General features: G+C 53.6%; 49 protein-coding genes and 1 other RNA gene (1 of these 50 running past the window's edge). 28 read left to right on the forward strand and 22 right to left on the reverse strand.

The window, feature by feature from the left end; genetic code table 11:
• Positions 1-235: 235 nt before the first annotated feature.
• From HX773_RS03825 to HX773_RS03840, 4 genes are all read left to right on the forward strand, one after another.
• Positions 236-838 (forward strand): hypothetical protein, encoded by a 603-nt coding sequence (locus HX773_RS03825; protein WP_176970504.1) that lies wholly within the window; start codon positions 236-238, stop codon positions 836-838.
• 67 nt (positions 839-905) lie between these two features.
• Positions 906-1,892, forward strand: coding sequence for a tyrosine-type recombinase/integrase (locus tag HX773_RS03830; RefSeq protein WP_218168132.1), 987 nt, complete (start codon positions 906-908; stop codon positions 1,890-1,892).
• A 147-nt stretch (positions 1,893-2,039) separates the two neighbouring features.
• Positions 2,040-3,197, forward strand: coding sequence for a pentapeptide repeat-containing protein (locus HX773_RS03835; RefSeq protein ID WP_176970506.1), 1,158 nt, complete (start codon positions 2,040-2,042; stop codon positions 3,195-3,197).
• Positions 3,194-3,886, forward strand: a complete 693-nt coding sequence (locus tag HX773_RS03840) for a nucleotidyltransferase domain-containing protein (protein ID WP_176970507.1) — start codon at positions 3,194-3,196, stop codon at positions 3,884-3,886. The genes HX773_RS03835 and HX773_RS03840 overlap by 4 nt, the downstream gene beginning before the upstream one ends.
• Before the next feature lie 440 nt (positions 3,887-4,326).
• Here HX773_RS03840 and HX773_RS03845 read toward each other — a convergent pair whose 3' ends face one another.
• From HX773_RS03845 to HX773_RS03860, 4 genes are all read right to left on the reverse strand, one after another.
• Complete coding sequence (locus tag HX773_RS03845; protein ID WP_176970508.1) at positions 4,327-5,031, reverse strand: MgtC/SapB family protein; 705 nt, start codon at positions 5,029-5,031, stop codon at positions 4,327-4,329.
• 342 nt (positions 5,032-5,373) lie between these two features.
• Positions 5,374-7,245 (reverse strand): TolC family protein, encoded by a 1,872-nt coding sequence (locus HX773_RS03850; RefSeq protein ID WP_176970509.1) that lies wholly within the window; start codon positions 7,243-7,245, stop codon positions 5,374-5,376.
• 5 nt (positions 7,246-7,250) lie between these two features.
• A complete protein-coding gene (locus tag HX773_RS03855) occupies positions 7,251-8,492 on the reverse strand; it encodes an HlyD family type I secretion periplasmic adaptor subunit (protein ID WP_176970510.1) in 1,242 nt (413 codons plus the stop codon).
• The gene (locus HX773_RS03860) at positions 8,489-10,789 is read right to left on the reverse strand and encodes a type I secretion system permease/ATPase (RefSeq protein WP_176970511.1); all 2,301 of its coding nucleotides are present in this window, start codon (positions 10,787-10,789) and stop codon (positions 8,489-8,491) included. Before HX773_RS03860 ends, HX773_RS03855 begins: the two co-directional genes overlap by 4 nt.
• Positions 10,790-11,057: 268 nt before the next feature.
• Between HX773_RS03860 and ddlA the strand changes: the two genes are divergently transcribed.
• Positions 11,058-12,152 (forward strand): D-alanine--D-alanine ligase, encoded by a 1,095-nt coding sequence (gene ddlA, locus HX773_RS03865; RefSeq protein ID WP_176970512.1) that lies wholly within the window; start codon positions 11,058-11,060, stop codon positions 12,150-12,152.
• A 16-nt stretch (positions 12,153-12,168) separates the two neighbouring features.
• On the opposite strand, the gene HX773_RS03870 is transcribed toward ddlA, so the two are convergent.
• The 3 genes from HX773_RS03870 to HX773_RS03880 all read right to left on the reverse strand — a co-directional run bounded on the left by HX773_RS03870 (position 12,169) and on the right by HX773_RS03880 (position 16,869).
• Positions 12,169-13,593, reverse strand: coding sequence for a GGDEF domain-containing protein (locus HX773_RS03870; protein ID WP_176970513.1), 1,425 nt, complete (start codon positions 13,591-13,593; stop codon positions 12,169-12,171).
• A gap of 308 nt (positions 13,594-13,901) precedes the next feature.
• The gene (locus HX773_RS03875) at positions 13,902-15,377 is read right to left on the reverse strand and encodes a SulP family inorganic anion transporter (RefSeq protein WP_176970514.1); all 1,476 of its coding nucleotides are present in this window, start codon (positions 15,375-15,377) and stop codon (positions 13,902-13,904) included.
• 682 nt (positions 15,378-16,059) lie between these two features.
• Positions 16,060-16,869 carry a 5'-nucleotidase, lipoprotein e(P4) family gene (locus tag HX773_RS03880; protein WP_176970515.1) on the reverse strand — a complete coding sequence of 270 codons (810 nt, stop codon included), beginning with the start codon at positions 16,867-16,869 and terminating at the stop codon, positions 16,060-16,062.
• Positions 16,870-16,978: 109 nt separating this feature from the next.
• Here HX773_RS03880 and HX773_RS03885 point away from each other — a divergent pair, with 109 nt between their 5' ends.
• A complete protein-coding gene (locus HX773_RS03885; RefSeq protein ID WP_176970516.1) occupies positions 16,979-17,698 on the forward strand; it encodes a polyphenol oxidase family protein in 720 nt (239 codons plus the stop codon).
• Between the two features lie 30 nt (positions 17,699-17,728).
• Here HX773_RS03885 and HX773_RS03890 read toward each other — a convergent pair whose 3' ends face one another.
• The 4 genes from HX773_RS03890 to HX773_RS03905 form a co-directional block, all read right to left on the reverse strand.
• Complete coding sequence (locus HX773_RS03890; protein ID WP_008103467.1) at positions 17,729-19,048, reverse strand: gluconate:H+ symporter; 1,320 nt, start codon at positions 19,046-19,048, stop codon at positions 17,729-17,731.
• Positions 19,049-19,127: 79 nt separating this feature from the next.
• Positions 19,128-19,892, reverse strand: coding sequence for a gluconate 5-dehydrogenase (gene idnO, locus HX773_RS03895; protein WP_176970517.1), 765 nt, complete (start codon positions 19,890-19,892; stop codon positions 19,128-19,130).
• 9 nt (positions 19,893-19,901) lie between these two features.
• Positions 19,902-20,933: an L-idonate 5-dehydrogenase gene (idnD, locus tag HX773_RS03900; RefSeq protein WP_176970518.1), complete on the reverse strand. Its 1,032-nt coding sequence runs from the start codon at positions 20,931-20,933 to the stop codon at positions 19,902-19,904.
• 170 nt (positions 20,934-21,103) lie between these two features.
• Entirely contained in the window at positions 21,104-21,805 is a 702-nt protein-coding gene (locus HX773_RS03905) for a response regulator transcription factor (RefSeq protein WP_176970519.1), read from the reverse strand.
• A gap of 472 nt (positions 21,806-22,277) precedes the next feature.
• Between HX773_RS03905 and HX773_RS03910 the strand changes: the two genes are divergently transcribed.
• The 3 genes from HX773_RS03910 (at position 22,278) to HX773_RS03920 (ending at position 28,968) form a co-directional block, all read left to right on the forward strand.
• Positions 22,278-25,919 carry an ATP-binding protein gene (locus HX773_RS03910; RefSeq protein ID WP_370463584.1) on the forward strand — a complete coding sequence of 1,214 codons (3,642 nt, stop codon included), beginning with the start codon at positions 22,278-22,280 and terminating at the stop codon, positions 25,917-25,919.
• Positions 25,920-26,018: 99 nt separating this feature from the next.
• Complete coding sequence (locus HX773_RS03915) at positions 26,019-26,642, forward strand: response regulator transcription factor (RefSeq protein ID WP_176970520.1); 624 nt, start codon at positions 26,019-26,021, stop codon at positions 26,640-26,642.
• A gap of 322 nt (positions 26,643-26,964) precedes the next feature.
• The gene (locus HX773_RS03920) at positions 26,965-28,968 is read left to right on the forward strand and encodes an NADPH-dependent 2,4-dienoyl-CoA reductase (protein WP_176970521.1); all 2,004 of its coding nucleotides are present in this window, start codon (positions 26,965-26,967) and stop codon (positions 28,966-28,968) included.
• Here HX773_RS03920 and rlmG read toward each other — a convergent pair whose 3' ends face one another.
• Positions 28,969-30,087, reverse strand: a complete 1,119-nt coding sequence (rlmG, locus tag HX773_RS03925) for a 23S rRNA (guanine(1835)-N(2))-methyltransferase RlmG (RefSeq protein ID WP_176970522.1) — start codon at positions 30,085-30,087, stop codon at positions 28,969-28,971.
• Positions 30,088-30,168: 81 nt separating this feature from the next.
• Between rlmG and HX773_RS03930 the strand changes: the two genes are divergently transcribed.
• Entirely contained in the window at positions 30,169-30,669 is a 501-nt protein-coding gene (locus HX773_RS03930) for a M48 family metallopeptidase (RefSeq protein WP_101762916.1), read from the forward strand.
• On the opposite strand, the gene HX773_RS03935 is transcribed toward HX773_RS03930, so the two are convergent.
• On the reverse strand, positions 30,666-32,354 hold the full coding sequence (locus tag HX773_RS03935) for a chloride channel protein (RefSeq protein WP_176970523.1): 1,689 nt from the start codon (positions 32,352-32,354) through the stop codon (positions 30,666-30,668). The two genes, HX773_RS03930 and HX773_RS03935, sit on opposite strands and share 4 nt — an antisense overlap.
• 139 nt (positions 32,355-32,493) lie before the next feature.
• Here HX773_RS03935 and HX773_RS03940 point away from each other — a divergent pair, with 139 nt between their 5' ends.
• The 3 genes from HX773_RS03940 to sstT all read left to right on the forward strand — a co-directional run bounded on the left by HX773_RS03940 (position 32,494) and on the right by sstT (position 36,190).
• Positions 32,494-33,480, forward strand: a complete 987-nt coding sequence (locus tag HX773_RS03940) for a Gfo/Idh/MocA family protein (RefSeq protein ID WP_176970596.1) — start codon at positions 32,494-32,496, stop codon at positions 33,478-33,480.
• Between the two features lie 258 nt (positions 33,481-33,738).
• Complete coding sequence (locus HX773_RS03945; protein WP_176970524.1) at positions 33,739-34,710, forward strand: TerC family protein; 972 nt, start codon at positions 33,739-33,741, stop codon at positions 34,708-34,710.
• Between the two features lie 232 nt (positions 34,711-34,942).
• Positions 34,943-36,190 carry a serine/threonine transporter SstT gene (gene sstT / locus HX773_RS03950; protein WP_176970525.1) on the forward strand — a complete coding sequence of 416 codons (1,248 nt, stop codon included), beginning with the start codon at positions 34,943-34,945 and terminating at the stop codon, positions 36,188-36,190.
• Positions 36,191-36,232: 42 nt separating this feature from the next.
• Here the strand turns inward: sstT and HX773_RS03955 are convergent, their stop codons facing one another.
• The 3 genes from HX773_RS03955 to uxaC are packed head-to-tail and all read right to left on the reverse strand — an operon-like array spanning position 36,233 to position 40,594.
• Positions 36,233-37,723, reverse strand: coding sequence for a UxaA family hydrolase (locus HX773_RS03955; RefSeq protein WP_176970526.1), 1,491 nt, complete (start codon positions 37,721-37,723; stop codon positions 36,233-36,235).
• 4 nt (positions 37,724-37,727) lie between these two features.
• On the reverse strand, positions 37,728-39,176 hold the full coding sequence (locus HX773_RS03960) for a tagaturonate reductase (protein WP_176970527.1): 1,449 nt from the start codon (positions 39,174-39,176) through the stop codon (positions 37,728-37,730).
• Between the two features lie 2 nt (positions 39,177-39,178).
• Positions 39,179-40,594 (reverse strand): glucuronate isomerase, encoded by a 1,416-nt coding sequence (gene uxaC / locus HX773_RS03965; RefSeq protein ID WP_176970528.1) that lies wholly within the window; start codon positions 40,592-40,594, stop codon positions 39,179-39,181.
• Between the two features lie 373 nt (positions 40,595-40,967).
• Between uxaC and HX773_RS03970 the strand changes: the two genes are divergently transcribed.
• The 10 genes from HX773_RS03970 to HX773_RS04015 all read left to right on the forward strand — a co-directional run bounded on the left by HX773_RS03970 (position 40,968) and on the right by HX773_RS04015 (position 47,751).
• Positions 40,968-42,269: an MFS transporter gene (locus HX773_RS03970; protein WP_176970529.1), complete on the forward strand. Its 1,302-nt coding sequence runs from the start codon at positions 40,968-40,970 to the stop codon at positions 42,267-42,269.
• Between the two features lie 88 nt (positions 42,270-42,357).
• The gene (exuR, locus tag HX773_RS03975) at positions 42,358-43,131 is read left to right on the forward strand and encodes a transcriptional regulator ExuR (protein WP_008103503.1); all 774 of its coding nucleotides are present in this window, start codon (positions 42,358-42,360) and stop codon (positions 43,129-43,131) included.
• Positions 43,132-43,465: 334 nt separating this feature from the next.
• Positions 43,466-44,143 (forward strand): DedA family protein, encoded by a 678-nt coding sequence (locus HX773_RS03980; RefSeq protein WP_008103505.1) that lies wholly within the window; start codon positions 43,466-43,468, stop codon positions 44,141-44,143.
• Positions 44,140-44,508: an EnvZ/OmpR regulon moderator MzrA gene (gene mzrA, locus HX773_RS03985; RefSeq protein ID WP_176970530.1), complete on the forward strand. Its 369-nt coding sequence runs from the start codon at positions 44,140-44,142 to the stop codon at positions 44,506-44,508. The genes HX773_RS03980 and mzrA overlap by 4 nt, the downstream gene beginning before the upstream one ends.
• A 174-nt stretch (positions 44,509-44,682) precedes the next feature.
• Positions 44,683-45,054, forward strand: coding sequence for a DUF1090 domain-containing protein (locus tag HX773_RS03990; RefSeq protein WP_176970531.1), 372 nt, complete (start codon positions 44,683-44,685; stop codon positions 45,052-45,054).
• 35 nt (positions 45,055-45,089) lie between these two features.
• Positions 45,090-45,395, forward strand: coding sequence for a YqjD family protein (locus HX773_RS03995; RefSeq protein ID WP_007890363.1), 306 nt, complete (start codon positions 45,090-45,092; stop codon positions 45,393-45,395).
• 2 nt (positions 45,396-45,397) lie between these two features.
• Positions 45,398-45,796, forward strand: a complete 399-nt coding sequence (locus HX773_RS04000; RefSeq protein WP_176970532.1) for a phage holin family protein — start codon at positions 45,398-45,400, stop codon at positions 45,794-45,796.
• Positions 45,793-46,077, forward strand: a complete 285-nt coding sequence (locus tag HX773_RS04005) for a YqjK-like family protein (RefSeq protein WP_176970533.1) — start codon at positions 45,793-45,795, stop codon at positions 46,075-46,077. The genes HX773_RS04000 and HX773_RS04005 overlap by 4 nt, the downstream gene beginning before the upstream one ends.
• A 207-nt stretch (positions 46,078-46,284) precedes the next feature.
• Positions 46,285-46,695 (forward strand): DoxX family protein, encoded by a 411-nt coding sequence (locus tag HX773_RS04010; protein WP_008103518.1) that lies wholly within the window; start codon positions 46,285-46,287, stop codon positions 46,693-46,695.
• Between the two features lie 81 nt (positions 46,696-46,776).
• A complete protein-coding gene (locus HX773_RS04015) occupies positions 46,777-47,751 on the forward strand; it encodes a glutathione S-transferase family protein (RefSeq protein ID WP_176970534.1) in 975 nt (324 codons plus the stop codon).
• Between the two features lie 34 nt (positions 47,752-47,785).
• Here HX773_RS04015 and mdtI read toward each other — a convergent pair whose 3' ends face one another.
• The 4 genes from mdtI to rsmI all read right to left on the reverse strand — a co-directional run bounded on the left by mdtI (position 47,786) and on the right by rsmI (position 50,244).
• Positions 47,786-48,115 carry a multidrug/spermidine efflux SMR transporter subunit MdtI gene (gene mdtI, locus HX773_RS04020; RefSeq protein ID WP_176970535.1) on the reverse strand — a complete coding sequence of 110 codons (330 nt, stop codon included), beginning with the start codon at positions 48,113-48,115 and terminating at the stop codon, positions 47,786-47,788.
• The gene (gene mdtJ / locus HX773_RS04025; RefSeq protein ID WP_176970536.1) at positions 48,102-48,452 is read right to left on the reverse strand and encodes a multidrug/spermidine efflux SMR transporter subunit MdtJ; all 351 of its coding nucleotides are present in this window, start codon (positions 48,450-48,452) and stop codon (positions 48,102-48,104) included. Before mdtJ ends, mdtI begins: the two co-directional genes overlap by 14 nt.
• Before the next feature lie 516 nt (positions 48,453-48,968).
• Positions 48,969-49,347: RNase P RNA component class A (rnpB, locus tag HX773_RS04030), an RNA gene on the reverse strand.
• 33 nt (positions 49,348-49,380) lie between these two features.
• Positions 49,381-50,244: a 16S rRNA (cytidine(1402)-2'-O)-methyltransferase gene (gene rsmI, locus HX773_RS04035; protein ID WP_176970537.1), complete on the reverse strand. Its 864-nt coding sequence runs from the start codon at positions 50,242-50,244 to the stop codon at positions 49,381-49,383.
• Between the two features lie 62 nt (positions 50,245-50,306).
• Between rsmI and HX773_RS04040 the strand changes: the two genes are divergently transcribed.
• Genes HX773_RS04040 through dolP form a run of 4 tightly spaced genes read left to right on the forward strand, consistent with a single transcriptional unit; the run spans position 50,307 to position 53,861 of the window.
• Positions 50,307-52,319 carry a penicillin-binding protein activator gene (locus HX773_RS04040; protein WP_176970538.1) on the forward strand — a complete coding sequence of 671 codons (2,013 nt, stop codon included), beginning with the start codon at positions 50,307-50,309 and terminating at the stop codon, positions 52,317-52,319.
• Positions 52,277-52,672 (forward strand): YraN family protein, encoded by a 396-nt coding sequence (locus tag HX773_RS04045; protein ID WP_008103534.1) that lies wholly within the window; start codon positions 52,277-52,279, stop codon positions 52,670-52,672. The genes HX773_RS04040 and HX773_RS04045 overlap by 43 nt, the downstream gene beginning before the upstream one ends.
• Positions 52,673-52,686: 14 nt before the next feature.
• Positions 52,687-53,274 (forward strand): DnaA initiator-associating protein DiaA, encoded by a 588-nt coding sequence (gene diaA / locus HX773_RS04050; RefSeq protein WP_007890352.1) that lies wholly within the window; start codon positions 52,687-52,689, stop codon positions 53,272-53,274.
• A 14-nt stretch (positions 53,275-53,288) separates the two neighbouring features.
• Positions 53,289-53,861 carry a division/outer membrane stress-associated lipid-binding lipoprotein gene (gene dolP, locus HX773_RS04055; protein ID WP_008103536.1) on the forward strand — a complete coding sequence of 191 codons (573 nt, stop codon included), beginning with the start codon at positions 53,289-53,291 and terminating at the stop codon, positions 53,859-53,861.
• Between the two features lie 54 nt (positions 53,862-53,915).
• Here dolP and HX773_RS04060 read toward each other — a convergent pair whose 3' ends face one another.
• Positions 53,916-54,617, reverse strand: a complete 702-nt coding sequence (locus HX773_RS04060) for a pirin family protein (protein WP_176970539.1) — start codon at positions 54,615-54,617, stop codon at positions 53,916-53,918.
• Between the two features lie 129 nt (positions 54,618-54,746).
• Between HX773_RS04060 and HX773_RS04065 the strand changes: the two genes are divergently transcribed.
• Positions 54,747-55,646 (forward strand): LysR family transcriptional regulator, encoded by a 900-nt coding sequence (locus tag HX773_RS04065; protein WP_176970540.1) that lies wholly within the window; start codon positions 54,747-54,749, stop codon positions 55,644-55,646.
• Positions 55,647-55,835: 189 nt separating this feature from the next.
• On the opposite strand, the gene HX773_RS04070 is transcribed toward HX773_RS04065, so the two are convergent.
• On the reverse strand, positions 55,836-57,671 hold the 3' portion of the coding sequence (locus HX773_RS04070) for a BglG family transcription antiterminator (RefSeq protein WP_176970541.1). It continues 75 nt past the right edge of the window; the window shows 1,836 of its 1,911 coding nt (coding positions 76-1,911); its start codon lies beyond the right edge, outside the window; it ends in the stop codon at positions 55,836-55,838.

The raw sequence follows: 57,671 nt of genomic DNA on the forward strand, positions 1-57,671 counted from the left end.
TACCGCGCGAATATATAGCTGGAATTTTAGGAAGGCAATAAAGCGAGGCGATCTTTGTGATCTGATTTATATAGGAAATTTCTTAAGATTGCGGTTAAGCAACTGATGAGCACTATAAAAACACCTAGGAATATTCCCAAAATTATTTTTTAGATTTTGGAGCTATTCATCCGGAGAGATACTTTTACGGGAATCAATAATACAATTCAGCTAATTGTTAACCTAGGATGATTTTGTGAAGCCGAAGTGTCGTAATCACCGCTCCCGCTGGACGCTTCGGGAGTTACGTTATGTTGAGAAACATTATCAGAAAGATGGTGCAGCAAGCGTAGCACTAAAGCTGGGCAGAACGGCGGCGGCAGTGCGAAGTCAGGCCTCTTCAATGGGCTGTAGCAAGGGTCCCCGTGAACTTTGGACTGATGAAGAAATGGAAATCCTGCGCATCAACTATGCACGCGGTGACGGGATCAGCTCAGTTATGCAACTGCTACCGGGAAGATCACGAAAAACCATTTTCCACAAAGCTATCACTTTAGGAATATCCAGCGCTCGCAACTGGAGCGAAGAAAAATGCCTGATTCTGGTCGAGTACTATCCTGTCCTGGGAACCAAAGTGGGGAAAATGATTGGCCGCACGGCGGAGGCGGTGAGAATTAAAGCGTCCGAGATGGGGATCAAAGTTGAAGGGTTAACACTAGCCCGTAAGTGGAGCGAGGAAGAAACCTCTCTGCTATTGAAAAATCTGGATAAAACTCCGGCTGAAATTAGAAGTTTATTTCCAGACAGAACACCAGCATCCGTCAGCAAGGCGAGGCTCAAATGGAAGAAGAAATGTTAGCGGGTCTGGTTAGCGGATTTTTAACCGATGACGGGGAGAATATTTCGCGTCCAGTGCCGTGGCCTGCTTGACTGTTTTCCCAAACGGCCGTGACGGCAAAAGGATTCGCCGCCAGTTTGCGACGAAGGGCGAAGCACAATCCTATGAGAAGTTCGTTAAAGAACAGGCTGCAGATAAGCCCTGGCTGGGAGAGAAAGCAGATAAGCGGCGGGTAATTGAGCTGGTTGAATTGTGGTTCAACACGCATGGCATTACGTTGGCGGATGGTGAGAAGCGGCGAACCACAATGTCGTTCGCCTGCGAGGCGATGGGAAACCCACTCGCAACCGAGTTTAACGCGAAAATTTTTGCGTCTTATCGCGAGCAGCGGTTAAGCGGAAAGCTCACACGCTCCACTCGAGTGAAGACAGTTACGCCTCGAACGGTCAATTTAGAATTGGCGTATTTTAGGGCTATGTTTAACGAGTTACGCCGGTTAGATGAATGGACCGCACCTAACCCGCTAGAGAACGTGCGCGAATTTAAGATCAGTGAATCCGAGATGGCATATCTCACCATTGAGGAAATTAGAATCCTCCTCGCCGAATGTGAGAATAGCCGATCTAAAGATCTGACGACCATTGTGAAAATCTGTCTGGCAACTGGCGCACGATGGAGTGAGGCTGAAGGCTTGAAGGGAAACCAAATCCGCGCCGGTCAGATCATCTACGTGAAAACTAAAGGCAAGAAAAACCGAGCGGTGCCGATAACTGAAAAATTACAGGCTGATCTGCCATCCAGTAGGAAAGCGCAGGTGCTCTTTAAACCTTGTTACTCAGCCTTTAGAAAGGCCATGCAACGTGCCGGTATCGAAACACCTGCAGGCCAGTTCACCCATGTTTTGCGCCATACCTTTGCTTCTCATTTTATGATGAACGGAGGTAATATACTTGTGCTTCAGCGGATTTTGGGCCACACGGATATAAAGGTAACGATGAGGTATGCGCACTTTGCTCCGGAACATCTTGCTGAAGCAACGGAGCTTAATCCTCTTAGTAAAATTGACCAACAATAGCGGCGCCCTTTCCATCAATGTAATCTTAAGTCGCCCAATATCATGATATGTAGACATTATCTCTGAGCTTAAGGAACAAAGTCCTTGATCTAACTGTTCCAATAAGCATAAATGTTGATAACCATAAAACTTAACCACCTGACTAAAATGAAAGATAATACGAATAAGGTTACAAGTGATAATCACAGGATTAATAATGTGTGGGATGTCACTTACGATAAAAGTGTAAATATCCATAATTTTATTAAGATACGTATATATGACATCGGTGAACTATCTACTAACCATAAGCAGTTTCAGTCTTATATAATTGATTTGACTTATGAAGCACCAGAGGGCGTTGATGAAACCCTAGAGAGCGTCAAGGAGAAAGCAGATAGATTATATATTGATGACATTCAATTTAACACATGTGACTTTATTGGTGATAATGAAGGTAAAAAAATAACATTTAGAGGCTGCACATTCGAAAAAGCATATTTTGGCTATTCATGCCTAAACGATGTTAATTTCGTGAATTGCTCTTTCTCTAATGTTTCTTTTGCTTTAACTCGATTTAATAGATGTAGATTCGACGATCTATGTAGATTTTCAAAAATATCCATTTCAGGAGGAACGACTGTCTTTACTGAAAGCGTAATATTGCCAAGCAATTTAATAAAATCAATTTACATCTATGCTACTAAAGATTACTGCAAAAATCACCCTAACAAGGACCTTGATGAAGAAAAATCAAAGATGTACACATCAATGGTCAAACTTTCAAGGAATGTTTTCGAGTCGGTTTCAAAGAATGGTGATGATACATATTATTATGATGCAGTCAGACAAATATACAAATTAAAAATAAAAGACAGGCATCATAAAAAAATATGGGAAATAAAAAAATCAAAACAATCAAATTTCTTTTCCAAGTCGTGGACACATATCAAGTGTTGGTTTGTAAAATGCGCGATGCCTCTCGAAACAGTCATATTAAATACTTTAGGTTTTCTGAATGGGTGGGGAGCGAGCGTTACTAGATGTGCTCTTTTCGGAACCCTGATTTTGGCATTTTATTCATTTGTTTACTTTTTTTACGGACCTGATTCACAACAGGTATCCGATCCATTATTCCAAAATATAATAAAGAGTGTAATAGAGAGCTTTGATATTACTTTCTTAGCAGGTTATACTAAGTATATTGGAGCAAAAGATGATTATATATATCAACTTATATGTTTATCTAATATGTTACTCGGGCTGACTTGGTATGCTATCAGCATTCCTACGATCATCAATAAAATAAGCATTAACCGTATATGATTGATTTAATTAAAAATGATGACATATCTTGCTTAGTTCTCTTTGGGAGCCATGCTACGAACGATGCAAATGAAGATTCTGACATTGACTTATTAGGCATCAACAAATCCACATTAAGAACCGTAAGAGAAAATGGCAAGGTTAACTTATCATTATATTCTTTAGATGAGTTAACAAGGATGGCACAATCTGGTAATATTTTTGTCCTCCACATCCTGCTTGAAGGCATTTGTATTTATAATCCTAGTATCTTCAATAACTTGAAAGAAAAGTTTAATTACAAAGACAACTACAATATTGATATTGCAACTGCATTTTATCTGGCAAAAACAATATTAAATGAAAAGAATAATATAACTAACTGGGCTATTGCAAACAAACGAATTTCTTGGTGCGTTCGGACAATTCTAATATCTATTTCGGTAGAAGATAGAAAACCAATATTCTCAAAGAGTAAGCTTGCATTATCTTGCATGGAATCAGGACTCGACTTTAAAGATTCTTTCTCTCTGATAGATGCGAAGTCAAATAAAGAAAGGAATGATAGAGTCCTTCATTATCTATCTACTTTCTTAGACCATTATAAAAATCACAATGAAGATATTGTTCGTAATAATTTCTCAAGTGGAATAGTTGTTGCCACTTTAGATAGTATATTTACAAGCCCTTCATTTTATGATGAACCATAACTTCCTATTCAAGATTAAGCTTTATAAGGAGAAAATAATACTTGAATGATTTTCTTCTATTATGCGTTAGTCGAGAAATACAAGTCTAAAAGAAGCTTTTTTGTCTTCACCTTTGAATCATAAGTGACAATTCTTAGATAAAATCTGGTGTTCGTTAGCTCCCATGAAAGTGGCAGCAAAGTGGCAGCAGAGCTCAACGCTATGTGCCACTTTTCATCACTATTCGGCCTCAAGAAAACATAAAAATCAGTAAGTTACTGATTTCACTCACTTCAAGTTGGGACTCATAATCGCTTGGTCGCTGGTTCAAACCCAGCAGGGGCCACCAAATTTAGTGAAATTATTCATGCTATTAAGCCACCTATTTCAAGGTGGCTTTTTTGTTTGTCATTCAAAGTGGCGATTAAATGGCGACAGGTTTTCTAAAGCACATTTAATTATCAATCACGCTCCAACTCACTCACCTGCCACCGCACCGAACTTACGCCCTTCTCCAGACTAATGCGGCTAACCAGACTTTCCAGCTGATCGGTCAAAGTTGGATTGCCAATCACTTCCGCATTGACCTCCATGCGATGCGGCGGATCCATGTCCTCACTGTGCAGTGATTGCAGACGTAAGCCGCTGCCGCCCAGCGTGTGCAGCATCAGGCTGCGGACCTGAACTTCATCCTGCGCGAGGCAGATGATTTGTACTTTATAGTGTTGTATCGCTTCGGCGGCTGAGACGATAGTTTGGCGGTTAATGCCCAAAGCCAGTTCACGCAGCAGAATATTCGCGCACAGGATCACCATGCAGCCGATGGTCGCCTCCAGCAGCAATCCCATGCTGCACAGCACGCCGACGGCGGCGGTGCACCACAAGGTGGCGGCGGTATTCAATCCGCGGATGTTCAAACCATCACGCATGATCACACCGCCGCCGAGGAAACCGATACCGGAAACCACATAAGCCGCAACGCGTGACGCATCGGTGGCGATGCCGGGCACGCTTTGTGTCATCAGAACGAAGAGACAAGCGCCGGTACTCACCAGCGCATTGGTGCGCAATCCGGTCATACGTTGACGTAGCTGGCGCTCACTGCCGATCAGCGCGCCCAAAACCAGCGCCACGGTGACGCGCAGTAAAAAGATTTTCCAATCCATGATAGACCTCAATCCGCAGCTCTTTATCTGCGGAACAACAGGTTAAAAAATGGATTACAGACAGGGCGAATACCGCTGGGAATCAGCCGTATTGTGCTTATGAAAAGGGGTGATTCTGGAAGGAAATCCACCGTCTTAACGCGCAGTTAAGACAGCGTGAAGGCTATCTTAACGCGAGGTCCTGTTGTAATCGTCCGGGACTAGTGTCCAATGCCGTTCTCCTCTTGGGTAAAAATTCGCCGCGATTCTAAAGTGATTTGCGCCGCGTTGCCAACTCAAAAAGCCAGTTCGTTTACGTTAGGTTCATGACAAAAAACCCGCCGAAGCGGGTTTATGTGCACGTTAACGTCCCGTCATTAGCCAGCGACTCAGCGTGCCCGAGTTGGCATATCCGCTGATAATGGCGGCATAGCTATCAAAACGGTTGCTGACTTCACTGACCTGGTTGTTGTACAGATCGCTTTCTGCGCTCAATACGTCCAGCAATGAACGGCGGCCTAAGTGATACCACTGATCAAAGAAGTCCTTACGAATACGATCGGATTCCACAATCAGGTTTTTGTACAAAACGGCGCGCTCTGCAGTTGAGTGTGCATTCTGGCTGGCAGCACGCACACGGTTTTCCAGATCGCGGCGCTGCTCCTGCACCTGCTGACGACTCGCTTCGGCGCGTTTAATCGCCGCAATTTCCTGTGCGTTGGTTGAACCGCCGCGGAATAAGCCCCAGCTAACGTTCAGGCCGGTTTGCCATGCCTGCTGGCGTCCGAGTTGATCTTCACGGGTGTTTTTGCTTACCGTCCAGTTGAGCTTGGGCAGACCAGAAGCTTTGATCGCCTCCGCCTCTTTGAAGGCCGCTCGCTCTTCAGCGCTGGCGCGCAAGATCAGTGGATGCACATCCAGGCTTGCGAGCTGACGATTTAAATCACCAAAAGGTAACGCCCACTTATCGCTGGCCGGTAAAGTCACGCGACTGTTGCCCATCAGGCGCTGCAGGGTGATTTCAACATCACGTGCGCGCGATTCAGCGTTTTCCAAATAGCTTTGTGCCTGCAGCAAGCGCCCTTTTGCCTGCGTCAGTTCACTACGACGTCCGGTATCTGACTGAACAATGCCGCTGAGCATTTTGGTCAACTCCGCCATGCGCGCCAGATACTGCTTGCTGATCGCAATGACGTGCTGCTGTTTGTTCCACTCAATCAAGGCATTACTGACCTGCATAGCCAGGTCTTCACGCTGTGCCTGTACCGATTGCAGCGCAGATGTCACACGCTCTTCACGGCTTTCGATAGTGCGACTGGTTTGGCCGAAGTCGATAAGGTTAGTCGCCACTGAAACACCTAAAGATGGCGTATTACCTTGATATTCATAATTCTTCGTCCCACTACCAAACTCTTTGGTTGCGGAAGCGGCGCTGACATCAACCTGCGGCCAACGTTGCCCCTTCGCTTCATCCACACTGGCTGCGGCGGCATCGCCCTGGGCAATGTAGGATTTCAATGACGGACTAATGCGCCAGGTGATGCGTGCAGCAGAGAGAAATTTTTGGCGTACTTCACTATCTGCGACGGTTTCATTGGCACCGCCGCTTAAAGTAACGGGTGAATCCGATACTGCCGCACTGGTACCCACTGGCGGGCTGACATAATTAAAATCCGCCTTAGCGCTTTCAGCCGGAGCATAGGTCGTCGTTGCTGCAGGTTGCTGCTGGCTAACATTGCGCGCCGGTTGCATCGGATTGAACGGCTTTGGTTCTGGACGACGCTGCTCCTCAGTCAGGAAGCCGCCACCCTGAATTTCCGCTGGCTGAATCGGCTTGCTGCTGATCGGTGCGGCTTGCTGCACAATTTCACTACGCGGTGGAAGTTCAACGACCGCTGGCGGTGCAATGGGGGCATTTACTGTTCTTGCCGGCTGGGAAAAAGTTGCCGGTGGCGCAGATTGCGTGCGCGCCGGCGCAGCCGGTACCGACGAAGCTCGCACTGGAGCAACCGCCACCGGTGCGAGCGCTGCCGGTACCGACGGAGCCCGCACTGGAGCAACCGCCACCGGTGCCGCAGCGACAGGACGCTGGCCGCTCATTTCTGCAAACATCATTAATTCACTGGTGGAATCAGCCATGACGTTAACCGCAGGTGCCATCACAACCGCGATACAAACGGCAAGCAGAGAGAGATGACGCGCCTGTGCATGGCGCATCTTGTTATTATTTTTCATGATTATTAACGCTCGCGGAATGCTTCTTTGGCTTTCAGGACCGGCTTCAGCAGGTAATCGAGAATAGTTTTCTCACCTGTGCGCACTTCAACGGTGGCGATCATGCCGGGAATGATCGGCAGATCTTTGTTACCTGCATGCAGCGTGCTTTTATCCGTCAGGATCAGTACGCGATAGTAGGTATCATCCGGGCGTCCGCTGGCGGCTTTCTGATCGTCTTTCAGGGTATCCGGGCTGATGTATTCCACGTGCCCATCAAGTCCACCATAGATGGCAAAGTCATAGGCGGTGATTTTCACCTTGGCCGGCAAACCAGGACGCAGGAAGGCGACATCAGACGGACGGATTTTCCCTTCCACCAGCAGTTGCTCTTCAAGAGGAACGATTTCGAGGATGTGTTCACCCGGCTGAATGACACCGCCAATGGTGTTAACGCGCACGTTTTTCACCGTACCGCGCACCGGGGCCACAATCGTAGTGCGATCAACGATATCGGCACGACCAATGAGGTTTTCGCTAACCTGACCCAGCTCCAGCTCCAGACGCGCCAGCTCGGTATTAGCCTCTGATTGATAGCGGTTACGACGTTCAACAATCTGTGCCTGAATGTCGTTAGCCTGGCGTTGCATACGCAGCAATTCGACTTCGGACAGCAAACCTTTTGCGGCTAACGGTTCCGCCAAATTAATCTCGCGCATCGACAATGCATAGCTTCGTTGAAGCGAGTTAATGCTGTCATTCAGCGCACGTTTACGCGATTCATAGGCTTTAGTTTCCTGCGCCACAACGGCTGGATCGCTCTTCACCTGCTCATCAAACACTAGCGGCTGCGCATAAGCTTCGGCACGCAAGCGGGCAATACTGGCTTTCAGACCCACCACTTTGCTCAGTACTTCGCGATAGCTGGATTGGGCGCGCGTCGGGTCAATTTTCAGCAGCACATCACCGCGATCCACTACCGTACCTTCACGCACATTCATCTCTGCCAGAATGCCGCCTTCCAGGCTTTGAATAACCTGTTCACGGCTGCGTGAGATGACCTTGCCATCGCCTTTGGTGATCTCTTCTACTCGTGCGTAATTTGCCCAGGTCAGGCCCCCAACTAACACCGCGATGATGATCCACATCACCAGCTTAGAACCCGGCGTGGTTTGCGACAGCAGAGAAGCCTGCACGTCATTCATAAATTCGGCATCAGCAGCGGACATACCTTTCTCGCTCTTACGCCATGGCATTAACTTGCTCATACTGCGGCCTCCTCTGCTACTGCATCCGTCGGCGCTGAATCGTTAGCGGGAGCTGGCGCACGTACCGCCGGTTCAACCGCCTGACGCGGCTGCTGGCGGGCTTTATTTTTTCCTTCCAGCGCGGCAAGCACCTGATCTTTCGGGCCATCCGCTACCACTTTTCCTTCTTCCACCACGATGATGCGATCGACCAATGCCAGAATGGATGGACGATGCGTCACCACAATCAGCGTGTGCCCTTCACTGGCACGACGTAAGTGCGCAAGGAACTGGTTTTCCGTCATGCTATCCATGGCGCTGGTTGGTTCGTCCATCAGCAGTACTTTGGGACGAGTTAGCAGTGTTCTCGCCAGTGAAACCAGCTGACGCTGACCGCCAGACAAGCCTTCACCGCCCTCGCCAACCGTTAAATTGATCCCGCTTGGATGGCGTGCGGCGACATGATCCAAACCGGTCAGATTCAGCACGCGCAGCAGCTCATTGGCGGTGGCGTCCGGGCGTCCAATCATCACGTTCTCACGTAGCGTGCCGTAGAACAGACGCGCATCCTGACCGACAAAACCCACCGCCTTGCGCCAGTCCGCTGGATCAATCTGGTTCACATCCAGACCATCAGCCGAAAGCTGACCTTTCACCGGCTGGTAGAGACGCGCCATCACACGCAATAAGGTGGATTTACCGCTACCGATGCGGCCCAGAATCGCGACGCGTTCTCCCGCTTTGATGCTCAACGAAATATCTTTGAGGATCTCCGGGTTCGGCTTCATTGGCGGTGCTGGATAGGAGAAGTTGACGTTGGTCAGCGTGATCTCACCACTCAGCGGCGGATCGGTGAGATAGGTTTTGCTGCTGTCACGATCGACAGGCATCTCCATCAGCTTGTTGAGTGAAGTTAACGCCGCTTTTGCCTGCTGATAACGTACAGCCAAGCCAATAACCTGACCGAGCGGGCCGGTGGCGCGGCTGGCGAGCATCACGGTGGCGATCATCGCACCCATGGTGAACGTGCCTTCGTTGATCAGATAAACACCGGCAACCACCAACATCACCGTCTGGAACTGCTGCAGGAATGTCACCACGCCGGTTGCCAGCGTCGAGTAACGTTTGGATTTCATCGAGTTAGCGGATTGCAGTGCACTGAAGTTTTCCCAGCGGCGCTGCATGTGCGCTTCACCGCCCACCGCTTTCAGCGTTTCCATACCTTCAACCGATTCGATCAGCACACCTTGTTTCAGTGAGGCGTCACGCAGGTTCTCTTTCATGATGCGCGCCAGCGGCCACTGGATCGCCGCACTGACGATGATGATCAGCGGGATCATCATCAAAGGAATGATCGCCAGCGGACCGCTGATAAAGAAGATCACGCCAACAAACATCAGAATGAAAGGCAGATCGGAAATCGCCGCCAGCGTGGCGGATGCCACGAAATCACGCACCGATTCATATTCACGAATCTGGTTGGCGAAGGTACCGGAGGAAGCGGGTTTGTGTTCCATCTGGATAGAAAGTGCCTGACGGAACAGCATACTGCCGAGTACCAAATCCGCCTTTTTACCGGCCATATCCAGCAGATGCGCACGCACGAAACGCGTGACTGCTTCGAAGATCATCGCGATGGTGACGCCAATCGCCAGTGACCACAGCGTCACGAATGCCTGGTTCGGCACCACGCGGTCATAGACGTTCATGGTGAAGAAGATGCTGGAAAGGCCGAGAACGTTGATCAATACCGCAGCAATTGCCGCACTGCGGTAATAACGGCGATAGCGCCACAACGTGGTAAACAGCCAATGGCCTTTTACTTCCGGCAGCATTTCACTGGCGCGCTCATCGACCACAGCCGTGGGTTTCGCCATCACGGCGAAGCCAGCGTAGATCTCATTGAGTTCTGCCAGGCTCATCTCAACGGCTGAAGCGCTGACTTCTGGCATCACCAGCTGGAAGCGCAATTCGCGTTGATTCTCCTCATTAGTGTGAATGCGGCGCGACAGCACAATGCAACCGCCGCCCTCTTTGCGCAGCAGAATCATCGGCATCAACTGTTCCGGGAGATCCTGCAGACGACGCTCAACCATGCCGCCGGTAATGCCGGCGTTTTCCAGCGCTGTCATGGCCTGTGATGGTGAGAGCAATGTCGCTTTTGGCAAACCTGCCACCAGCGCTTCTTCACTTTTCTCGCGTTTGTAGTGTTTGCAGATCCAAGCCACGCTTTTTAACAGCGTGTCATCTACCGTGGTTTCAATACGAGCAACAGAACGCGCATCCTGCTCCACAGCATCCTGCTTCTGGTCGACCATTTCCCGACTCCTGTAAACCTGACAAAAAAACGGTGAGCACATTGCCCACCGTTGCACCTGTTTGAATTGGGAAAATTCTGACAGAAGGCAGGTTTTCAGCCGTCCAAGACTTGTCTCAAACGGTTATGAATAATTGTTTAAACTCGTGACTGAGAAGGCTGAGATGGGCTGTTTTACTCTGAGTTACGTAGGAAAAAGCAGGGCTGTTGATGGCTGTCCTGGGCGTGTTATCTTACTGGCTCGCTTTATCGCAATCGGACAATTAGCAATGGTAAAACAGCGCGTAGGGATCGTGTTTGGCGGCAAATCGGCCGAGCATGAAGTGTCATTACAATCAGCCAAAAACATCCTCGAAGCCATCGACAAGAGCAAATATGAGGTGGTGTTGTTGGGGATTGATAAACAGGGCGAATGGCATCTCAATGATGCCTCAGGATTCTTGCTCAACGCTGAGAATCCGAAGCTGATTGCCCTAAATCGTTCAGGTGAAAATGTCGCGCTGGTTCCGGGCAGTTCTTCCCAGCAGCTGATTACCCGTCAGCAAGCGCAGCCGCTTTCACAGCTGGATGTGATTTTCCCAATCGTGCACGGCACGCTGGGTGAAGATGGTTCGCTGCAGGGCTTATTACGCATGGCGAATCTGCCGTTTGTCGGCTCTGACGTGCTCGGTTCTGCCGTCAGCATGGACAAAGATTTCACCAAGCGCCTGTTGCGTGATGCCGGGCTGAACGTCGCACCCTGGCTGAGCGTGACGCAGGCACAGCGAGCAAATATTGATGCTAAGGCCGTGATTGCGCGCTTCGGTCTGCCGCTGTTTATCAAACCGGCTAATCAGGGATCGTCCGTCGGCGTAAGCAAAGTAGACAGCCCGGAAGCATTCGATGCCGCGCTGGATCTCGCCTTTACGTTTGATCGCAAAGTCTTGATTGAGCAAGGTATTAAAGGACGCGAGATTGAATGTGCAGTGCTGGGCAACGATGCGCCAGAAGCCAGCCCGTGCGGCGAAGTGGTGGTGCATGATGCCTTTTACTCATACGACACCAAATACATCAGCGAAAGCGGTGCGCAAGTGGTGGTGCCAGCGGCAATCAGCGATGAAGCCAGCGAGGCAATTCGTCAGGTGGCGATTACTGCGTTTCAGGCGCTGGAGTGTTTTGGCATGGCGCGTGTTGACGTGTTCCTGACGGATAGCGGCGAGATCATTGTCAATGAAGTGAATACCTTGCCAGGTTTCACCAACATCAGTATGTATCCGAAGTTATGGCAGGCAGCGGGTTTGAGCTACAGCGATCTGATTTCCCGTCTGATTGAGTTGGCGCAGCAACGTCACCAGCAGACCAGCCAACTGAAAAGCAGCGTTTAAATCGCCATGACGTGGCTCAGGCCACGTCATTCATCATGTTGCGCGGCTCCATCGCCGGTGAGGTTTGATTACGCCCATTGCGTTTGGAGAGATAGAGATTCTTATCCGCCGCTGACACTAAACGATTGATCACGCTCGGCCATTCACGTTCGTTCTGCGCACTGCCGCGCGCCAGGCCTAAACTGGCAGTTACCGTTACCGTGTTGCCCTGAATCCAGAACTTCTCTTTGACCATCGCCTGACGTACCGTTTCGGCCAGCTGATAGAGCTGGCTGTGGCTACAATCGAACATCACCACCACAAACTCTTCGCCACCAAAGCGACACACCATGCCACGATTGCCGACCACGCGCTGAATACGCCGCGCAATCTCTTCCAGCACACAATCGCCGGCATCGTGGCCGAAGTTGTCGTTAATGGCTTTGAAATAGTCGACATCAAGCATCACTACGCCGGCTTCCCGCTGCAGTGAAAAAGGTTCATTTCGCAGGCTTTCATACAGACCGGAGCGGGACAGCAGCTGGGTGAGAAAATCAAAATTAGCGCGAAGTGCAAGGCGGTGATTCAGCTGGCGAATGGCATCCATGCTCACCGCCACCAGCAGCGGGCTGAGCGCAACGGTGGCGACGCCAAGCCGTGCTGAGGTGAGATGGCTAATCGGCAGCAGCGCATCGTCACCCTGAATGTTCATCACACCGTGCGAAACCAGCACAATCTCCGTGATACCGGTTATCAGGATCACCAGACTGGTCAACGGAATCGGCAACACGATGGCGCACCAGATCAGCGCAGGAACCGGGAATGTCAGGCTGCCGGCTCCGCCAATCAATGCCCCAACAATCAGCGACAGGATGACCGCCGCCAGCGGCAGCAGTTTGCCGGGATGCAGCAAGGTGCGCGGGGAAACCGTACGCAGCGGGCGCGCCAGCATCACCGGCAACAGCATCAGCGAAGTGGAGAACTGTTCGCTGAACCAGTCGCCCCACGCCACGATAAAGCGCGCATTGAAATCGATATCCTGCGCCCATGCGCCCCAGGTCGCACAAGCCGCCGCGCCAAGAAAACAGGCGGGGAAAATGCGCATGGCATTGAACACCTGACTGTGGGCGGAAGGACGCTGCAGATGTTTGATCAGCATGCTGACCGCGACGAGGATAAACAGAATATTGGCAAAATTGACGGTAAACGCCGGTAGCGCCCAGCCGGAAAATACCGTGTCGTTAAAAATCATCGCACTGAAGCACACCAGATAGCTGGAGGTGGTGTGCAAAAACGGATTCCTCACTATCAATCCCGCCACCAGCGCATTCACCGGCCAGAATAGCGAGAACTCTTCGGGGATGCGTAAATGGCTGCCGATAAAGCAAAAAAACAGCGTAATGAAGAACAGCGTGAGAGCATTCTTTTTAAAATTATTCTCTTCAAACAGCATAACGCGCATACGTCTGAACCCTGTAACCTGGAAAGTGCTGCCATCAGCCATCAGCCATAAGCATCAGCATCAGCAAGCATTAAACCGGAAATAACCGTGCGATGATTCGGTAATTAAGCAAGTGTTCGTCATCCTACTCTGCGGCTGGGCGGCGCTCAACCTGCCATAAAAAGCAGCGTCGGGCCAAATGGCATTGTGGAAACGCCAGAGACAAAGGATAAAACTTGCGGCAATTATGCCCTGCAAATAAAAAAATCGGCTATCCGAGATATCCGATTTTTTAGTTTTAAAACTGTTGTTCCAGCGCAGACTTATGGCTATTTCACCGCAACAGGCCACTGACTCAAACGAATGCCACGTTCGCGTGCGTTTTCACCAAAGTCTTTGAGCACCGCTTTAACATCGGGATCCATATATTGCGCATTGCCGTGTTCAGCAATCACCACGCTGTTTTCCGGGATCTCTGCCAGCAATCCCTGCAGCTTTGGATTGTGCATAAAGGTCAGATTCTGCTTGAGGCGTAAAACGTAGTGATCGTCATGACGCGTGAGTTGCAAGGCGTTGCGATGGCTTTTATAGATGCTGTAGAGGATTTGCGTAGCGATGCCAATTCCGATGCCGGCCAGCATGCCAAACACGATAATGCCGCCGATGGTGGCAAGGAATGGCACATATTGCTGCGGTCCCATGCGCATCTGCTCAATGAACAGGCGCGGCGTGGCCAGCTTGTAGCCGGTATAGAGCAGCACCGCCGCAAGGCTGGCAAGGGGGATCGCGTTAAGCAGCTTACTGAACCACAGGCCGCAGATTAACAGCAGCACACCATGAATCAGAATCGACAGTTTGGTTTGCGCACCAGCGCTGACGTTCACCGAACTGCGCACGATCACCGCGGTAATCGGCATCGCGCCAAGGAATCCGGCAGTCAGGTTACCAATGCCCTGCGCAAACATCTCTTTGTTGGGTGAAGGTGCAGGATGTTGCGGACGCAGTTTCTTCAGCGCTTCCTGACTGAGCAGCGTTTCAAGGCTCGCGACCAGCGCCAGCGTTATCGCCACCATCCACACCGCAGGGTTCTGCCATGCTTGCCAGTCTGGCGTTTCCAGCTCAGCCACCAGCGCCGACATGCTGTCGAACGCGGGCAGCGCGATACGCGGCAAGCCTTCGGCTAACGCTGGAAACAGGCGATCGCCAAACACCGTGGCGGCACAACCCACCAGCACCGCCACCAGCGGGCCGGGCATCCAGCTCAGCGCTTTGACCGATTTGATCAGCGGCGTGGTCCACAGCCACAAAATAGCTAAACCCACGCCAGCAACCAGCATCGCGCTGCTCGAAAATTGAAATTCCCCGTTAACCAGCGACAGCAGCTCGACATCGCCCGCCGCGCCGAATGCCACTGGAATTTGCTGCATAATCAGCAAAATACCAATCGCCGCCAGCATGCCTTTAATCACGCTGCTCGGGACTAACGCGATAAAACGTCCTGCACGCAGTAAGCCAAACAGGCACTGCAACACACCCGCCAGAATCAGCGCGGTGAGAAAGGCGGAAAAGCTGCCGAGCGTGGCGATCGACGCGACCACAATCGTCACCAATCCCGCCGCCGGACCACTAACCGCAAAGCGCGAGGGGCTCAGCGCGGTAACCAGCAAACCACCGATCACGCCGGTGAGCAGACCCGCAAAGGGTGGCAATCCACTCGCCTGCGCGATGCCAAGACAGAGCGGCAGCGCGACCAGAAACACCACCAAACCTGCCGGAATATCCTGACGAAGCGTGCTTAAATTCATGGCGTTGATTCCTCTGCAGATTGCTGAATTAACCGCGCGCGGCGCTGCAAGGCCAGACTACGATTTATCACTAATAAGGGTTTCAGGGTCATCACAATAATCTTCTCTCAACGTTTAAAAATATCGCTTTCAGGCAAATAGCGACGTCATTAAACGCGGCTATGGAGAACAATTGAGGATGAAAGCAGAACTTCCTCACAGAAATAGTTTATAGACGCTTAAGCTTCACCTTGCATAATGAATATTTCTGACGTCGATAAAGTGAGTCTTTTTGTAAATAAAACTTCAGCAAACGTATGAATCAGGTAAGTTTTTGCAAGGAGGGTAATAATGAGAGAAGTCGATAAAAACCAATATTAACAATTAAATAAACGTAATTTTAAATGTAATATTTCTAGTGCAATTACAAAAAAATACACATATTAATTTTATGCCTTTCTACTGACGCTATAAATTAAACCTTTTGAGTTGGGAGAAATCCTAATTAAAAAATTTATGATTAGTGAGATTCACTGCCACTCAGCAAATAAGACGATATATTTCGCTACTCACTCGCGATGAATTAAGTAAGAGATCAGGAAAATAGTGAGGGGAATAATAGTTACGGCGTTATGTAAATATTGATGGACCTGAAAAGGACATGAACGCGCCTGCCTAAGCAGACGCTATTTCACCTGACGAATTATTTACCGTTCCACGCTTTCATTCGCGCTTCACGCACCTGCAATTGCTGCTCAGGCGTCAGTTTGTTGTAGTTTTCCGCCATGCCACTTTCCCAGTCGCCATACAGCGGGTTCGGTAACACAATGAATTGGGTGCCAAAACGCTGATGATTGAGGCTAACGAACTGCTGACGCTGCGCATTTCCCTGATGCCAGGTTGAACCGCCAAAGTCATTCAGATTGTCGCCCACATACAGCACCACGTTGTAACCGGCGTTTTTCACCGCGTCGAAGCGCTCTTGCTTGTTGGAATTGCCGGTACTCAACCGCACCGTTTTCTCGCTCACGCCGCTGAAGCCGAGCTTATTCAGGTTCTCCACCGTTGCGGCATAGTCTTTTTGATCGCGGTTGGAGATATAGAACATGGTGCCGCCGTGGCTATTAACGTAGTTGGCAAACTCCACTGCGCCCGGAACGGCCGTTGCCTGACGCGCCTGCGTCCACGCTGACCAGGTTTTACCCGAGAAGGGCTGGCCGTTTTTCGCCTGCCATGCGCTGTAGGCGCTGTTATCAATCATCGTTTCATCTAAATCGACGATAACCGCTTTCGGTTTCCCCGCCAGCGATGGTGCCTGATCGAAGGCCATGCGCGCGCTGTTAAACGCCTGCCAGCTCAATGCCTGATATTCGCCGGATTGCTGGAACCAGTTCACCGCCAGCACCGATTGCTGGCCGAGTTGCTGCTGAGCCTGCTGTTTGGAAGGTTGCGCGCAACCGGTTAATGCCAGCGCCATTAAGCCGGATGCCGCCAGCAAGGTGGTTTTCTTCATCATTTCATCCTTAAGTGATTAGGGTCAGTTTTTGTAAAGCTTTAAAAATGTAGCAGTTAACGTAAGCTGTGGGCAGCAGAAAGCAGCGGTTTGGTGAGAGGAGACACTTATGGCACAGCACCCACACAGCGGTCCACGATCAAGACTATTGGATGACTTTTCCTGGCTAGAATACGCGTTTCAGCCGGCTGGCCAGCCCGTTCCGCCAGAGGCGGCTTATGGCCAACAGCGTCACAGCGCCAATGTGTTGCTGGCAAGCCAAAACATCCCGCCTAAGCGTTGCGAATCAGATGGTTTGATTGGCGAAGATCATCTGCCGGTCGCGGTGTATACCGCCGATTGTCTGCCGGTGTTATTTGCCGATCCGCAACAACAGCAGGTTGCGGCGGTGCACGCCGGATTAAAAGGCACGCTCGGTGGCGTGTTGAACAACGCGATAGATCGTCTGCTGGAGCGCGGCGCCAGCCGTGAAACGCTGCGTGTCGCTATCGGTCCAGCGATCGGGCCGTGCTGCTATGAGCTGGGTAAAGATCTGGTGACACAGATGCAGGATCGTAACGATCTTCCGCCGTTACCCTACTTCACTCAGCAGCCGCACAACGCGCAAGCGATCCGTCCGCAGGCACGGGCCCAGCAAGATGGAATCTGGTTTGATTTGCCTCATCTGGCGCGACGCTTGTTGTTACAGCGGGGAATTGTGGCGGAACATATTGAAGTGCTGAACGTCTGTACCTACTGCATGGCGGAATCGGGTTCCAGCTATCGCTACAACACCCATTTTGACAGCGGCTATCAGTCCCGTTTCTCGTGGATCCGCACGCGAGGTTAAGAGCTTCACGTCCTTGTGAAGCCTTATCGATCAGTGAATTATGGCATTGAGCGCCAACACGCCGGCTAAACCGAGAATCGAGATCAGCGTTTCCATCACCGTCCAGGTTTTAAGGGTTTCCACCACGCTCAGATTGAAGTAGCCCTTAAACAGCCAGAAGCCGGGATCGTTAACGTGTGAAGCGATCACGCTGCCGGAGCCCACCGCCAGCACCATCAATGCCGGATCGGCATGCGTGGCAGCGATAATCGGCGTCACAATACCAGCGGTGGTGATGGCCGCCACCGTGGCTGAACCCAGCGCCACACGCAGCATCGCCGCGACCGTCCAGCACATCAGCAGTGGCGACAATGACGATCCCTTCATCATATCGGCGATGTAGTTACCCACGCCGCTGTCCACCAGCACCTGTTTAAACGCACCGCCGCCCGCGATGATAAAGATGATCATGGCGATGGCGGCAATCGATTCGCCGCACATATCCATCACTTCTTCCATCTTACGGCCATTGCGCAGCCCTAACGTCAGCACCGCAATCACCACCGCGATAAACAGCGCCACCGCCGGATTACCGATGAATTCAAAGAACTGACGCAGCGCGTTCTCTTTCGGCGTGGTCAACTCGAAGACGGCGGCAATCGCCATCAGCACCACCGGAATTACCGCGGCAAAAATACTGATACCGAAGCCCGGCATCTCCTCTTCCGTGAAGATTTTTGGGTTATACAGCCCTTCCGGCGGTGACTTCTCAAAGCTTTTAAGGAACTTCGAGAAAACCGGTCCGGCAATAATCACCGTTGGAATGGTGATGATCATGCCGTAGAGCAACGTGGTACCGAGATTAGCACCAAAGATGGTGGCAATCGCCGTTGGGCCAGGATGCGGCGGCAGGAAGCAGTGAGTGACAGAGAGCGCGGCCACCATCGGCACGCCGACGTACAACAGCGGCAAACCGGCAGCCGCCACGATAGTGAACACCAGCGGCAGCAGCAGCACGAAGCCGACTTCATAGAACATCGCCAGGCCGACTATCAGTCCGGTCACCACCAGCGCCCATTGCAGCCGCTCTTTACCAAACGCGGCGATCAGCGTGGTAGCCACGCGTTGTGCGGCACCGGTATCGGAAACCAGCCGCCCGAGCATGGCGCCGAAGCCGAGGATCATCGCTAATCCTCCCAGCGTCGAGCCGATACCTTTCTGGATCGAGGCCATGACATTCAGCGGCGTCATGCCTTCGGCAATACCGACCACCGCCGAGACAAACACTAAAGCAATGAAACCATTGACCTTAAATACAATCATCAACACCAGCAGCAGTATCACACCCAGCACAATGATGGTTATTGGCATTTTTTATTATCCTTAGGAATACAGAGGGGTGATTAAGGTTTAGGCGCGGCCCGACGATAACGCCAGCCGCGCTCAGGCATCACACGGCGACGCGCATGCCACCGTCAACGAACAGCAGATGCCCGTTAACGAAGTTCGACGCACCGGAAGCGAGGAACACCGCCGCGCCAATCAGCTCTTCCGGTTTGCCCCAGCGAGCGGCTGGCGTGCGCTTGGTTAGCCAACCGGTAAAAGCAGGATCGTCAGCCAGCGCCTGAGTCATCTCCGTGACGAAATAGCCCGGCGCAATGGCGTTCACCTGAATATTGTGACGCGCCAACTCCACGCACATGCCGCGCGTCAGCATGGTCACCGCGCCTTTGGAGGCCGCGTAAGGCGTAATGGTGTCGCGCCCTAACTCACTCTGCATCGAACCGATATTGATGATTTTACCCTGCTGACGCTCGACCATTTTTTTCGCTACGGTTTGCGAAACCAGGAATACGGCGGTCTGGTTGACCGCGATAACGTCATTCCAGTCCTGCTCCGGGAATTCAAGGAACGGCCGACGACGCTGGATGCCGGCATTATTCACCAGCACATCAATCGCGCCCCACTCCGCTTCGATCTCATCCACCGCCTGCTTCACCTGCGCCGATTGCGTGACATCAAACGCTTTGGCGTGCGCACGTAAGCCCATCTCACGCAGCTGCGCCGCGCCCTTCTCTGCGCCTTCATGCGTAGTGGCGTTGACGATCACTTCAGCCCCGGCTTCCGCCAGGCCGCGCGCCAGCAGAAATCCAATGCCACGCGCCGAACCGGTCAGCAGCACACGCTTGCCTTCGAGGGAAAATAACTGACTCATCACTGCTCCTTAAAAGGTTAACTGGACTTTAGCGGCACGGGTTTTATCGCCGGCAAACTGCAGCGCGGCATCAATATCCTGCAAGGCGAACTCACCGCTGAACAGCGGCAGCGGGTTTACTACGCCGGTGGCCAGCCACTCGACGGCGGTGTTGAATTCATGGGTAAAGCGGAAGGATCCGACCAGATTAATCTCTTTGGCAATCAGCGCCATGATCGGAAAATTGGGAATGGTGCCGCCCATGCCAACCTGCACCAGCGTGCCTTTGGCGCACACCACATCGAGGCAGCGCTGCAGTGAAGAAGGATGGCCGGAGGCTTCAAATGCCACATCGAAATAGCCTTTGTCGGCAAGATAAGGCGCGAAGTCGCCATCCGCGGCATGAATCACATCGGTTGCGCCCATTTGCTGCGCCATCTCCAGTGAACGCTCGCTGATATCGCTGCACACAATAGAAGCCGCGCCGCGCGCTTTGGCGGCCGCCGCAATCAGGCAGCCAATCGGACCCACGCCCGAGATAAAAACGTGCTTGCCGGTGAGATCGCCTGCCTGCTGCGTGGCGTGAATGCAAACCGCCAGCGGCTCAGCGAACACCATGACCGTTTCGTCGGCATCCTGCGGGAACGGTACGCATTGCGCGCTATCCACCACTTTGTATTGGGTAAAGCCGCCATCAACGTGCGGCACATACATGGCGCTGCCGAAGAAGCGCATAGTGGTGCACTGGTTTTCCTGATCGCGCTGGCAATATTTGCACGCGCCGCAGGGTTTAGAGGGATTTACCGCGATTTTTTGCTCGGGTTTAAGTGCTGGATTGTCGCTCTCCACCACATAACCAATCACTTCGTGGCCCAGGATCATCGGCATTTTGATCTCGAAACTGCCGACCTTTCCTTCCTGATAGTAATGCAGATCGGAGCCACAAATGCCGCCGCGTGTGATGCGCACCAACGTACCTTTGCCGTCCCATTTCACCTGCTGTTGTGCAACGCTGACTTGTTTTTTTCCGGTGATGACGCCGGATTGCGTTTCGATATTCATAACGTCCCCATAAGTGCTGTCGCAATGGAGGCCATCAGACCGGGTTATGCGGCTTAAAACTGTGATGAAGATCACCTGGAGACATGTTACGGAAAGGTGTTACCTGGAACGTGAAGTCTGTGATGCAGAAGAGGAAACAGGCGACCGTAAGTGGCCGCCCGTGAAGAACATTAATAACCTGACATCAGGTCGTGGCTGTATTTGAACAGCTCAGAATCGGAGCGCAAGCCGAGTTTTTTCAGTGCCGATTGTTTCTGCCCGCTCACCGTTTTACGGCTGCGCTTAAACTTCACGGCAATTTGCGACACGCTCAAACCATCGAGAAAACAACGCACCACTTCCACTTCACGCGGGCTGAGGGTTTTCACCTTCTCATACATGTTGCCTTTGCTGCTGAAATCGAGGGTGTCATCCAGCGACTCTTCGCTCATGACATAGAGATTTTCTACTTCGTAGGCGACTTCTTTAGACAAGAACAAACGTCCCTGCGCCACCTGACGAATCGCATGGGTAATTTCCTGCATGTTATGACTTTTACCAATAAAGCCCTTCACGCCAGCGCTTAGCACCATTTTGACAATCGCCGGACTCTCCATGGATGAGGAGATCAGAATTTTTTGCTGTGGATAGTGATTACGCAGTTGCTTCACCAGCGCCAAACCATCCAGTTCACGTTCACCCAGCAGGAAATCCAGTACCAGCACATCCACCACGGTACTTCTTAGCTGATTGAATAATTCATTACTTGAAGCCCAGGTTCCAACCAAATGAATATCGGGCTCATGTTTTAAACACAACTCGAAAACGGTACGAACCATTGGGTGATCATCAAGGACAGCCACACGCACTTGTTTATTGTGTGCATATACCATTTATTTATTCCTTTATTACAGCATTAACTTTGTCCAATTCTGACTGTCACACCCGCTTCAATAAATAAATGGTGTCGATTACAACAGCTGTGAAAGAATAGCCTTCACAACATCAGAATTCTAATTGATAGAGTCACCCTAACAGCGGCCATTTTTATATGCCCCTTTAGGTTTATATTTTTACCGTGATAGATTCTTACTTGCCTGCTCACGTAAAAGTGGGAAAAGTCTGACTTAACTCCTTAACAAGACCACATAAGAATTGTCTTGAAAGAAAATGAGCAATCTAACTAACTGAATAAGCTAATAAATGAGCATCATATCGTAACATCACCATCACAGACACTCTTTCGCTAAAAATCAAATATTTGAGAATGGTCGCAAAATATTCGCAGTAAAAGAATAGAGCGAGCGAAAGGCAACAATATCTTTATACTCCACATTCCTTACAGCCATTAATGAATATGTTCAAGTGAGCAGCGTGCTAATTCACATCAATAATCTCCGTTTGGCAGCCTTGTTTTTTTTGGCTCTGCTTTCTTGTTCATTAATGGCATCAGAGCAAAAACTGCAATTACTGGCGCGATATGATACTGCTCAACCTGCCTTGCAATTAGCTGAGCCTATTCCTTCCGAGTTTCGTCATCAGATACTTAAAGTCGCTGTCGCAGGACAACCTCAACCGCCTCTGTTTATGGATATGGATACCCGGCGATTTGAAGGTGTAAGCGCAGATTATCTTTCGCTGATTCAAAATATGCTGGATACCACGGTAGAACTCCATTATTACGCCAGCCACAGCGCAGCGCAGGAAGCCGTGACCCGTGGAGAAATACATCTACTAGCGCTCCATGTAGCTCAGCCATCCTCATCCGGGCAGCAACCCTTGATCGCCAGCGAACCCTGGATGTTGGATTACGCAGCAATCGGTTTTAAATCTGAACAGAACGATACACAAAATGATGATGAACCTCATCGCCTGGCCTGGTCGGGTTCAGCATTGCTGCGGGCGCATTTGGAAGAGACTTATCAAAGCGACCTTTTAGTTCGCTTTCCAGGTTACTACGATGCTGTCGCCGCAACCGTTTATGGTCAAACTGAGCGTGTCTGGGGCAGCGCCGCCACTCTTACGCACCTCAACCGCTTCATGTTCGCTAATGCGTTAGAAATAACCAAAGATGACCACGCTCTCGCGATGAATGTCAGCTTTGGCATTAGCCCGCGTTATCCGCAACTGGCTGATGCAATCAATCTTGCCTTAACACAAATTCCTCTTTCCATTCGTATGCAAATAGCCAAGCGCTGGCAGCTTGATACGCATCATGTGCTGCAGCGCAATCCGCTTGCACTGACGCAGGAAGAGGAGAAATGGCTGGATGAACACCAGCATATCATTACCGCCCTACCGCAAACCCTGGCTCCGCTTAGTAGTCATACCGGCAGCATGCCGTTTCGCGGCATGATTATTGATGTCTTAGGTCTAATTACCAACCAGAGTGGGATGACATTCATTCCAGTAGATCAGGAGGAAAGTAGCGGCGATTACACAGCGAAAAATTCTCCACGTTTGTATGCGCTAGAGATCCATAACCATGAAATGTCGCCTGAGTTGGTAACCCGACCATGGCTGGTTTCACATTGGGTCATTATTCGCCATAAGCGACCACGTAATATCATGGCTCGGGATCCTTTCCCCTTTGGTTCTGCTCTGATGCTGAACAACCGGCACATGAAAGATTGGATGCTGCTGCATTATCCCCATCTCAACCTTTCCTTCAGCGATAACCCTTTGCAGGCTTTACATGATTTGCAGGCGCATGAAATTGATGCGGTCGTGCTGCCAAAAATTTTTGCGGATTACTTGCTCCATAACCATTATGCGGATGACTTTATTATTGAAACGACGTTGGGTGCAGAGCCGGCACGCTTTGTCATGCGCGTTGAGCCCGGTAATGAAATGTTGGTTAGCATCCTCAATAAAGCATTAATCGCAATCCCGCCGGAAACGATGTTCAAATTACTGGCGCAATGGCGTCAGGCAGATATGCCGTTCCTGAGTGCTTCATGGCAGAACTATAAACAAATTATCTTGCTGATCGTTTCGGTATCAACCGGTTTGATCGCGCTTATTTTGCTGTGGAACCGCCATCTGCGTAAGGTTATTCAGCAACGTATTCAGGCCGAAAATGCGTTAAAAAATCAGCTCAATTTCACTCATACGCTGTTTAATGATTCACCGGTTGCGATGTATATTCGCGACAAACAAACCCGGCTGGTTGATTGCAACAATGCCTATCTGCGCTTTATGAATTTTCGGCGTGAAGAGGTCATTGGGAAACGACTTTCGGACGTTCTGACAGGTAATAACGCCAGTATTCATAATATTGAAGATGGCTATCAGAAAACCTTGCTGGATGGCGAAGCCGTCATACGCGACATACACATGGAGTTTGAACAGCTGACATTCCAGCTTTATCACTGGACGCTGCCGTTTCGCGATCGGCACGGTGATGTGGCAGGCGTCATTGGCGGCTGGCTGGATGTCACTGAACGCAATGCATTGCTGCAGGAGTTGCAGCTCGCCAAAGATGTGGCCGATAAAGCCAACCGCTCCAAAAGTGAATTTCTTGCCAGCATGAGCCATGAAATCCGCACGCCACTGCATGCCATGATTGGCTTACTGGAGTTAGAAACTCGCTTACAACCGGCTGATTCACTCTCAGAGAACATCCGTGTTGCATACCATTCGGCACGCGCGTTGCTGTCATTGATTGGCGATATTCTCGATTTGTCGAAAATCGAGTCCGGCCTTTATCAACCCACGCTGGAAAAGGTCTACCTTCCCGATGTGCTCGATCAAGCGGTTACGCTATTCCGTAATAAAGCAGAGATTAAGGGGCTTGAACTGCGGGTAGAGATGGATATTGCCGCTTACTGGGTGAAGACAGATCCATTGATGCTCAACCAAATCCTTTCTAACTTATTGAGCAATGCCATTAAGTTTTCCGATTACGGCACTGTCACTGTTGTGCTGATGCAGGGCATTGCACAGGAGGAGGAAGGTTGTGAATTCGTGATTGAAGTTAGCGATCAAGGTTGTGGCATGACGGAAGACCAACAGCACGCCATCTTCGAACCTTTTGTGCAGGTAGGCGATCGTCAGCAGCAGCAAATTGGCACCGGATTAGGGTTGAGCATCTGTCGTAATCTGGCGCATTTACTGGATGGTGAGCTGATTGTGGAAAGTGCGCCAGGTGAAGGCGCGGTGTTCTCTTTTTATTTTCGTGCTTTGCCCGGTGAACCGCAGGATCAAACACAGCCTCATTTGTCGCAGCCGCTGATATCCGACAAGCTCTCCGTGATGATCATTGACGATCACGCCCCCAATCGATTGCTACTTGGCAAGCAGCTGGAACTGGCTGGGCATCAAGTCATGGTAAGTGAAAGTGCGGCTGAAGCACTGACGTTATGGCAGCAGGATCCGCTACGTTTCGACCTCATTATCACAGACTGCAATATGCCGGGTATGAACGGCTTTCAGTTCGCTGAAGCGCTACGACAATACGAGCATGAGCATCAGTTAACACCGATCATGTTATTCGGCCTGACCGCATCGGCTGAGCAGCATATTATGCAACGCTGCCTTCAGGCGGGAATGAACGATTGTCTTTTCAAGCCGCTGGATTTAGAGAGCTTACTTGCTCAGGTTGCACGTTGTACCCGGCGCAGCGCCATAAAACCAGAAATCCAGGCGCCGCTGCCAGCGAGTATCTCCTCTTTCCCGCAGCTGTTAACACAATTGGCCGAACAGGATAGTGAAGGTTGTCTGGTCTTACTCAACAGCATACGAACCAGCCACGATGAGTTGTTGGCATCACTTCAGCAAACAGATGATGCCAGCGCCCTGTCGCAGCTGGGTCACAAATTAAAAGGAGGAGCAGCAATGCTAAATGCTCCAACCCTGACTGAACTGGGCCGCAAGTTGGAGAAGCACCAAGAGGAAGCTCTCGATCCTCAATCGTTAATTCAGCAGATTGTCGAGGAAATGAAACGTGTTAATGAGTCTTTGCAAGAATTTGAGAAACATCGCCTGAAAAATCAGCAAGATTTATAGAATCATAATCTTATCGAGACATTTCTCGGTTCGCCCTATTAATCAGCCGGACATAATGGCCGCCAGCGTCATCATTACGGTGCCGTTAAAGGGAGAGATATGTTTAATGCAAAAATCCTCATCGTTGATGAGCATCGTTTGGTTGCCGCCGGCGTGCAGGCTTTATTATTAATGAATGGATTTAATTGTGTGACTACTGCACACACAATTAACGATGGTATTGATGACATTATTCATCATCACATCGATATTCTTATATTAGATCCTGATTTTAAAGAAAAAAATGGCATCGCTTTTTTACGTGACATCGTTAAATCCAAAACATGGATGAAGGTCATACTAATCAGTCAGGGTGGAAACAATCATCTTTCTATACAGCCTCTTAGTCAGGTAGCGAACGGGTTCGTATCAACATACGATCCTATTCAAACGCTGATCGCCGCTATTGGTTGTGTATCAAACAATGTGAATTATCTGCCGGGCGATATTCTGGACAAACGCCAGCGCTATGCGAATGAGCAAGATATGCTTTCTCGCCTGACAGAACGTGAAAATTTAATTTTACGACAACTCGCACAGGGGAAATCAAATAAAATCATCGCTTCCGAGTTAGGGCTTAATAATAAAACCATCAGTACTTATAAAACTAAAATATTCCAGAAACTGGAATCAAAGAATTTGGTCGACATTATCGAACTTGCACGTCGCAATGGTGCGTGTTGAAAGAAAAATCAAGACTAGTCTTGCTGATTAATAGCGTTATGGCGTGGCATGATCTGCCTCGTCCTAACCCGGGACAGTATTAAAATAGATTGAGTTTTACAGAAATTAATAACCACAGAGCTAATTTATTAGCCCCTTCTTCATGCTATTACAGGGCGAGTAGGTTTCTTCCCGTGCCTGCCGAAAGGAATCCTATACTTTCGTCTGCGACTTACCGCCCTGCTTTTTTTTGATGCTTCTCACAGGCTGAACGCCACACACTTCCTTCCCTGCAAAATCCCGCTAGAGTTCACTCATCCGACCACTTTCTGAGTATGTGATCATGTCTGAACATTATGCCCGCCTGTTCGCTCCGCTGGATTTGGGCTTCACCCAACTCAAAAACCGTTTCCTGATGGGTTCGATGCATACCGGATTGGAAGAACACGACGAGGGCGCAGCGCGTCTGGCGGCGTTCTACGCTGAGCGCGCGCGTGAAGGCGTGGCGCTGATTGTCACCGGCGGAATCGCGCCCAACCCGCAAGGCGTGGTTGCACAAGGCGGTGCGATTCTCAACCAGGAAAGTCAGTGCGACTGGCACCGCGTCATCACTGATGCGGTGCATGCAGAAGGCGGGAAAATTGCGCTGCAAATTCTGCATGCCGGCCGCTACAGCTATCAGCGCGATCTGGTTGCCCCCTCGGCATTACAGGCGCCAATCAATCCTTTTACGCCGCAAGCGCTCAGCGATGCAGAAATTCAGCAAACCATTCAGGACTTCGCGCACTGCGCCAAACTGGCACAACAGGCCGGCTATGACGGCGTGGAGATCATGGGCTCGGAAGGTTATCTGATTAACCAGTTTCTGGTAGCGCATACCAATAAGCGTGATGATGACTGGGGCGGCGATGTGGCGCGACGCCAGCGCTTTGCCTTAGCCGTGACGCAAGCGGTGCGAGATGCCGTCGGCAGCGACTTCATTATTATCTTCCGCCTGTCGATGCTCGATTTGGTCAATAACGGCAGCTCGCTGGAAGAGACGCTATCGCTGGCGCAAGCGCTGGAGCAGTGCGGCGTAACGCTGTTTAACAGCGGCATTGGCTGGCATGAAGCGCGCATTCCGACCATCGCCACATGCGTGCCGCGCGCCGGTTTTGCCTGGGTCACGCAGCATCTGCGTGACCGCGTATCGGTGCCGGTCATCGCCACTAATCGCATCAACCATCCCGATGTTGCAGAACAACTTCTGCGTGATGGCATCGCCGATATGGTCTCGATGGCGCGCCCTTTCCTCGCCGATGCGGCTTTCGTCCGTAAAGCCGAAACCGGCCAGCCCGATGCCATCAACACCTGCATTGCCTGTAATCAGGCCTGCCTCGATCAAATCTTTGTCGGCAAAGTCACCTCTTGCCTGGTTAATCCGCGCGCCTGCCACGAAACGCTGATGCCGGTCATCGCCACCGAACAGCCGAAGCAGTTAGTAGTAATTGGCGCGGGGCCCGCGGGTATGGCATTCGCGCTGCAGGCGGCGCAGCGCGGCCATCAGGTCACGCTATACGAAGCCGATGCGCAAATTGGTGGGCAGTTTAATATCGCCCGACAGATTCCCGGGAAAGCCGAATTTAGTGAAACGCTGCGCTATTTCCGTCACCAACTTTCTGCCGCAGGCGTGACGATTAAAACGGAACATCGCGTCAGCGCAGACGAACTGGAAGCCGCTGACGAAGTGATCATCGCCACCGGTATCTTGCCGCGCCAGCTGACGATTCCTGGCATCGATCATCCCAGCGTGCTGAGTTACCTCGACGTAATACGCGATAAAAAACCGGTGGGAAAACGCGTGGCGATTATCGGTGCGGGCGGCATTGGTTTTGATACCGCCGAGTTTCTGCTGCATCAAACCAGCCATGACGATTTTTACCAAAGCTGGGGCATCGACCGCAGCCTGCAGGCGCGTGGCGGTTTGATTGCGCCACAGCCTCAGCCCGCCGATCGGCAAATCTGGCTGCTGCAGCGCAAATCCGGCAAGCCAGGCGCAGGCTTAGCGAAAACTACCGGCTGGATCCACCGCGCCAGCCTGCAGGCGCACGGCGTACAGATGTGGGGCGACGTCGAATATTTGCAGATTGATGATGCAGGACTGCATCTGCGTCATCAGGGCGAAGCGATTACGCTGGCGGTGGATAACGTGGTGATTTGTGCCGGACAGGAACCGCTGCGCCTGCTGGCGGACCAGCTCAGCGCGCGTGGCAAATCCGTACGTGTGATTGGGGGTGCGGATGTGGCGCAGGAGCTGGATGCTCGCCGCGCCATCGCTCAGGCGACCGAACTGGCGCTGAGTGTGTAATCAGCGCAGTTTGACCGAACGCAGCACTACAAACTTGGCGTTGGACGCCACCAGCTCGCAGTTGCCAAACAACTTTTTCATTTTGACGTGATAACCGAGGTGGCGGTTGCCAACGATGCGCAACTCGCCGCCATACTGCAGGCAGCGTTTCGCATCGCGCAGCATTTGCCACGCCAGATGATCGGTCACCGCGTGCTGCTGATGGAACGGTGGGTTACACAGCACCGCGTGCAGGCGATCGGACGGGAAGCCACTCAGCACGTTGTTAACGCGGAACTGGCAGCGCGCCATATCCTGCGGACGGTTCACTTCCACGTTCAGTTTGCTTGATGCCACCGCCATGTAGGATTCGTCATAAAACAGCACGTCCGCGTTCGGATTCTGTTCCAGCGCCAGCAAGCCAATCACGCCATTGCCACAACCCAGATCGAGAATCTCACCTTCAATGTCAAAAGGCAGATGCTGCATAAAGAAGCGTGCGCCCACATCCAGCGACGCGCGGGAAAACACGTTGGCGTGGTTGTGGATCTGGTATTCAGAATCATCCAGCGGCCAAACGGTGGTCGCAGGCTGATCCGCTAATTGAGGCGCAGTGAAGCGGCTGTAAATCAGACGCGCTTTTTTCCACGCCAGCGAAGTTTTACTCTCGCCGAGGATGCGCTCGAACAGTTGCAGCGTGGAGTTGTGAATATCTTTGGCTTTCGCCGCCGCCAGAATCAGCGTGTCCGGCGTCACCACTTCGCGCAGTGCACGCAGTTGATGCTCGAGCAGCGCCAGCGCTTTGGGGATTTTGATCATCACCACCGCCGGCGCGGCCGGCAATGGCGCGAGGCTGTCGATAAAGTGCACCTGATCTTCATCCATCTCATTGAGACGCAGGTTCTGTTTTGCCGCCTGTTCGCTCAGCAGCGAATCGCTGACGTGCCACACCGGACGTGCGCCCAGCCCGCAGGTCAGCGCGCCAAAGCTGTCGTTGAACACTAAAACCGGTCCCTCAGGCAGCTCTTGCTGCAACAGGTATTCATCGGCGGAATCCCACGCCTGTAGCGGGCTTTCCTCACGCATTGGCGGGAAGCGGTGCAGCGTCAGCGTGCGATTGGTCAGTTCAAGTTGGCTCATGGAATCTCCGGCGTGGTACACTTTGCGCGATTTTCGCCCTAAAAAGGGGGCGCAGTATACTGTCTTTCGCCGGGAATCCCAATGTCATTAATCTATCTGCAGGGTTACCCTGAAAACATCCTCGAGCAGGTTCAGACGCTGATCGAACATGAGCGCTTAGGTGCCTTTCTCCAGCAACGCTATCCCGATACGCATAATATTGTCAGCGACCGCGCGCTCTATGATTACACGCAGGCGCTGAAAAACCGCTATATGCGCAGCGCGCCGCCGGTGAGCAAAGTGATTTGGGACAATAAGATCAAGGTGATGAAGCATGCGCTGGGTTTGCATACGGCGATTTCGCGCGTGCAAGGCGGCAATCTCAAAGCCAAAGCGGAGATTCGCATCTCCACCTTCTTCCGCCTCGCACCGGAAGCATTTTTGCGCATGATCGTGGTGCACGAGCTGGCGCACCTGAAAGAGAAAGAGCACGACAAAGCGTTTTACCAACTCTGCTGTCACATGGAACCGGATTATCACCAGCTCGAGTTTGACGCCCGCTTGTGGATGACCGACCAGGCGATGCGCGGCAACGCGGCTTAAAGAAATTCTTGCGCTTTTTGAATCAGGCTGGTTTTGGTCAGTGCGCCCATAAAACGGCGCTCCTGCGGATTATTCAGCACCGGCAAGCGCTCAAGCGTGACGCGGGCAAAGGCTTCCCAGCCTTCGCGCATGCTTTGATTCTGATAAATGCAGGGAAAATTATTGTCCATCACGCTACTGACTGGCGAATGCAGCGTGATCTCCTGCGACAATACCTTGCGTGAGATATCGTGGATCGACACCACGCCAAGAAATTGCCCTTCGCTATTAATCACATAGACATAACGTTCCCGCTTGAGTGAGCTCACCGCCAGCGCCTGTCCCACCGACTCTTCTGGCTGCAGCGCCGCGCCGGGAATGATCAACTGGTCGACGCGCATGTTATCGAAATCATACTTGGCTTCGGAACGACTGAAATGGCTGCTCACCACCGGATAAGTGCTGGACGATTGCAGGCGATACACCACCATCGACGCTAAAACCGACGCGATCATGATCGGGAACAGCAGGCTGCTATTCAGCGTCATCTCTAGCACCATCAACATCGCCATTAACGGTGCCTGACTGACCGCCGCCAGCACCGCCGCCATGCCGATCGCTGCATACAGCAAGGTATTGCCGACCGGTAAATGCAGCATCACACCCATCTGCGCCAGCGCCACGCCGAGCAGTGCGCCGATCAATAATGAAGGGGTAAACAGCCCGCCCACCGCGTTGGAGCCAACCGACAGCGTGGTCGCCAGCGTTTTCAACACCAGCAATCCCAGTAAACCCATCAAAACATATTGGCCATCAATGATTTTCACGATCACTTCGTAGCCGTTACCGAGAATATCGGTGGAGATTAGCGCCAGAAAGCCCACCGCTAATCCACCGGCGCCGAGCCGCAGCGGCAGCGAACGCACGCGACCAAACAGCGCCTTGCTGCGCGCAATCAGTTTGATCAGCAGCCAACCGGCGATACCGGCGACGAAACCAATCAGCAGCGTCATCAGCAAGCTGCTGATATCCATCTGGAACAACGCTTCGGATAAAGGATATAGCGCGCTGCGAAAACCCAACGACCACATGGTCATCACCGCCACCGCCGACGAGACAATCAGCGGAATCAAACGTTGCAGCGCCGAGATGCCAAAAGCGATTTCCGCGACAAATATCGCCGACGCCAGCGGCGCGTGGTACACCGACGAAAGCCCGGCAGCAGCAGCCATCGCCACGATATCGCTGTTGCGCAGATTGAGCGATTTCGGCAGCCAGCGCCCGATTAAACTGCCGCTCAGCGCCGATAGCTGCACCATCGGCCCCTCTTTACCAATCGACGCGCCGCTGCCGATGCTGGCAATCGACGACAGCGCACGGAACAGCGAGGTTTTGGTCGGTACCGCATCGAGCCGCGCGTTGATCACCTCCAGATAATCGGTCTGCACGGTTTCCTGTTTCTCAATCGCCACCGCATAGCGCAGGAAAAAACCGGCGACGACGCCGCCCGCGCCCACCAGCAGCGGCCAGAAGATCCACGGCCAGACATGCATCGCCACGGTGATTTCACTGTCACTGTTGAACAGCAGATGGTTAATCAATTCGATCACGCCGCGAAAGGCCAGCGTCACCAGCGAGGCCACGCATCCAACGGGGATGGCGATCAGTAATGTGGTCCAGTTCAGAGCATGTTTACTTCCACTCACCCGCGCGTCCCCGCTAAGTCGGTTAAAAAGTTGTGCGGCATCATCATATTGGAATGCGGATCTCAGGATCAAATTTCGCCTGCCTGGCGCTCAGATGAACATGTTACTCTGCCGTTTTACTTTAGCAGGAGAGCAGCACGTGATTCGTTTCGCCATCGTGGGAACCAACTGGATTACCCGCCAGTTTATCGACGCCGCACATGAAACCGGCAAGATGAAGCTGAGCGGCGTCTATTCGCGTAATCAGCAGCAGGCCGACGCTTTTGTGGTGGATTATCCCTGCAAGCTGACCTTCACCTCTCTGGATGAACTTGCCGCCAGCAGTGAGATCGATGCGGTGTATATCGCCAGTCCGAATGCGCTGCACAGTGAGCAGGCGATACTGTTTATGTCGCACGGCAAGCATGTGATTTGCGAGAAGCCGATGGCGTCTAACCTGCGTGAAGCTGAGGCGATGATTGCCTGCGCGCGCCAGCATCAGGTGGTGCTGTTCGAAGCCTTTAAAACCGCCAGTCTGCCAACCTTCCTGCAACTGCAAAAAACGCTGCCGCAATTGGGCAAACTGCGTAAAGCCCTGATCAACTATTGCCAGTATTCCTCACGTTATCAGCGCTATCTGGATGGCGAAAACCCGAATACCTTTAATCCTCGCTGGTCGAATGGCTCGATCATGGATATCGGCTTTTACTGCCTCGCCGCCGCCGTCACCTTGTGGGGCGCACCGCAGCAGGTCAAAGCGCAAGCTTCCCTGCTGGAAAGTGGCGTTGATGCGCATGGCGTGGTGGTGCTGGGCTACGGCGATTTTGATGTCACGCTGCTGCACTCAAAGGTCAGCGATTCACTGATCCCAAGTGAAATTCAGGGCGAAGCGGGATCGCTGGTGATTGAAAAGATCTCCGAATGCCAGCAACTGCGCTTTATCCCGCGCGGTGGCGAGAGCCAAAACCTGACGCAGCCGCAGCATATCAACACCATGCTGTATGAAGCCGAAACCTTTGCCAAATTGGTGGAAGCCGGTGAAGTTGAGCATGCGGCGCTAGATACCTCACGCATTACGGCGCAGCTGCTCACGGAAATTCGCCGCCAGACCGGCGTGGTATTCCCGGCGGATCAGGCTGAAATGTAAATATTGCAAAACATTTCCAGGGCCCTCTTGAAAGCGATTATCGAACTCCGTATGTTGAGCGCTGCAAAGGGGAGTAACTTGTAAGCTGATTGATCGTCATTACGATGCATTACGCATCCGGTCGTCAGGCAACCCGGAATCTATTCTGAGTTGTAAGTGAGACCTTGCCGGAAGGCGAGGTTTGCTTGCAGCACGATCAAAGCGGCTGACGTCTTCTGACTTCAGCCGCTTTTTTTATTTCTGGAAAAGGATACGACTATGCACTCAGTTGGCACACCGTTACTTTGGGGCAGCTTCGCTGTCGTAGTGCTCATCATGCTGGCGATCGACCTGCTATTACAGGGCCGACGCGGCGCACAAACCATGTCATTCAAACAAGCAGCGGTCTGGTCGCTGATTTGGGTGTCAGTTTCACTGCTGTTCAGCGCCGCCTTCTGGTGGTATCTCGACGGCACCGCCGGGCGTGAAGTCGCCACCGCGCAAACCCTCGCTTTCCTCACTGGTTACGTTTTAGAGAAAGCGCTGGCGGTGGATAACGTCTTTGTCTGGCTAATGCTGTTTAGCTACTTCGCTGTACCGGCCAACCTGCAGCGCCGCGTGCTGATTTATGGCGTATTGGGCGCAATTGTGCTGCGTACTATCATGATCTTCGCTGGCAGCTATTTGGTTACCCAGTTCAGCTGGATTCTTTACGTATTCGGCGCCTTCCTGCTGTTCACCGGCCTGAAAATGGCGCTGGCGAAAGAGGAAGATGACAGCACGGTGGGCGACAAGCCGGTGGTGCGCTGGCTGCGCAAGCATCTGCGCATGACCGATAGCCTGGACGGCGAGAAGTTCTTCACCCGCAAAAACGGCGTACTGTTTGCTACGCCGCTGCTGCTGGTACTGATCATGGTTGAACTGAGCGATGTGATCTTCGCCGTGGACAGTATCCCCGCTATCTTCGCGGTGACTACCGATCCGTTCATTGTGCTGACCTCAAACCTGTTCGCGATTCTCGGTCTGCGCGCCATGTACTTCCTGCTGGCTAACGTGGCGGAGCGTTTCTCGATGCTGAAATATGGCCTGGCGATTGTGCTGGTGTTTATCGGTATCAAGATGCTGATCGTCGAGTTCTATCACATTCCCGTCGGCATCTCGCTGGCGGTGGTGGGTGTGATCCTCGGCGGTACGCTGCTGATCAACGCCTGGGTGAACCACAGAAACGACCAGAAGAAGATCTCACCATAATCTTCTGCAGGGGCGCTAATCGCCCCTGCTTTGTTTCGCCAGTGGCAACCTTCACCTTTTATATATCTGTCACACTTCCCATCATCAGCAGATCAAAAAACCGATCTGCTGCGCATGCACAGAATTATCTCTTTCCTCATAAGCTCTTTTCCTTATACTCCGCCGGGCAAACCGTTGTGCGTGGTGGAACCGCGCACAATACTCATGACCGCGAATATAAAAAGACTGTGATATGCAAAACAACTTTATTGGACGTCTGGGCGCGCTGTTCGCAGGAAGCCTGGTAAAACAAATCATGATCGGCCTGGTGGCGGGCGTGGCGCTGGCGTGGTTCTCACGCGATGCCGCACTGGCCGTTGGCTTGCTGGGCGAGCTGTTCGTGCGTGCGCTGAAAGCCGTCGCGCCGCTGCTGGTTTTGGTGCTGGTGATCTCTTCGATCGCTAACCATCAGCAGGGACAGAAAACCAATATCCGCCCGATTATCATGCTGTATCTGCTCAGCACGTTCTTTGCTGCGGTTGTGGCGGTGATCTTCAGCCATCTGTTCCCTCAGACGCTGTCGATGAACGTCGGTGCCACGCAAATTACGCCGCCGTCGGGTATTACCGAAGTGCTGCACGGCTTGCTGATGAGCATGGTGTCGAACCCGATTGAAGCCCTGATGAACGCCAACTACATCGGCATTCTGGTGTGGGCGCTGGGATTGGGCCTGGCGTTTCGTCATGCCAGCCCAAGCAGCAAAGCGTTTCTTAATGATGCGTCGAATGCCGCGACCTGGGTCGTGCGCTGTGTGATCCGCTGTGCGCCGCTGGGGATTTTTGGTCTGGTGGCTTCCATCCTCGCCTCAACCGGTTTCGATGCGCTGTGGGAATACGCCAATCTGCTGGCGCTGCTGCTCGGCTGCATGCTGATTATGGCGCTGGTGATTAACCCGATGCTGGTGTTCCAGAAGATTCGCCGCAACCCTTATCCGCTGGTGTTTACCTGCATGCGTGAAAGTGGCGTCACCGCGTTCTTCACCCGCAGTTCAGCGGCCAACATTCCGGTGAATATGGCGCTGGCGAAGCGTCTCAATCTGGATGAAGACACTTATTCCGTGTCGATCCCGCTGGGTGCCACCATCAGCATGGCTGGCGCATCAATCACCATTACCGTGTTGACGCTGGCGGCGGTGCATACGCTGGGCATTTCGGTGGATGTTCCAACCGCGATTCTGTTGAGCCTGGTGGCGTCGCTGTGTGCTTGTGGCGCATCCGGTGTGGCCGGCGGTTCGCTGCTGCTGATCCCGGTAGCCTGCAACATGTTTGGTATTCCGAATGATTTGGCGATGCAGGTAGTGGCGGTGGGCTTTATTATTGGCGTGCTGCAGGATTCCGCCGAGACCGCGCTGAACTCCTCGACGGATATTCTGTTTACCGCGGCTGTATGCCAGGCCGAAGCCGAGCGCGAGCCGCGTCGTACGGTGTCAGAATCGGAGTAAGGTGCGGTTGTTGAATGGGTCGCCATTCATGGCGACCTGGTTTTACAAGGTCACTCCGCTTTTAAAAATGGCTAACTCGCGGAAATCGTTGCTTTCATTGCGCGCCGGTTGGCCATTGGCAATCGCCACAATCATATCGACGAAGTCCTCCAGCATCTCCGCCATGCTCATCCCTTCAATCAAACGCCCGGCATTAAAATCGATCCAGTGCGGCTTCTTCTCGGCGAGCTGCGTATTGGTGGCGATCTTCACCGTCGGCACAAAACCGCCGTACGGCGTGCCGCGTCCGGTGGTAAACAGCACCATATGACAGCCCGCGCCCGCCAGTGCGCTGGTTGCGACCGCATCGTTGCCTGGCGCACTTAACAGATTCAGTCCCGGTGTATGCAGGCGCTCACCGTACTTCAGCACATCCACCACCTGACTTTGTCCGGCCTTTTGCGTACAGCCGAGCGACTTCTCCTCCAGCGTGGTGATGCCGCCCGCTTTATTGCCGGGTGATGGATTTTCGTAGATCGGCTGCTGGTGATCGATGAAGTAGCGCTTGAAGTCGTTAATCATCGCCACGGTTTTTTCAAAGGTGGCTTCATCGCGGCAGCGGCTCATCAGAATCCGCTCAGCGCCAAACATCTCTGGCACTTCGGTCAGCACCGTGGTGCCGCCGTTGGCAATCATCTGGTCAGAGAAACAGCCCAGCATAGGATTGGCGGTGATGCCGGAAAAACCATCCGAACCGCCGCACTCCAGACCAAACTTCAGCTCACTGAGTTTGCCCGGCTGGCGTTGATCCGCACGCATAGCGCGATAGAGTTCGTGCAAGCGTTCCAGCCCCGCTTCCACTTCATCATCCTGCTTCTGGCACTCCATGAACTGCACGCGATCGCTATCGAAGCCACCGAGCGTTTCTCGGAACACATCGACCTGATTATTCTCGCAGCCAAGGCCAATCACCAGCACCGCGCCGGCATTGGGATGGCGCACCATATTTTGCAGCATGGTGCGGGTGTTCTCGTGATCCTGTCCAAGCTGCGAACAACCAAACGGATGGCTGAACAGATGCACGCCGTCAATGCCTTCGGCGTCATTGGTCTCTTTCATAAAGCGCGTCAGGATTTGCCGCGCGATGCCGTTGACGCAGCCGACGGTGGGCAGGATCCATAACTCATTACGGATACCCACTTCCCCGCTGGCGCGGCGATAGATCTGCACGTCGCGGTCGCCAGCTTGCGGCGGCAGATCGAGAAAATCGGGTTGATAGTCGTACTCATCCACGTCGCTCAGGTTGGTGCGCGCATTGCTGGAGTGAATGATCTCACCGGCCGCAATCGGCTGAGTGGCGTGCGCGATCGGCAAACCGTATTTGATCACCAGCGCGTCGGAGGCTAAAGGCTGCAGCGCAAACTTATGGCCGCGCCCAACCTCCTGCTGCAAGGTGATCGCCTGTTGATTGATTTCGACCTGGGTATTGGCTGGCAAATCGCGCAACGCCACAGCAACGTTGTCGCGTGAATGGATTCTAATAGCATCTTGCATAGCGTTATCTCAGTTGTGTCAACGCCGTCCGCATCCCGTGGACGATGATGTTTTGCAGGTGTTGGCTGACCGCAGCCACTAATCCGGGCCGCTGAGTGAGATCTTCGCCCCAGTGATTGGCGTCGCTGAGTACCGCGCGCACCAACTGTTCCGGAGTCTGTTTATCGTTATTTACTGCTGGCCACAGTTCAGCAAAACGCTGTAGCCAGTGTTCGTCGTCCTGCAGCGGCCAGTGACGATCGCCCTCTGCACCGCGATAAAAGGCCAGCAGCGCGGCAAAGGCGAAGGTCAGGCGCACAGGCCATTGCCCGTTTTGCTGCTGTGACAGCAACAGCTGAGGCAGCAAACGGGTGCGGAATTTGGTCATGCCGTTGAGGGCGATAGAGAGCAACGCATGGCGAATAAAGGGATTGCGGAAGCGACGCTGCACCGCGTCGGCAAAGGCGTGCAGCTCGTCGCGCGGCAGATCCAGCGTAGGGATCACCTCGTCGCGCAGCAGCGCATCGACAAAGCCGGCCATCTGCGCGTCATCCATCGCCTCTCCTACGCTCTCCAGTCCGGCCTGAAAAGCCACCGGCACCAGCGCGGTGTGTGCGCCGTTAAGGATCGCCACCTTTTGCGCTTTGTACGGCGTGATGTCATCAACCAGCTTCACTTCCGGTGCCAGCGCGTGCAGCTGCAGTTCCTGCGCCAGTGCGTCCGGCCCCTGAATCACAAACTGGTAATAGACTTCGCCCGCCACCAGATAGCGATCTTCATAGCTCAGTTCAGCTTCGATCGCCGCGCTATCTGCCGGATGACCGGTGACAATGCGATCCACCAGCGTGTTGTAGAACGCGCAGTGATCCTGCACCCAGCGGGCAAACGCCGGCGGCAGCTGCCAATGCTGGCTGTAGCGCAGCACCAGCTCACGCAGCGTATCGCCGTTGTAATCGATCAGTTCACAGGGCACCACCAGCCAACCTTTATCGCTGGCGCCGGCAAAATGGTTGAAGCGCGCCCACAGCAGCTGCGTCAGCTTGCCGGGAAAGGATGAAGCGGGCGTATCGTCCAGCCGATCCTGCTCAGCGAAGGCAATGCCGGCTTCTGTGGTATTGGAGAAGACAAAGCGCATCTGCGGTGCGCGTGCCAGCGCGAGAAACTCCTCAAACTGCTGATACGGCTGAATTTCACGATTCAGGCTGCGGATCAGGCGGGCTTCACTCACCTGCTCGCCCGCCGCATTCAGCCCGCGAATCAGCGTGGTGTACAAACCATCTTGCTGATTCAGCGTCTCTGCCACCACGCGGTTGCGCGGTCGCACCACCACCACGCCCGCATCGGTATTGTGATGCTGATTGAGCCAGTCGAGCTGCCAGTCGATAAAGGCGCGCAGGAAATTGCCTTCACCAAACTGGATAACGCGCTCACTGTAGTGCGCGCCGGGAAAATCGTGACGGTTGAGTCGCTGCATCATCAGGCTCCCAGCTCAATACCGAAGTAATCGCGCGCATTGTTGAAACTGATGTTCTGTACCATTTGCCCCAACAACGCCTCGTCTTCAGGCGCTTCGCCCCGCGCCACCCAATTGCCGATCATCTGGCATAACAGACGACGGAAATATTCGTGGCGCGTATAGGAGAGGAAACTGCGGCTGTCGGTTAGCATGCCGACAAAGCGGCTCAGCAGGCCGATTTGCGCCAGCTGCGTCATCTGCCGCTGCATGCCATCCAGCTGATCGTTAAACCACCACGCCGAACCAAACTGCATCTTGCCTGGTTCGCCTTCACCCTGGAAATTGCCCGCCATGGTCGCCAGGACTTCGTTGTCGCGCGGGTTGACGCAGTAAAGGATGGTTTTGGGCAGCGCGTTATTGCGGTTCTGCGCATCCAGCAGGCGCGCCAGCGGAATCGCCAGCGGCGCATCATTGATGGAATCGAAGCCAACATCCGGCCCGAGGATATCGAACTGGCGGCGATTGGCATTGCGCAGCGCGCCAATGTGATACTGCTGCGCCCAGCCGCGACGTGCGTATTCACTGCCGAGCCACACCAACACGGCGGTTTTAAACTGGGCCGTCTCTTCGGCGGAAGGCGCTGCACCTTGCAGTCGGCGCGCCAGAATGCCGTCCAGCGTGGCGTCATCCGCTTCCGCAAACACCACCACATCCAGCGCGTGATCGGAGATTTTGCAGCCATGCGCGGCGAAGTGATCGAGTCGCTGGCTTAAGGCGCGGCGCAGATCGTCAAAGCGCTGCACGTTAACATCCGCGACCTGCTCTAAGCGCTGAATCCACGGCAGGAAACTCTCCAGCTCAATGTTGAAGGCTTTGTCCGGACGCCAGCTCGGCAGCACTTTGACGTCAAAACTGCTGTCCTGCGCCAGCTTGCGGTGATGCTGTAAGTCGTCGAGCGGATCGTCGGTGGTGCCGACCATTTTCACCTTCATCTGCTGCATGATGCCGCGCGCGCTGAAGGCGTCCTGCGCCAGCAGTTCATTGCACTGCTGCCAGATGCGATCTGCGCTCTGTTCATTCAGCAGCACATCGGTGATGCCAAAAGGGCGGCGTAATTCGAGGTGCGTCCAATGATAGAGCGGATTGCCGATGGTGTGCGGCACGGTGCGTGCCCAGGCGTTAAATTTCTCACGGTCGCTGGCATCGCCGGTGCATAACGCTTCCGGCACGCCGTTAGCGCGCATCGCACGCCATTTGTAGTGATCGCCTTTCAGCCAGATGTCATAGAGGTTGGTGAAGCGGTAATTATCGGCAATCTGCTGCGGCGGCAAGTGACAGTGATAGTCGAAAATCGGCTGGTCTTTAGCGTAGTCATGGTACAGACGACGGGCGAACTCGGTGTCGAGTAGAAAATCCTCACTCATAAAACGCGACATACCTGCTTCCTCATTTTGTAGCCAGATGGCTTTTAACTAAAAGTTATCATACCAATTTAGACGAACGGCAAAATTGTTTGCGATCCGACTCACAATAATGACAGTTTCACTGTGGGTATATGGACGATCTTGTTGCGGACAATGCGTTAAATGGCTGTTTTAACGATCTTTCGTCCTAACACACACTGGCCGCAAGGTTTATGTGATGGCATTCAACTTTTGAAGCGGTATAACAAGTTAACCTCTCGCTCCGTTGCTAACGGGATTAATGGCACAGGCAAGGAACTGCGGGAGTGAACAGCACTGTTCACGTCTTCCCGCTCCAGATAACTACAGCGGTAAAACCGCAACGACAGACTGGACGAGGTTAATAATGCGTAAGATCAAAGGGCTACGCTGGTACATGATTGGGCTGGTGACGCTGGGCACCGTGCTCGGTTACCTGACGCGCAATACCATTGCCGTCGCTGCGCCCACGCTGGAAACGCAGTTGGGTATCACCACGCAACAATATTCCTATATCGTCGCCGCCTACTCGGCGTGTTACACCATCATGCAGCCGGTGGCCGGTTATGTGCTGGACATGCTCGGCACCAAAATCGGTTATGCGGTGTTTGCTGTGCTGTGGGCGATCTTCTGCGCGGCAACCGCGATGGCGGGCAGCTGGGGCGGCTTTGCGCTGGCACGCGGCGCGGTGGGTGCCGCCGAAGCAGCGATGATTCCGGCAGGCCTGAAAGCCAGTAGCGAATGGTTCCCCGCCAAAGAGCGTTCGGTGGCGGTGGGCTATTTCAACGTGGGATCGTCGATTGGCGCGATGCTGGCTCCGCCGCTGGTGGTGTGGGCGATCATGGCGCACAGCTGGCAGATGGCGTTCATTATTACCGGCGTGCTGAGCATGGTGTGGGCCATCTGCTGGCTGGTGTTTTATAAGCATCCTAAACAACAAACCAAGCTGAGCGATGAGGAGCGTCACTACATCATTGCCGGCCAGGAATTACAGCATCAAACCGGTAATAACAAGAAGATGTCGGCGCGCCAAATCCTGCGCAATCGCCAGTTCTGGGGCATTGCGCTACCGCGCTTCCTCGCCGAACCGGCGTGGGGAACGTTTAACGCGTGGATCCCGCTGTTTATGTTTAAGGTGTACGGCTTTAACCTGAAAGAGATCGCCATGTTTGCCTGGATGCCGATGTTGTTCGCCGATCTCGGCTGCATCGTCGGGGGCTACTTGCCGCCGCTGTTCCAGCGCTGGTTTGGCGTCAATCTCATCGTCTCGCGCAAACTGGTGGTCACCATGGGCGCGGTGTTGATGATTGCGCCAGGCACCATCGGTCTGTTCACCAGCCCGTATGTGGCGATTGGATTGTTGTGCGTCGGCGGTTTTGCCCATCAGGCGCTTTCAGGCGCGCTGATCACCCTCTCTTCGGATGTGTTTGGCCGTAACGAAGTGGCTACCGCCAACGGCTTAACCGGCATGGCGGCCTGGACGGCGAGCACCATGTTTGCGTTGGTGGTCGGTGCGCTGGCCGATACGCTGGGCTTCAGCCCGCTGTTCGCGGCGCTGGCGGTGTTTGATCTGTTAGGCGCGGTGGTTATCTGGACGGTCCTGAAAAACCAACCGGTTTCTGAACTCGACGATCAGCCAGCGGTGCAGTCCGCCGCGCTACGCACCTAACCTCCTCGGGCTGGCATCGGCCAGCCCATTTCCTCTGTGCGGCTGAAGTGGTATAACAACTCAACTTTCTCCCACAGCGGACCGCGCAATGGACCTGACCGAATCACGACGCCTCTATCAACAGCTCGCCAGCGAACTCAAACGCCGCATTGAAGCAGCCGATTACCGGGTTGGCGACAAACTGCCTGCCGAGCGTCTGATTGCGGAAGAGATGCAGGTGAGCCGAACCGTGGTGCGTGAAGCGATCATCATGCTGGAAGTGGAAGGTTACGTGGAGGTACGGAAAGGTTCCGGCATTCACGTCATCAGCAGCCAGCAGCAGAATCGCGTGGTGACATCCAGCCAGCTGGAGTTCGCCAATTTCGGCCCCTTCGAGTTATTGCAGGCGCGCCAGCTAATTGAAAGCAACGTGGCTGAGTTTGCCGCCACGCAGGTGACACGTCAGGATATCGTGGCATTGATGGCGATTCAGGAGAAAGCGCGTCAGGAAGATCATTCACGCGATTCGGCGTGGGATATGGAGTTTCATGTGCGCATCGCGCAATCGACGCAGAACAGCGCCTTAGCAGCGATTGTCGAGAAGATGTGGCTGCACCGTCTGCACAATCCTTACTGGCTGAAGCTGCACGAACATATTGATGCCAAAAATATCACCAGCTGGTGTGACGATCACGACCAGATCCTCAAAGCCCTGATCCGCAAAGATCCCGCCGCCAGTAAGCTGGCAATGTGGCAACATCTGGAAAATACTAAGCAGATGCTGTTTAACGCCACCACCGACGATTTCGAATTTAACGTCGATCGTTACATGTTTGCGGAAAATCCGGTCATCCTGCCTGAAGGTAGCGAAAATCCACGCTGATCCTGCTTATTTTTCAGGCGTTTTGTTGCCGAAAAAGTCAGTTAGTCTGCAATAGTGTCAGCTCATGTAAAGCTCCTTTTGACCACCTGCGTCTAAAGGTAAAACTCCTGTGCGGCAGGCACTTTCCCCTGTCTGGATAACGTTATTTTTGTTACAGTTATCGCCCTTTTATTACCCTTTGCGACAGGGCTTTAAAAAGTCGCTGATTTAACAATCAATTCTGGAAGGATCCGGAAACTCCTGCTCAGGCTGCTTATCTAAAATGTATAACCAACGCCAGTCTGCGCCTAAGCCCCTCACGGGCACGTTTAACAATGATGTTCAGGAATGATTGATGGATATTTTGCAAGCATTGCTGCATGCCTTATGGCAGCAGGATTACGAAATGCTCTCCGACCCGACGCTGGTTTGGGCCATTTATGGCGTGCTGTTCATGATTCTGTTTCTGGAAAATGGACTGCTGCCCGCCGCCTTTCTGCCGGGCGATAGTTTACTGATTCTGGTGGGTGTTCTGATTGCCAAAGGCACCATGGGTTTCCCGCTAACGCTGCTGATTCTGACGACCGGCGCCAGCCTTGGCTGCTGGGTGAGCTACATTCAGGGCCGCTGGCTCGGTAATACGCCTACCGTACAAAAATGGCTTTCGCATTTGCCCGCGCAATATCATCAACGCGCCCACAGATTGTTCCATCGCCATGGCTTGTCTGCATTGCTGGTGGGTCGCTTTATTGCCTTCGTCCGCACCTTGCTCCCCACCATCGCTGGGCTTTCTGGCCTGAGCAATGCGCGCTTCCAGTTCTTCAACTGGGTAAGTGGCTTCCTGTGGGTGCTGATCCTTACCGTGCTGGGCTTCGCGCTGGGTAAAACGCCGATTTTCCGTCGTTACGAAGATGAGCTGATGTTGTGCCTGATGCTGCTGCCGCTGGTGCTGCTGGTAATTGGCCTTGTCGGTTCTTTAGTGGTGATTTGGCGCAAACGTCAGTCGACGCGTAACGGGAATTCACAGTCATGATCAAACTCCGTGGATTCCCAAGGCGTTTCCTGCCTTGGGCGCTGGGTGGCGCGTTGGCGCTGCTGGCGATCTGTTTCGTTCCCACCTTGATGCAGCATGAAACCGTGGTGCAGATCCGCGTCGCTAACAGCGGCACCAATCTGCCCGATGGTTTTTATCTCTATCAGCAACTTTCTGCGCAGGGCGTGCGTATCAAAAGTATTACGCCTTCCGGCGATGCGCTGGTGATTCATTTTGAGAATGAAGAACAGAGCCTGGCGGCGCAGAAAGTGTTGAAGCGCCTGTTGCCACAAGGCTTTGTCGTGGCCACTGGCCCGCAGGCTTCGCAGCAATATCCTGACGCCAATCGCCCCACTTACAGTTAAATGTCACCGCCTGACGTTGAGCCAGGCGGTGAGCTAATCCTCGCTATCCCCGCGTCTTCTTTGAATTTTTTCATCTGCTGTCTATCCTTAGAGGTAGCGTAAGCCTAAGACATGCTGGGAAGCTTCTCCTGTCTGCTCTCAGGCAGGTCATCAACAATGGAAGGTCACAACCTGATGAAACATCAATTACTGCTAGGTGCTATTCTTTTCTCACTCTCGGGTTCGCTGCTGGCGGCTGAATCGCTCTGCCAACAAAAAGAGCAGGATATTCAGCGCGAGATCGATATGGCGAAACAGCACAACAACCAGCGCCGCGTTACCGGGCTGGAGCGCGCGTTGACCGAAGTCCGCGCAGGCTGCACCGATGAGAAGTTGAAATCCGCGCACAGCGAACGCATTGCCGAGCAGAAGCACAAAATCGCCGAGCGTGAGCGTGAGCTGAAAGAAGAGCGTCAGGACGGCGACAAGGACAAAATTGAGAAGCGCGAACGTAAGCTTGAAGAGGCGCAGCACGAACTGAAAAAGCTTGAAGCTGAACCTTATTAATCGGACTTAACTAAATGCTGTAAAAGGAGATTTCCATGGCTAAAGAAACAACATCTGAACATCTGCGCGCTGAATTGAAAAATCTGGCTGATACCCTGGAAGAAGTGCTGAGCAGCTCAGCAGATAAATCCAAAGGTGAGCTGGATAAACTGCGTCACAAAGCGCGCGGCGCTATTGAAAGCTCCCGTGAACGCCTCGGCGATTCCGGCGAACGTATTGCACAAACCACGCGTGAAGCAGCGGAAAAAGCGGACGAATACGTGCGCGATAATCCGTGGCACGGCGTGGGCATCGGTGCAGCGGTAGGTATTCTAATCGGCATTTTAATCTCACGGCGTTAATGATGAGTGATAGTCAGCAAAGCCACGGCCCCGGCAAAGGGGTCTTTAACATCGGTCAACGGATAGTTACCACGCTGGTCAGCATGGTCGAGACGCGTGTCCGACTGGCCATTGTGGAACTGGAAGAGGAAAAGGCAAACCTGATTCAGATGCTGATGATGGTGGGCCTTACCATGCTGTTTACCGCTTTCGGTCTGATGAGCCTGATGGTGTTGATCATCTGGGCGGTGGATGCTCAATATCGCCTGATGGCGATTGCCATTACCACCGCAGTACTGTTTGCGCTGGCGCTGATCTTCGGTTTGTGGACGTTGTACAAATCGCGTCAGTCAACGTTGCTGCGCCACACGCGTAAAGAGCTGGATACCGATCGTACCCTGCTGGAGGAGCATCGCTTATGAGCCGCCGCGAACGTGAAGCACGCATTCACGAACTGCTCAATCAGGTGCAGCAGCAGCGGCTTGATCTCAGCGCCGACCGCCGCGACTGGCTGGCCAGCACCGCGCAGTACGATCGTGGTTGGTTAACCATTATCGGCATGCGTCGTTATCTGGCGATTGGCAGCAGCGCATTGGCCATTTGGTCGATTCGCAGCCCCAACCGTCTGCTGCGCTGGGCCAAGCGCGGTTTCGGCGTCTGGAGCACCTGGCGCATGATCAAATCGACTTTAGATACACGCTAATTCCTCTCTCTAAAACCGGATCGAGATGGTTCGGTTTCGCCCTACTCAAATTTACTGAACAACATTGACAGTTTATCTCGCTTACAACTCTTTCAACCTGCGATTATCATCTCCCTCCATCAGCCCACTGAACTGAAACAACCGGTTCAAGGGGATTCAAAACCCGCAGGCCAACAACCTGCAACAAAAACCTTGTTGGAGTAGATGATGAAAAAATTCGAAGACTCAGGCCTGCTGGTAGCACGCGTATTAATGACCATTCTGTTTATCACCGCAGGCTGGGGCAAAATCACCGGTTACGCTGGTACCGCACAATACATGCAGGCGATGGGCGTCCCAGGCTTCCTGCTGCCGCTGGTTATTCTGCTGGAGTTCGGCGGCGGCCTGGCGATTCTGTTCGGTTTCCTGACGCGCTTTACCGCCTTGTTCACCGCTGGCTTTACCCTGCTGACCGCGTTCCTGTTCCACAGCAACTTCGCGGAAGGTGTTAACCAGCTGATGTTCATGAAAAACCTCTCCATCGCCGGTGGTTTCCTGGTGTTGGGTCTGGTAGGTCCAGGCGCTTACAGCATCGACCGTCTGATTCGTCAGCGCGTTCAGCCAGCGACCGCACGCTAAGCAGCACAAGCGTTAGAGAACACATATACTGATTAACAGGGGCGGGGATTTTCCTCGCCCCTTTTTTATTATGGAGGGCTTATGGGACAGCTGATTGACGGTGTCTGGCACGACACCTGGTACGATACGAAGTCAACCGGTGGCCGCTTCAAACGCACAGAAGCCGTCTGGCGTAACTGGGTTACCGCCGATGGCAGCGCCGGTCCAACCGGCAAAGCGGGCTTCGCCGCTGAGCGTGGTCGCTATCATCTTTACGTCTCGCTTGCCTGCCCGTGGGCGCATCGCACGCTGTTAATGCTTAAGCTCAAGGGATTGGAAGAGATGATTTCGGTTTCGGTGGTGCATCCGCTGATGCTGGAGAACGGCTGGACTTTCGACGCCAGCTTCCCTGACGCTACCGGCGACGCGCTGTATCAAAAAGAGTTTCTCTATCAGATCTATCTGCACGCCGATGCGCACTATTCCGGCCGCGTGACCGTGCCGGTGCTGTGGGATAAAACCCAGCAAACCATCGTCAGCAATGAATCCGCCGATATCATGCGCATGCTCAACAGCGCGTTCGATGCGCAAGGTGCCCGCGCGGGTGACTATTATCCGGCGGAGCTGCGCGACAAGATTGATGAAGTGAACAGCTGGGTTTACGACACGGTCAACAATGGCGTGTATAAAAGCGGTTTTGCCACTTCGCAGGCGGCGTACGATGAATCGGTAACGGCGCTGTTCCATTCGTTAGCGCGTCTTGAACAGATTCTCGGCCAACACCGTTATCTCACTGGCGACCACCTTACCGAAGCCGATTTACGCTTGTGGACCACGCTGGTGCGCTTCGATCCGGTCTACGTTACCCACTTTAAGTGCGATCGTCACCGCATCAGTGATTACCGCAATCTGAGCGGCTTCCTGCGCGACATCTTCCAGATGCCGGGCATCGCCGACACGGTCAATTTGCCGCACATCCGCCATCACTACTATTGCAGCCACAAAACCATCAACCCAAGCGGTGTGATCTCGCTGGGTCCAGCCTTTGACTGGGATGAGCCACACGGCCGGGGTTGATGCTCTTACCCTCTCCCAACGTGGAGAGGGAACCTTAGGCAAACTTAATCAGCACCATACCGATCAACAATAATCCCACGCCCAGCCAGCCAACCCGACTCAGACGCTGACCAAAGAGAATCCAGCCCGCCGCCACGGTGGCGACCAATCCCAGCCCGCCCCACAATGCGTAGGCTACCGTCAAATCAATGCCTTTCACCGCCTGCGCCAGCGCGCTGAATGCCGCCAGCACCGCAACCAGTGATAACACGCCAAACAGCGGACGGCGGAAACCGTTGGAGTATTTCAGGAAGATATTGGCGACAATCTCCAGGCCAATGGCCAGCGCCAGCCATGCGATATGTATCCAGTTAAACGTTGCCATGGCGCAGCTCCTTGCGGCTCAGCGTACCTGATTTGATCAGGACAATGCCGAGGATCAGCGTCAGCAGGCCGGCTACTTTGATGGCGGATAAAGCTTCATCGAACAACAGCACGCTAAACAGCGTAATAAACAGAATGCCAATGCCTTCCCACATGGCATATGCCACACCAAGGGCAATGCGCTTAATGGCGAAGGATAAACAAATATATGAAAGTGCGATCATTACCAGCATAAAAATATAACCGGTGTTGCCACCGTTTACGCTGGCCCATTTCATTGAGACGGTGCCAATAATTTCCGCGGCGATCGCCAGCGCTAATAAAATCCAATACAGCATGATTTCTCTCCTGAACGAGAAATAAACGCCACCCACGCGAAAATAAGCGTGTTAGCAAAGTTAAATTAAAAAGTCAGAATAGGAGAGAACGGAACTAAAGCGCGAAGCGCCAGTGCTGATCGCAGATTGAGCAGTTTGATTCAGAGAGAGAGGAGGAGAGTGAAGCCTTATTTGCCACAAACATTTTGTCCATAAAATTACAACTTATCCACGTTGTTGCTTCTCGTCAGTGTGGATTAAATTTGTCCTCAGTAGTTAAACACGCGCTTATTCTGGCATAGCGGCAATAATGTTTTCAGGGATTTTCATTTCTTTACGTGGAGGCGTTTAATTAAAAGTGTGTGTATTCCCTCACCCTAACCCTCTCCCAGAGGGAGAGGGAACTGTTTATTGCGGTTTGAAAGATCGCTCGATCGGTTCCTTCTCCCGCCTGCGGGAGAAGGTTAGGATGAGGGCCAGCGCGCACCCAACCCCAGAAAACACAAAACCCGCCGAAGCGGGTTTTGTGTTTAAAAAAGTCGAAACTGACCGATAAGCCGGGTTCTGTCGTGGACAGTCATTCATCTAGGCCAGCAATCGCTCACTGGCTCAAGCAGCCTACCCGGGTTCAGTACGGGCCGTACCTTGTGAACCCCTATTTGGCCTTGCTCCGGGTGGAGTTTACCGTGCCACGAACTGTTGCCAGCCGCGCGGTGCGCTCTTACCGCACCCTTTCACCCTTACCTGATCCCATTACTGGGCCATCGGCGGTTTGCTCTCTGTTGCACTGGTCGTAGGCTTGCGCCCCCCAGGCGTTACCTGGCACCCTGCCCTATGGAGCCCGGACTTTCCTCCCCTTTGCCCGTCTCCCCCCGAAAGAGGACGACGACAAAGCGGCGACTGTCTAGTCAGCTTCGGCGCGGGATAATAGGCGATCTGCCACCGTTTGTCACGCCTCTTGCTGCTCTAGCGCATACTTATAGAGTGCGTTCTTCTTCACACCGTGAATTTCTGCCGTCAGCGCGGCGGCTTTCTTCAACGGTAGCTCTTTTTGCAGTAGCGCCAACGTGCGCAACGCCTCAGCCGGCAGCGCTTCTTCATCGGCTTTATGCCCTTCAACAATCAGCACCATCTCGCCTTTACGACGGTTTTCATCTTCCAGCACCCACGCCAGCAATTCACCGACCGGCGCGCCTTGAATAGATTCCCACGTTTTGGTGATCTCACGCGCCAGCACCACGTAGCGCTCGGCACCCCACACGCTGACCATATCCTGCAGGCTATCGATCAGGCGATGGGTCGATTCATAGAAAATCAGCGTGCGCGACTCTTCACCCAGCGCGCGCAGCGCATCGCAACGTCCTTTGCTTTTGGCCGGTAGAAACCCTTCGTAACAGAAACGATCGGACGGTAACCCCGCCGCGCTTAATGCTGTAATCGCCGCGCAGGCACCCGGCAACGGCACCACGCGCACGCCAGCTTCACGGCAGCGACGTACCAAATGGTAGCCGGGATCGTTGATTAACGGCGTGCCGGCATCGGAGACCAGCGCGATGCTCTGGCCCTCTTGCAGCTTAGCTAACAGCACCTCAGCTTTCTGCTGTTCGTTGTGGTCGTGAAGTGCGAAGAGTCGCGCATTGATGGCGAAATGTTGTAGCAACAGCCCGGTATGACGTGTATCTTCCGCTGCGACTAGATCGACGCTTGAGAGCACCGTCAACGCTCGTTGAGTGATATCACCCAGGTTACCGATCGGGGTAGGAACGATATAGAGCGTGCTGGCAGAAATCTCTGCCCGATCGAGTTGTTTCATTGTTTCATCCGAATTGCCGATTTAATATTGAGCATCTTGAAAAAAACATCACTGGATACAGTATGCTTCCTTCAAAAGTCGTACGTCATAAAGCAGGACGCTTAGTACCTGTTCTTCTCGCTGGGCTGATTTTAGCCGCCTGTAGTGGTCAGGGACCGCAACAAACCTCTAACGTCAATATTCAGGGTCCTGCGACTGGCCGGTCTGACTATTATCTGCAGCAGGTGCAGCAAAGCAGCGATGATAGCAAGACCGACTGGCAATTACTTGCCATCCGTGCCCTGTTGAAGGAAGGAAAGTATCCGCAGGCAGCTAATCAGCTCAATCAATTGCCGCAGCAGTTAAGCGATGTGCAACAGCAAGAACTGCTGCTGCTACGTGCGCAGATGCTGATTGGCCAGCAGAATTATAACGGTGCGCAACAGCAACTTGGTCAGGTAAAAACTGACGGCCTGTCGCAGGATCAGCAGGTGCGCTACTACGCACTGCAAATCGCGGCGGCGCAGAATCGCCCTTCACTCTCGTTGCTGCGTGCCTATATTGCGCAAGAGCCGCTGCTGAAGGGCGCCGATCGTCTGAACAATATCGATGCAACCTGGCAAGCACTGACGCAGATGACGCAGGATCAGATTAATAGTCTGGTGATCAATGCTGCTGAAAATACGCTGCAAGGCTGGCTCGATCTGCTGAATACCTGGCGCACCAACAGCCAGGATCCACAGATGTTGAAGGCGGCGATTAAAGACTGGCAGACGCGCTATCCGCAGAACCCAGGCGCCAAAACTCTGCCCACCCAGCTCAGCCAGGTGCAGAACTTCACCAAAGCGTCGACGAATACCATCGCGCTGCTGCTGCCGCTTAACGGCCAGGCGCAGGTGTTTGCCAATGCAATTCAGAAAGGCTTCAACGATGCGCGCAATGGCGTGCTCAATGCGCCAGCGCCGCAAGCAGCGCCTGCTGCTGCCGATGCCAGCGCGCAACAGCCAACTGACGCCAATAGCGTTGTCAGCCCTGCCGTTGCAGGTAACACACCGCCGCAAACCGAGCAGCCGCAGCCAGCCGCACAACCGGTCGCAGCGCAAGGCGACAGTAATGCGCAGGTGAAAGTGTATGACACCAGCAGCCAGCCGATTACGCAGGTGATGCAGCAAGCACAGCAGGATGGCGCCACGCTGGTGGTCGGCCCGCTACTGAAAAACGACGTTGAGCAAGTGGTCAACAGCCAAACCGCACTGAACGTGTTGGCGCTGAACGAACCCGAACAGATCCAGAACCATCCGAATATTTGTTACTTTGCGCTTTCTCCTGAAGACGAAGCGCGCGATGCCGCGCACCATATCTACGAGCAGGGTAAACGCCAGCCGTTGTTGCTGGTGCCGCGCAGCAGTTATGGCGATCGCATCAGCAAAGCGTTCGCGCAAGAGTGGCAAACGCTGGGTGGTTCAACCGTACTGCAGCAGCGTTTTGGCGGCGTTGGCGAACTGAAGCAAGGGATCAACAGTGGTGCGGGTATTGCGTTAAGCGGTACACCGCTGAACGTTGAGCCTGCGCAATCGCAGAGCGTGGCGATTGCCGGCCTAACGATTCCTGCGCCGCAAACCAGCGCACCGGCGCCAACCGCCGATGTCAGCAGCGGTAGCGTGGATGCGGTGTACATTGTCGCCAGCCAGGATGAGCTGCAGCTGATTAAGCCGATGATTGCAATGCGTACCAGTAGCCGTAATAACACCGCGCTGTACGCCAGTTCGCGTAGTGCGCAAGCTGGCGCAGGCCCGGATTTCCGTCTGGAGATGGATGGCCTGCAGTTCAGCGATATTCCGCTGCTGTCCGGTAGCAATCCGGGCCTGATGCAGCAGGCGGCGAAGTCGTTTAACAACGATTATTCGCTGGTTCGCCTCTACGCGATGGGCATTGATGCCTGGACGCTGGCGAATCACTTTAACCAGATGCGTCAGGTGCCAGGCTTTGCCATTGATGGCAACACCGGCAAGCTGAACGCCGACACGGATTGCGTGATCAACAGGAAGTTGGCATGGAACCAGTATCGTCAGGGACAGATCGTTCCGGTGCAGTAAACCGCCAGCGCATTGGCGCTGAGCAGGAACAACTGGCGCGCCGCTATCTGGAGCGCGCCGGGCTGCAGTGGTTCGCCAGCAATGTACGCTGTCGCAGCGGGGAAATTGACCTGATTATGCGCGACGCCGATTGCTGGGTATTTGTTGAAGTGCGCTATCGACGCGATGCGCGCTACGGCGGTGCCGCCGCCAGCGTAACGCGCCAGAAACAACAAAAGCTGCTGCGTGCCGCCGCGCTCTGGTTGCTGGCGCGTGGCGGCAGTTTTGATACGGTGAATTGCCGTTTTGACATCATTGCCATTACCGGGCGTGAGCTGGAGTGGCTGCCCGATGCCTTTAATGCCGATGGATAGAACCAGGTGGTCTTGTGCAGGACAGAATTAAAGCGTGTTTTACCGAAAGTATTCAGACCCAAATCGCCGCGGCCGAAGCGCTGCCCGATGCGATTTCCCGCGCCGCGATGACGCTGGTGCAGTCGCTGCTGAACGGTAACAAAATCCTTAGCTGCGGTAACGGTGCGTCGTCGGCGAATGCCCAGCATTTTGCCGCCAGCATGATTAACCGTTTCGAGACGGAGCGTCCTAGCCTGCCTGCGCTGGCGCTGAGCGCAGATAATGTGATGCTGACGGCGATTGGTAACGATCGTCTGCACGATGAAATTTACGCCAAGCAGGTTCGAGCGCTTGGTCAGGCTGGTGATGTGCTGCTGGCCATTTCCACCCGTGGCAACACCCGCGATATCGTCAAAGCGGTTGAAGCTGCGGTTACCCGCGATATGACCATCGTTGCGTTAACCGGCCACGACGGCGGTGAGCTGGCGGGCCTGCTTGGTCCGCATGATGTGGAAATTCGCATTCCATCACATCGCAGTGCGCGCATTCAGGAAATGCATATGCTGACGCTGAACTGCCTGTGCGATTTGATTGATAACACTTTATTCCCACACCAGGAATGACTGAAGGAGCTCAAATGAAAGCATTGAACGCTGTCGCCATTCTCTTAACCGCCATGCTGCTGCAAGGCTGTGTTGCCGTGGTTGCCGGCGGCGCTGCCGTCGCCACCAAAACCGCCACTGACCCGCGCACCGTGGGCACGCAGGTAGATGACGGTACGCTGGAGCTGCGCGTCTCGAACGCACTGGCAAAAGATGAACAGATCAAAAACCAGGCGCGTGTGGTTGTCACCGCCTATCAGGGCAAAGTGCTGCTGACCGGACAGTCGCCAACCCCGGATCTGGCCAGCCGAGCCAAACAGATCGCCATGGGCGTTGATGGTGCCACCGAGGTGTATAACGAAATCCGCAGCGGACAGAAAGTCAGCCTCGGCACTTCGTCATCGGATACCTGGATCACCACCAAAATCCGCTCGCAGCTGCTGGGCAGCGATCAGGTGAAATCCTCGAACGTCAAAGTGACCACCGAAAACGGTGAAGTGTTCCTGTTAGGATTAGTTACCGCAGAAGAAGCGAAGGCGGCGGCCGATGTTGCCAGCCGTGTGAGCGGCGTGAAGCACGTGACTACGGCCTTCACCATTCTCAAGTAAGCATTACAGCAAAGTATCAGGGCGACTTCGGTCGCCCTTTTTTGTGCGTGAGGATTACGCGGGAAGGTCAATCACCAGCGCGCGCAGCGGCGTTCTGGCCTGCAGGCTAATCTGGTTCTCATCGCTGAGAAACGCGCCGTCGCCGCAGTTCAGCGGCTGCTGATTGGCGCTGCTGGCCTGCACATCCAGCGAACCATGGATCGATTGCAGATAAGCGCGCGGCCCGTGCAATTTCACCGTGTACTGCTCGCCCGGCGCTAACGTCACCTGATGCACCCAAACCTGCTGGCGCAGCTGCAGGCTCCCCTGCGCGCCATCGGGCGAGGCGATCAATACGCTGGTTTGCTGCGGCAGCTCGAGCTTCTGCAACAGCGGATTTTCACGTTCCGGACAGGCCGCCAGCCACAGCTGCATGCGGGTTAACGGGCGATCTTTGCTGATGTTGATTTCACTGTAATTCACGCCCTGACGCGCAGAGAGCAGCATCGCCTCGCCTTCGCGCGCCACCAGATGATTGCCTTCGCTGTCGCGATACTCGGCTTCACCTTGCAGCACCAGATTCAGCACATCGACCTGCGGATAACTGCGCGGCTGGAATGCGGCGCCCGGTGCCAGAATTTCCTGGTTGAGCACGCGCAGCGACGCGTAGCCCATTAATTTTGGATCGAAATAGTGGCCAAATGAGAAGCTGTAGCGCGCCTGCAACCAACCGAAATCGGCCTGGCCACATGCGGACGCGCAGCGGGTTGTCATCATGATAATCCTCCGACGCGCTGCGGTGAGATCCGACCGCAGGCTTGATGGGATTATGGTAAAAGTCTGGACGCCGGATTGTAAGCCAGTTAATCTGCCTGGCATGTTCAAATTTACTGACAGAGAATCGGCATGGCAAAAGACCGCGCGTTAACTCTTGAAGCTTTACGGGTGATGGATGCTATTGACCGTCGTGGCAGCTTTGCCGCCGCGGCCGATGAACTGGGTCGCGTCCCTTCCGCGCTGAGCTACACCATGCAGAAGCTGGAAGAGGAGCTGGATGTGGTGCTGTTTGACCGTTCCGGCCACCGCACCAAGTTCACCAACGTGGGCCGCATGCTGCTGGAACGGGGCCGCGTGCTGCTGGAAGCCGCCGATAAACTCACCACCGATGCCGAAGCGCTGGCGCGCGGTTGGGAAACGCATCTCACCATTGTTGCCGAGGCGCTGGTTCCTTCCGAACGTTTGTTTCCGCTGGTAGAAAAGCTGTCAGAAAAAGCCAATACGCAGATTTCGCTGATCACGGAAGTGTTAGCCGGCGCATGGGAAAGGCTGGAACAGGGACGCGCCGATATTGTGATTGCCCCGGATATGCACTTCCGCGCCTCAACCGAAATCAACACCCGCAAGCTGTACAGCATTATGAGCGTCTACGTTGCCAGCCCGGATCATCCGATTCATCAGGAAGCTGAGCCGCTGTCAGAAGTGACGCGCGTGAAATATCGCGGCATCGCGGTGGCGGACACCGCACGCGAGCGCCCGGTGCTGACGGTGCAGTTGCTGGACAAGCAGCAGCGTCTGACGGTAAGCAGCATGGATGATAAACGCCGCGCGCTACTGGCCGGTTTGGGTGTGGCGACCATGCCGTATCCGATGGTGGAGCAGGATATCGCCGAAGGTCGTTTACGCGTGGTGAGCGCCGAATATACGCGTGAAGTGGACATTATTATGGCGTGGCGCCGCGACAGCATGGGCGAAGCCAAAGCCTGGTGTTTGCGTGAGATTCCGAGGTTGCTGGCGAAGCGCGGTTAGATTGTGCCCGCAGTCCCCCACCTCGGTCCTCCCCCATAAATGGGGGAGGAAGATGCTGCCATATGTCAGTGATTAAGCTGCATTTGGGAGGAAGATGCTGCCACATGTCAGTGATGAAGCTGCATGTGTCAGCATCTCCTTCCCCCGCTTGCGGGGGAAGGCCGGGATGGGGGACAGCGCGCACAAAACCTACAACCGACTCAAACAATCGATCGCCACTGCTTTAAAACTGACGAAATCGGCGCAATCACGCAGCCGCGCCGTCGCCCTTTCGCGCAGGAAAGTGACGAACAAATCGTAAATCGCCATCGCCTCTTCGTACTCGCTTTTGCTGATGGCCAGCAGGAAAATCACCGATGCCGTCTCCTCGCCCCAGCTGACGCCGTGCGGCGCCAGCACCGTGTAGACCACGGTTTTCTGCGCCAGCAAGCCGAGTGAATGCGGCAGCGCGATGCCTTCGCCGAGCAGGGTGCTGACAATCGCTTCGCGCTCCTCAACCGACGGATAAAAATCCGCATCGACAAAACCTTCACCTTCCAGCTGATCGCACAGCAGGCGGAACAACTCTGACTGCGCCATCGGCTTATCCAGCACCATAAAGTGCTGGGCATCGAAGTACTTCTCCAGCATGTACGGGCGCGTGCGATCCACCAGCACCAGCTTGCCGAGCTGCTCCAGCTGGAACTCGGTTGGGAATGGCGACATCACCGCAATCGGCTTGTTCTTCTCGCTGAGCCGCGCGGTAGAGATCACGAAGTCTTCATCAATATGATCGCGCAGTTCATAGTCGCGCTGCGACAGTCGCGCCGTCACCACCAATTGCGGGTATTTGCGCAGCAGCAGCGCTTCGATCATGCGCAGCGTGGAGTTGCCGCTGTCGCACACCAGCAGCACCTGCGGATGGCGCTGATAGCCAACGTCGTAATGCCTCTCCAGCCCGACGCCGATGTGCAGCACCAGAAAACCGATCTCGTTCTCACTGATAGTATAAGGCGTGTATTTGCCCCAGCTGGTCACCGCCGCCAGCGTCACATCGTAGGCCATTGGATAGTGCTGCTTGATGTTGCTCAGCAGCGGATTGGGGATGTGGATTTGGTAGCGCACCCGCGTGATCATGGTTTTGATATGAGTGAGCAGATCGGCGCGCAGCTGCTCGTCGTGCTGCAGCCGATAGTTGTAATGGGTGTTGATGTAGTTCAGCAGGTAATCGACCAGCGCATCGGCGTCGTCGGCGTTAATGGTGCTCGGTGCCAGCGCCTGAATCTGGCGCGCGGCGATGTTGACCCGCAGCCAGTTCTCTTCCGCCTGTGAAATCGGTTTGCCGACCAGCGGACGCATCAGGTTTATCAGGTCGTGCGCCGCTTCGCGCACTTCCTCGCCCACATCTTCCGCACCCGGATCGTTGAGCGGGAAACCTTCGCTGATGCGTCGCACCGCCACCGCGCAGTAGATTTGCAGATAGCGATCGCCCTCATCGCTGAGGCGAATGGCATGCTGGGCAAAGCATTGTTGCAGCAAAGGTTCGAGCTGCGCCAGGATGCCGCTGTGCAGCGCTTCCACCGTCAGCAGCGGGCTGTCTGGCGTCTCCTGATCGATCTGCCACAGCAGGTCGGTTAAGCAGGTGCGGATCGCCGCCTCGCTGCCGAACAGCTTCATGCCGTAATGCGGTTTGGTTTCGATATTGAGGTGATAGCGGCCCAGCCATTCGCGCACTTCTGCCATATCGCTTTGCAGCGTGGCGCGGCTGACAAACCACTCTTCCGACAGATCTTCCAGCTTGATCGAATACGCCGCAGTAAGAAAGCGCGTCAGCAGATAGCGCACGCGCTCCTGCGAAGTACGCGGCACGCGCAGCGGCGTGGCGCTCTCTTGCTGTAAGCGGCCAAAGCGCGCCGCATCGTCAATTTTGAGTTGATATCCCGCGCCGCGCGCCAGCACAAACTGCGCGCCGTGCTGCTCCAGCAGCGCGTTCAGCGCGGTGATATCGGTGCGCACCGTGCGCGTTGAAACGGAAAAGCGGCGTGC

Origin of the sequence: Pantoea sp. B9002 (genome assembly GCF_013385945.1) — a bacterium.
GTDB lineage: Bacteria > Pseudomonadota > Gammaproteobacteria > Enterobacterales > Enterobacteriaceae > Pantoea.

Bases quoted from the DNA above. Each gene is read 5' to 3' on its own strand.
- HX773_RS03835 (WP_176970506.1), top strand. From the start codon at position 2,040: ATGAAAGATAATACGAATAAGGTTACAAGTGATAATCACAGGATTAAT.
- HX773_RS03840 (WP_176970507.1), top strand. From the start codon at position 3,194: ATGATTGATTTAATTAAAAATGATGACATATCTTGCTTAGTTCTCTTT.
- HX773_RS03845 (WP_176970508.1), bottom strand. From the start codon at position 5,031: ATGGATTGGAAAATCTTTTTACTGCGCGTCACCGTGGCGCTGGTTTTG.
- HX773_RS03850 (WP_176970509.1), bottom strand. From the start codon at position 7,245: ATGAAAAATAATAACAAGATGCGCCATGCACAGGCGCGTCATCTCTCT.
- HX773_RS03855 (WP_176970510.1), bottom strand. From the start codon at position 8,492: ATGAGCAAGTTAATGCCATGGCGTAAGAGCGAGAAAGGTATGTCCGCT.
- HX773_RS03860 (WP_176970511.1), bottom strand. From the start codon at position 10,789: ATGGTCGACCAGAAGCAGGATGCTGTGGAGCAGGATGCGCGTTCTGTT.
- ddlA (WP_176970512.1), top strand. From the start codon at position 11,058: ATGGTAAAACAGCGCGTAGGGATCGTGTTTGGCGGCAAATCGGCCGAG.
- HX773_RS03870 (WP_176970513.1), bottom strand. From the start codon at position 13,593: ATGCGCGTTATGCTGTTTGAAGAGAATAATTTTAAAAAGAATGCTCTC.
- HX773_RS03875 (WP_176970514.1), bottom strand. From the start codon at position 15,377: ATGAATTTAAGCACGCTTCGTCAGGATATTCCGGCAGGTTTGGTGGTG.
- HX773_RS03880 (WP_176970515.1), bottom strand. From the start codon at position 16,869: ATGAAGAAAACCACCTTGCTGGCGGCATCCGGCTTAATGGCGCTGGCA.
- HX773_RS03885 (WP_176970516.1), top strand. From the start codon at position 16,979: ATGGCACAGCACCCACACAGCGGTCCACGATCAAGACTATTGGATGAC.
- HX773_RS03890 (WP_008103467.1), bottom strand. From the start codon at position 19,048: ATGCCAATAACCATCATTGTGCTGGGTGTGATACTGCTGCTGGTGTTG.
- idnO (WP_176970517.1), bottom strand. From the start codon at position 19,892: ATGAGTCAGTTATTTTCCCTCGAAGGCAAGCGTGTGCTGCTGACCGGT.
- idnD (WP_176970518.1), bottom strand. From the start codon at position 20,933: ATGAATATCGAAACGCAATCCGGCGTCATCACCGGAAAAAAACAAGTC.
- HX773_RS03905 (WP_176970519.1), bottom strand. From the start codon at position 21,805: ATGGTATATGCACACAATAAACAAGTGCGTGTGGCTGTCCTTGATGAT.
- HX773_RS03915 (WP_176970520.1), top strand. From the start codon at position 26,019: ATGTTTAATGCAAAAATCCTCATCGTTGATGAGCATCGTTTGGTTGCC.
- HX773_RS03920 (WP_176970521.1), top strand. From the start codon at position 26,965: ATGTCTGAACATTATGCCCGCCTGTTCGCTCCGCTGGATTTGGGCTTC.
- rlmG (WP_176970522.1), bottom strand. From the start codon at position 30,087: ATGAGCCAACTTGAACTGACCAATCGCACGCTGACGCTGCACCGCTTC.
- HX773_RS03930 (WP_101762916.1), top strand. From the start codon at position 30,169: ATGTCATTAATCTATCTGCAGGGTTACCCTGAAAACATCCTCGAGCAG.
- HX773_RS03945 (WP_176970524.1), top strand. From the start codon at position 33,739: ATGCACTCAGTTGGCACACCGTTACTTTGGGGCAGCTTCGCTGTCGTA.
- sstT (WP_176970525.1), top strand. From the start codon at position 34,943: ATGCAAAACAACTTTATTGGACGTCTGGGCGCGCTGTTCGCAGGAAGC.
- HX773_RS03955 (WP_176970526.1), bottom strand. From the start codon at position 37,723: ATGCAAGATGCTATTAGAATCCATTCACGCGACAACGTTGCTGTGGCG.
- HX773_RS03960 (WP_176970527.1), bottom strand. From the start codon at position 39,176: ATGCAGCGACTCAACCGTCACGATTTTCCCGGCGCGCACTACAGTGAG.
- uxaC (WP_176970528.1), bottom strand. From the start codon at position 40,594: ATGTCGCGTTTTATGAGTGAGGATTTTCTACTCGACACCGAGTTCGCC.
- HX773_RS03970 (WP_176970529.1), top strand. From the start codon at position 40,968: ATGCGTAAGATCAAAGGGCTACGCTGGTACATGATTGGGCTGGTGACG.
- exuR (WP_008103503.1), top strand. From the start codon at position 42,358: ATGGACCTGACCGAATCACGACGCCTCTATCAACAGCTCGCCAGCGAA.
- HX773_RS03980 (WP_008103505.1), top strand. From the start codon at position 43,466: ATGGATATTTTGCAAGCATTGCTGCATGCCTTATGGCAGCAGGATTAC.
- mzrA (WP_176970530.1), top strand. From the start codon at position 44,140: ATGATCAAACTCCGTGGATTCCCAAGGCGTTTCCTGCCTTGGGCGCTG.
- HX773_RS03990 (WP_176970531.1), top strand. From the start codon at position 44,683: ATGAAACATCAATTACTGCTAGGTGCTATTCTTTTCTCACTCTCGGGT.
- HX773_RS03995 (WP_007890363.1), top strand. From the start codon at position 45,090: ATGGCTAAAGAAACAACATCTGAACATCTGCGCGCTGAATTGAAAAAT.
- HX773_RS04000 (WP_176970532.1), top strand. From the start codon at position 45,398: ATGAGTGATAGTCAGCAAAGCCACGGCCCCGGCAAAGGGGTCTTTAAC.
- HX773_RS04005 (WP_176970533.1), top strand. From the start codon at position 45,793: ATGAGCCGCCGCGAACGTGAAGCACGCATTCACGAACTGCTCAATCAG.
- HX773_RS04010 (WP_008103518.1), top strand. From the start codon at position 46,285: ATGAAAAAATTCGAAGACTCAGGCCTGCTGGTAGCACGCGTATTAATG.
- HX773_RS04015 (WP_176970534.1), top strand. From the start codon at position 46,777: ATGGGACAGCTGATTGACGGTGTCTGGCACGACACCTGGTACGATACG.
- mdtI (WP_176970535.1), bottom strand. From the start codon at position 48,115: ATGGCAACGTTTAACTGGATACATATCGCATGGCTGGCGCTGGCCATT.
- mdtJ (WP_176970536.1), bottom strand. From the start codon at position 48,452: ATGCTGTATTGGATTTTATTAGCGCTGGCGATCGCCGCGGAAATTATT.
- rsmI (WP_176970537.1), bottom strand. From the start codon at position 50,244: ATGAAACAACTCGATCGGGCAGAGATTTCTGCCAGCACGCTCTATATC.
- HX773_RS04040 (WP_176970538.1), top strand. From the start codon at position 50,307: ATGCTTCCTTCAAAAGTCGTACGTCATAAAGCAGGACGCTTAGTACCT.
- HX773_RS04045 (WP_008103534.1), top strand. From the start codon at position 52,277: ATGGAACCAGTATCGTCAGGGACAGATCGTTCCGGTGCAGTAAACCGC.
- dolP (WP_008103536.1), top strand. From the start codon at position 53,289: ATGAAAGCATTGAACGCTGTCGCCATTCTCTTAACCGCCATGCTGCTG.
- HX773_RS04060 (WP_176970539.1), bottom strand. From the start codon at position 54,617: ATGATGACAACCCGCTGCGCGTCCGCATGTGGCCAGGCCGATTTCGGT.
- HX773_RS04065 (WP_176970540.1), top strand. From the start codon at position 54,747: ATGGCAAAAGACCGCGCGTTAACTCTTGAAGCTTTACGGGTGATGGAT.